The organism is Acinetobacter sp. SW-226, from assembly GCF_055632855.1.
In genome coordinates, this window is sequence record NZ_CM145752.1 from 2,067,928 (window position 1) to 2,125,293 (window position 57,366).

60 protein-coding genes and 1 tRNA gene (2 of these 61 cut by a window edge) are annotated in these 57,366 nt (G+C 40.1%); 36 read left to right on the forward strand and 25 right to left on the reverse strand.

Features of this window, described 5'->3' with window-relative positions; translation table 11 throughout:
- A protein-coding gene (locus tag ACZ8ZH_RS09880; protein ID WP_110974899.1) for a 3-deoxy-7-phosphoheptulonate synthase crosses the window boundary here: on the forward strand, nt 1-261 show its 3' portion. It extends 831 nt beyond the left edge of the window; only the last 261 of its 1,092 coding nucleotides appear in the window; its start codon lies off the left edge, out of view; it ends in the stop codon at nt 259-261.
- A 56-nt stretch (nt 262-317) separates the two neighbouring features.
- Complete coding sequence (locus ACZ8ZH_RS09885) at nt 318-842, forward strand: protein tyrosine phosphatase family protein (protein WP_086209253.1); 525 nt, start codon at nt 318-320, stop codon at nt 840-842.
- Here the strand turns inward: ACZ8ZH_RS09885 and ispF are convergent.
- On the reverse strand, nt 830-1,318 hold the full coding sequence (ispF, locus tag ACZ8ZH_RS09890; protein WP_119063900.1) for a 2-C-methyl-D-erythritol 2,4-cyclodiphosphate synthase: 489 nt from the start codon (nt 1,316-1,318) through the stop codon (nt 830-832). The two genes, ACZ8ZH_RS09885 and ispF, sit on opposite strands and share 13 nt — an antisense overlap.
- A 101-nt stretch (nt 1,319-1,419) precedes the next feature.
- Between ispF and ACZ8ZH_RS09895 the strand changes: the two genes are divergently transcribed.
- From ACZ8ZH_RS09895 to ACZ8ZH_RS09920, 6 genes are all read left to right on the forward strand, one after another.
- Nucleotides 1,420-2,070, forward strand: coding sequence for an A1S_1983 family putative colistin resistance protein (locus ACZ8ZH_RS09895; protein ID WP_162900276.1), 651 nt, complete (start codon nt 1,420-1,422; stop codon nt 2,068-2,070).
- 44 nt (nt 2,071-2,114) lie between these two features.
- Entirely contained in the window at nt 2,115-2,597 is a 483-nt protein-coding gene (locus ACZ8ZH_RS09900) for a CinA family protein (RefSeq protein ID WP_119063899.1), read from the forward strand.
- 82 nt (nt 2,598-2,679) lie between these two features.
- Nucleotides 2,680-3,300, forward strand: coding sequence for an aminotransferase (locus ACZ8ZH_RS09905; protein WP_119063898.1), 621 nt, complete (start codon nt 2,680-2,682; stop codon nt 3,298-3,300).
- A 384-nt stretch (nt 3,301-3,684) separates the two neighbouring features.
- A tRNA-Ile gene (locus ACZ8ZH_RS09910) sits at nt 3,685-3,761 on the forward strand.
- 1,008 nt (nt 3,762-4,769) lie between these two features.
- On the forward strand, nt 4,770-5,342 hold the full coding sequence (locus ACZ8ZH_RS09915; RefSeq protein ID WP_086209592.1) for a 1-acyl-sn-glycerol-3-phosphate acyltransferase: 573 nt from the start codon (nt 4,770-4,772) through the stop codon (nt 5,340-5,342).
- A 261-nt stretch (nt 5,343-5,603) separates the two neighbouring features.
- Complete coding sequence (locus tag ACZ8ZH_RS09920) at nt 5,604-6,353, forward strand: YebC/PmpR family DNA-binding transcriptional regulator (RefSeq protein WP_086209318.1); 750 nt, start codon at nt 5,604-5,606, stop codon at nt 6,351-6,353.
- A 51-nt stretch (nt 6,354-6,404) separates the two neighbouring features.
- Here ACZ8ZH_RS09920 and ACZ8ZH_RS09925 read toward each other — a convergent pair whose 3' ends face one another.
- The 3 genes from ACZ8ZH_RS09925 to ACZ8ZH_RS09935 all read right to left on the reverse strand — a co-directional run bounded on the left by ACZ8ZH_RS09925 (nt 6,405) and on the right by ACZ8ZH_RS09935 (nt 8,392).
- The gene (locus tag ACZ8ZH_RS09925) at nt 6,405-6,878 is read right to left on the reverse strand and encodes a GrpB family protein (RefSeq protein ID WP_119063926.1); all 474 of its coding nucleotides are present in this window, start codon (nt 6,876-6,878) and stop codon (nt 6,405-6,407) included.
- A 6-nt stretch (nt 6,879-6,884) separates the two neighbouring features.
- Nucleotides 6,885-7,355, reverse strand: a complete 471-nt coding sequence (locus tag ACZ8ZH_RS09930) for an Lrp/AsnC family transcriptional regulator (protein WP_086209319.1) — start codon at nt 7,353-7,355, stop codon at nt 6,885-6,887.
- 272 nt (nt 7,356-7,627) lie between these two features.
- Nucleotides 7,628-8,392: a glutathione S-transferase family protein gene (locus ACZ8ZH_RS09935; RefSeq protein WP_086209320.1), complete on the reverse strand. Its 765-nt coding sequence runs from the start codon at nt 8,390-8,392 to the stop codon at nt 7,628-7,630.
- Between the two features lie 380 nt (nt 8,393-8,772).
- Here ACZ8ZH_RS09935 and ACZ8ZH_RS09940 point away from each other — a divergent pair, with 380 nt between their 5' ends.
- From ACZ8ZH_RS09940 to ACZ8ZH_RS09985, 10 genes are all read left to right on the forward strand, one after another.
- Entirely contained in the window at nt 8,773-9,975 is a 1,203-nt protein-coding gene (locus ACZ8ZH_RS09940) for an SfnB family sulfur acquisition oxidoreductase (RefSeq protein ID WP_119063847.1), read from the forward strand.
- 10 nt (nt 9,976-9,985) lie between these two features.
- Nucleotides 9,986-11,209 (forward strand): SfnB family sulfur acquisition oxidoreductase, encoded by a 1,224-nt coding sequence (locus tag ACZ8ZH_RS09945; protein ID WP_470247666.1) that lies wholly within the window; start codon nt 9,986-9,988, stop codon nt 11,207-11,209.
- Complete coding sequence (locus tag ACZ8ZH_RS09950) at nt 11,209-12,627, forward strand: LLM class flavin-dependent oxidoreductase (protein WP_119063845.1); 1,419 nt, start codon at nt 11,209-11,211, stop codon at nt 12,625-12,627. Before ACZ8ZH_RS09945 ends, ACZ8ZH_RS09950 begins: the two co-directional genes overlap by 1 nt.
- A gap of 22 nt (nt 12,628-12,649) precedes the next feature.
- Entirely contained in the window at nt 12,650-13,492 is an 843-nt protein-coding gene (locus ACZ8ZH_RS09955) for a MetQ/NlpA family ABC transporter substrate-binding protein (protein WP_119063844.1), read from the forward strand.
- A gap of 9 nt (nt 13,493-13,501) precedes the next feature.
- Complete coding sequence (locus ACZ8ZH_RS09960; protein WP_119063843.1) at nt 13,502-14,338, forward strand: MetQ/NlpA family ABC transporter substrate-binding protein; 837 nt, start codon at nt 13,502-13,504, stop codon at nt 14,336-14,338.
- Nucleotides 14,339-14,349: 11 nt separating this feature from the next.
- On the forward strand, nt 14,350-15,420 hold the full coding sequence (locus tag ACZ8ZH_RS09965) for a methionine ABC transporter ATP-binding protein (protein WP_119063842.1): 1,071 nt from the start codon (nt 14,350-14,352) through the stop codon (nt 15,418-15,420).
- Complete coding sequence (locus ACZ8ZH_RS09970; RefSeq protein ID WP_004693438.1) at nt 15,401-16,060, forward strand: methionine ABC transporter permease; 660 nt, start codon at nt 15,401-15,403, stop codon at nt 16,058-16,060. The genes ACZ8ZH_RS09965 and ACZ8ZH_RS09970 overlap by 20 nt, the downstream gene beginning before the upstream one ends.
- Before the next feature lie 259 nt (nt 16,061-16,319).
- Complete coding sequence (locus tag ACZ8ZH_RS09975; protein ID WP_119063841.1) at nt 16,320-17,030, forward strand: haloacid dehalogenase type II; 711 nt, start codon at nt 16,320-16,322, stop codon at nt 17,028-17,030.
- 145 nt (nt 17,031-17,175) lie between these two features.
- Nucleotides 17,176-18,267 carry a redox-regulated ATPase YchF gene (gene ychF / locus ACZ8ZH_RS09980; protein ID WP_004693442.1) on the forward strand — a complete coding sequence of 364 codons (1,092 nt, stop codon included), beginning with the start codon at nt 17,176-17,178 and terminating at the stop codon, nt 18,265-18,267.
- Between the two features lie 190 nt (nt 18,268-18,457).
- Nucleotides 18,458-18,814 carry a hypothetical protein gene (locus ACZ8ZH_RS09985; protein ID WP_470247667.1) on the forward strand — a complete coding sequence of 119 codons (357 nt, stop codon included), beginning with the start codon at nt 18,458-18,460 and terminating at the stop codon, nt 18,812-18,814.
- Nucleotides 18,815-18,864: 50 nt separating this feature from the next.
- Here ACZ8ZH_RS09985 and ACZ8ZH_RS09990 read toward each other — a convergent pair whose 3' ends face one another.
- The gene (locus ACZ8ZH_RS09990) at nt 18,865-19,404 is read right to left on the reverse strand and encodes an Mpo1 family 2-hydroxy fatty acid dioxygenase (RefSeq protein ID WP_086209329.1); all 540 of its coding nucleotides are present in this window, start codon (nt 19,402-19,404) and stop codon (nt 18,865-18,867) included.
- Between the two features lie 117 nt (nt 19,405-19,521).
- Between ACZ8ZH_RS09990 and ACZ8ZH_RS09995 the strand changes: the two genes are divergently transcribed.
- A complete protein-coding gene (locus tag ACZ8ZH_RS09995; RefSeq protein ID WP_110974885.1) occupies nt 19,522-20,217 on the forward strand; it encodes a Crp/Fnr family transcriptional regulator in 696 nt (231 codons plus the stop codon).
- 178 nt (nt 20,218-20,395) lie between these two features.
- A complete protein-coding gene (locus ACZ8ZH_RS10000) occupies nt 20,396-20,818 on the forward strand; it encodes a hypothetical protein (protein WP_470247668.1) in 423 nt (140 codons plus the stop codon).
- A gap of 53 nt (nt 20,819-20,871) precedes the next feature.
- Here the strand turns inward: ACZ8ZH_RS10000 and ACZ8ZH_RS10005 are convergent, their stop codons facing one another.
- Nucleotides 20,872-21,354: a hypothetical protein gene (locus tag ACZ8ZH_RS10005; protein WP_086209331.1), complete on the reverse strand. Its 483-nt coding sequence runs from the start codon at nt 21,352-21,354 to the stop codon at nt 20,872-20,874.
- Between the two features lie 101 nt (nt 21,355-21,455).
- Here ACZ8ZH_RS10005 and ACZ8ZH_RS10010 point away from each other — a divergent pair, with 101 nt between their 5' ends.
- The 5 genes from ACZ8ZH_RS10010 to dapC all read left to right on the forward strand — a co-directional run bounded on the left by ACZ8ZH_RS10010 (nt 21,456) and on the right by dapC (nt 27,921).
- Nucleotides 21,456-22,208, forward strand: coding sequence for an AzlC family ABC transporter permease (locus tag ACZ8ZH_RS10010; protein WP_119063837.1), 753 nt, complete (start codon nt 21,456-21,458; stop codon nt 22,206-22,208).
- Nucleotides 22,205-22,552 (forward strand): L-valine transporter subunit YgaH, encoded by a 348-nt coding sequence (ygaH, locus tag ACZ8ZH_RS10015; protein WP_119063836.1) that lies wholly within the window; start codon nt 22,205-22,207, stop codon nt 22,550-22,552. Before ACZ8ZH_RS10010 ends, ygaH begins: the two co-directional genes overlap by 4 nt.
- Nucleotides 22,553-22,817: 265 nt before the next feature.
- Nucleotides 22,818-24,032, forward strand: coding sequence for a formate-dependent phosphoribosylglycinamide formyltransferase (purT, locus tag ACZ8ZH_RS10020; protein ID WP_171405800.1), 1,215 nt, complete (start codon nt 22,818-22,820; stop codon nt 24,030-24,032).
- Between the two features lie 28 nt (nt 24,033-24,060).
- Nucleotides 24,061-26,727, forward strand: a complete 2,667-nt coding sequence (gene glnD, locus ACZ8ZH_RS10025; RefSeq protein WP_086209335.1) for a [protein-PII] uridylyltransferase — start codon at nt 24,061-24,063, stop codon at nt 26,725-26,727.
- A gap of 24 nt (nt 26,728-26,751) precedes the next feature.
- Nucleotides 26,752-27,921: a succinyldiaminopimelate transaminase gene (dapC, locus tag ACZ8ZH_RS10030; protein WP_119063834.1), complete on the forward strand. Its 1,170-nt coding sequence runs from the start codon at nt 26,752-26,754 to the stop codon at nt 27,919-27,921.
- 57 nt (nt 27,922-27,978) lie between these two features.
- On the opposite strand, the gene ACZ8ZH_RS10035 is transcribed toward dapC, so the two are convergent.
- The 5 genes from ACZ8ZH_RS10035 to msrB form a co-directional block, all read right to left on the reverse strand.
- Nucleotides 27,979-30,201, reverse strand: coding sequence for a TonB-dependent receptor (locus ACZ8ZH_RS10035; RefSeq protein WP_119063833.1), 2,223 nt, complete (start codon nt 30,199-30,201; stop codon nt 27,979-27,981).
- 165 nt (nt 30,202-30,366) lie between these two features.
- Nucleotides 30,367-30,987 carry a LysE family translocator gene (locus ACZ8ZH_RS10040; protein WP_086209338.1) on the reverse strand — a complete coding sequence of 207 codons (621 nt, stop codon included), beginning with the start codon at nt 30,985-30,987 and terminating at the stop codon, nt 30,367-30,369.
- A gap of 41 nt (nt 30,988-31,028) precedes the next feature.
- Nucleotides 31,029-31,835 (reverse strand): AraC family transcriptional regulator, encoded by an 807-nt coding sequence (locus ACZ8ZH_RS10045; RefSeq protein ID WP_119063832.1) that lies wholly within the window; start codon nt 31,833-31,835, stop codon nt 31,029-31,031.
- Between the two features lie 68 nt (nt 31,836-31,903).
- On the reverse strand, nt 31,904-32,386 hold the full coding sequence (locus tag ACZ8ZH_RS10050) for a glutathione peroxidase (RefSeq protein ID WP_119063831.1): 483 nt from the start codon (nt 32,384-32,386) through the stop codon (nt 31,904-31,906).
- Nucleotides 32,383-32,802 carry a peptide-methionine (R)-S-oxide reductase MsrB gene (gene msrB / locus ACZ8ZH_RS10055; RefSeq protein ID WP_119063830.1) on the reverse strand — a complete coding sequence of 140 codons (420 nt, stop codon included), beginning with the start codon at nt 32,800-32,802 and terminating at the stop codon, nt 32,383-32,385. The genes ACZ8ZH_RS10050 and msrB overlap by 4 nt, the downstream gene beginning before the upstream one ends.
- Before the next feature lie 228 nt (nt 32,803-33,030).
- On the opposite strand from msrB, the gene ACZ8ZH_RS10060 reads away from it, so the two are divergent.
- Both ACZ8ZH_RS10060 and ACZ8ZH_RS10065 read left to right on the forward strand, forming a co-directional pair.
- A complete protein-coding gene (locus ACZ8ZH_RS10060) occupies nt 33,031-34,461 on the forward strand; it encodes a pyridoxal phosphate-dependent aminotransferase (RefSeq protein ID WP_119063829.1) in 1,431 nt (476 codons plus the stop codon).
- Between the two features lie 139 nt (nt 34,462-34,600).
- Nucleotides 34,601-34,804, forward strand: coding sequence for a KTSC domain-containing protein (locus ACZ8ZH_RS10065; protein WP_086209342.1), 204 nt, complete (start codon nt 34,601-34,603; stop codon nt 34,802-34,804).
- Between the two features lie 25 nt (nt 34,805-34,829).
- Here ACZ8ZH_RS10065 and ACZ8ZH_RS10070 read toward each other — a convergent pair whose 3' ends face one another.
- Both ACZ8ZH_RS10070 and ACZ8ZH_RS10075 read right to left on the reverse strand, forming a co-directional pair.
- A complete protein-coding gene (locus ACZ8ZH_RS10070) occupies nt 34,830-35,435 on the reverse strand; it encodes an O-methyltransferase (RefSeq protein WP_119063828.1) in 606 nt (201 codons plus the stop codon).
- Between the two features lie 29 nt (nt 35,436-35,464).
- Nucleotides 35,465-35,683 (reverse strand): DUF1653 domain-containing protein, encoded by a 219-nt coding sequence (locus ACZ8ZH_RS10075; RefSeq protein WP_086209344.1) that lies wholly within the window; start codon nt 35,681-35,683, stop codon nt 35,465-35,467.
- Nucleotides 35,684-35,921: 238 nt separating this feature from the next.
- Between ACZ8ZH_RS10075 and ahpF the strand changes: the two genes are divergently transcribed.
- The 3 genes from ahpF (at nt 35,922) to ACZ8ZH_RS10090 (ending at nt 38,823) form a co-directional block, all read left to right on the forward strand.
- Entirely contained in the window at nt 35,922-37,487 is a 1,566-nt protein-coding gene (ahpF, locus tag ACZ8ZH_RS10080) for an alkyl hydroperoxide reductase subunit F (RefSeq protein WP_119063827.1), read from the forward strand.
- A 173-nt stretch (nt 37,488-37,660) separates the two neighbouring features.
- Nucleotides 37,661-38,005, forward strand: a complete 345-nt coding sequence (locus ACZ8ZH_RS10085) for a hypothetical protein (protein ID WP_086209346.1) — start codon at nt 37,661-37,663, stop codon at nt 38,003-38,005.
- 119 nt (nt 38,006-38,124) lie between these two features.
- A complete protein-coding gene (locus tag ACZ8ZH_RS10090) occupies nt 38,125-38,823 on the forward strand; it encodes a VIT1/CCC1 transporter family protein (RefSeq protein WP_110975879.1) in 699 nt (232 codons plus the stop codon).
- 92 nt (nt 38,824-38,915) lie between these two features.
- On the opposite strand, the gene ACZ8ZH_RS10095 is transcribed toward ACZ8ZH_RS10090, so the two are convergent.
- The 3 genes from ACZ8ZH_RS10095 to ACZ8ZH_RS10105 form a co-directional block, all read right to left on the reverse strand.
- Nucleotides 38,916-39,437: a hypothetical protein gene (locus ACZ8ZH_RS10095; protein ID WP_110975878.1), complete on the reverse strand. Its 522-nt coding sequence runs from the start codon at nt 39,435-39,437 to the stop codon at nt 38,916-38,918.
- Between the two features lie 63 nt (nt 39,438-39,500).
- Nucleotides 39,501-40,277, reverse strand: coding sequence for a TIGR03915 family putative DNA repair protein (locus ACZ8ZH_RS10100; protein WP_119063826.1), 777 nt, complete (start codon nt 40,275-40,277; stop codon nt 39,501-39,503).
- Nucleotide 40,278: 1 nt separating this feature from the next.
- The gene (locus ACZ8ZH_RS10105; protein ID WP_086209350.1) at nt 40,279-41,538 is read right to left on the reverse strand and encodes a putative DNA modification/repair radical SAM protein; all 1,260 of its coding nucleotides are present in this window, start codon (nt 41,536-41,538) and stop codon (nt 40,279-40,281) included.
- A gap of 206 nt (nt 41,539-41,744) precedes the next feature.
- Between ACZ8ZH_RS10105 and ACZ8ZH_RS10110 the strand changes: the two genes are divergently transcribed.
- Nucleotides 41,745-42,797, forward strand: a complete 1,053-nt coding sequence (locus tag ACZ8ZH_RS10110; RefSeq protein WP_119063825.1) for an NAD(P)H-dependent flavin oxidoreductase — start codon at nt 41,745-41,747, stop codon at nt 42,795-42,797.
- A gap of 42 nt (nt 42,798-42,839) precedes the next feature.
- Here ACZ8ZH_RS10110 and dusB read toward each other — a convergent pair whose 3' ends face one another.
- Nucleotides 42,840-43,865 carry a tRNA dihydrouridine synthase DusB gene (gene dusB / locus ACZ8ZH_RS10115; RefSeq protein WP_110975874.1) on the reverse strand — a complete coding sequence of 342 codons (1,026 nt, stop codon included), beginning with the start codon at nt 43,863-43,865 and terminating at the stop codon, nt 42,840-42,842.
- Nucleotides 43,866-44,276: 411 nt separating this feature from the next.
- Nucleotides 44,277-45,137, reverse strand: a complete 861-nt coding sequence (locus ACZ8ZH_RS10120) for a DMT family transporter (protein ID WP_119063824.1) — start codon at nt 45,135-45,137, stop codon at nt 44,277-44,279.
- A gap of 126 nt (nt 45,138-45,263) precedes the next feature.
- Between ACZ8ZH_RS10120 and ACZ8ZH_RS10125 the strand changes: the two genes are divergently transcribed.
- From ACZ8ZH_RS10125 to ACZ8ZH_RS10140, 4 genes are all read left to right on the forward strand, one after another.
- Nucleotides 45,264-46,658 (forward strand): aminotransferase-like domain-containing protein, encoded by a 1,395-nt coding sequence (locus ACZ8ZH_RS10125; protein WP_119063823.1) that lies wholly within the window; start codon nt 45,264-45,266, stop codon nt 46,656-46,658.
- Between the two features lie 217 nt (nt 46,659-46,875).
- Nucleotides 46,876-48,081, forward strand: coding sequence for a DUF1615 family protein (locus ACZ8ZH_RS10130; RefSeq protein WP_086209355.1), 1,206 nt, complete (start codon nt 46,876-46,878; stop codon nt 48,079-48,081).
- The gene (locus ACZ8ZH_RS10135; RefSeq protein ID WP_119063822.1) at nt 48,048-48,704 is read left to right on the forward strand and encodes an HAD-IB family hydrolase; all 657 of its coding nucleotides are present in this window, start codon (nt 48,048-48,050) and stop codon (nt 48,702-48,704) included. The genes ACZ8ZH_RS10130 and ACZ8ZH_RS10135 overlap by 34 nt, the downstream gene beginning before the upstream one ends.
- Nucleotides 48,705-48,864: 160 nt before the next feature.
- A complete protein-coding gene (locus tag ACZ8ZH_RS10140; protein ID WP_086209357.1) occupies nt 48,865-49,065 on the forward strand; it encodes a hypothetical protein in 201 nt (66 codons plus the stop codon).
- Nucleotides 49,066-49,102: 37 nt separating this feature from the next.
- Here the strand turns inward: ACZ8ZH_RS10140 and ACZ8ZH_RS10145 are convergent, their stop codons facing one another.
- Both ACZ8ZH_RS10145 and ACZ8ZH_RS10150 read right to left on the reverse strand, forming a co-directional pair.
- Nucleotides 49,103-50,197, reverse strand: a complete 1,095-nt coding sequence (locus ACZ8ZH_RS10145) for a fatty acid desaturase family protein (protein ID WP_119063821.1) — start codon at nt 50,195-50,197, stop codon at nt 49,103-49,105.
- Nucleotides 50,198-50,211: 14 nt separating this feature from the next.
- Nucleotides 50,212-51,279 (reverse strand): ferredoxin reductase, encoded by a 1,068-nt coding sequence (locus ACZ8ZH_RS10150; RefSeq protein WP_119063820.1) that lies wholly within the window; start codon nt 51,277-51,279, stop codon nt 50,212-50,214.
- Nucleotides 51,280-51,419: 140 nt separating this feature from the next.
- On the opposite strand from ACZ8ZH_RS10150, the gene fabR reads away from it, so the two are divergent.
- Nucleotides 51,420-52,115, forward strand: a complete 696-nt coding sequence (gene fabR / locus ACZ8ZH_RS10155) for an HTH-type transcriptional repressor FabR (protein ID WP_110975963.1) — start codon at nt 51,420-51,422, stop codon at nt 52,113-52,115.
- Nucleotides 52,116-52,147: 32 nt separating this feature from the next.
- Here fabR and ACZ8ZH_RS10160 read toward each other — a convergent pair whose 3' ends face one another.
- From ACZ8ZH_RS10160 to ACZ8ZH_RS10180, 5 genes are all read right to left on the reverse strand, one after another.
- Nucleotides 52,148-52,963 (reverse strand): alpha/beta fold hydrolase, encoded by an 816-nt coding sequence (locus tag ACZ8ZH_RS10160; RefSeq protein WP_119063819.1) that lies wholly within the window; start codon nt 52,961-52,963, stop codon nt 52,148-52,150.
- A 144-nt stretch (nt 52,964-53,107) separates the two neighbouring features.
- Entirely contained in the window at nt 53,108-53,374 is a 267-nt protein-coding gene (locus ACZ8ZH_RS10165; RefSeq protein ID WP_086209362.1) for a PAAR domain-containing protein, read from the reverse strand.
- Nucleotides 53,375-53,532: 158 nt separating this feature from the next.
- A complete protein-coding gene (gene rapA, locus ACZ8ZH_RS10170; protein WP_470247669.1) occupies nt 53,533-56,370 on the reverse strand; it encodes an RNA polymerase-associated protein RapA in 2,838 nt (945 codons plus the stop codon).
- 136 nt (nt 56,371-56,506) lie between these two features.
- Nucleotides 56,507-57,151, reverse strand: a complete 645-nt coding sequence (locus ACZ8ZH_RS10175; protein WP_470247670.1) for an RluA family pseudouridine synthase — start codon at nt 57,149-57,151, stop codon at nt 56,507-56,509.
- Nucleotides 57,152-57,325: 174 nt separating this feature from the next.
- Nucleotides 57,326-57,366 carry the end of an ABC transporter permease gene (locus ACZ8ZH_RS10180; protein WP_470247671.1) on the reverse strand. 1,075 nt of this gene lie beyond the right edge of the window, so 41 of the gene's 1,116 nt are visible here — the last part of the coding sequence; its start codon lies off the right edge, out of view; its stop codon occupies nt 57,326-57,328.

Here is a 57,366-nt window from a genome sequence, read left to right on the forward strand (position 1 = left end):
CATGCAAACTCAAACAAAGACCCATTCCTCCAACCGCTTGTTCTGAAAAATATTACAGAACAAATCATTGATGGTAATAAGTCTATTATTGGCATTATGGTTGAAAGTCACCTTAAAGGTGGACGTCAAGAAATTCCTGAAAACTTATGCGACCTCGAATATGGTAAGTCTGTAACCGATGGTTGTATTGACTGGGATACCACAGAAAAGGTATTACTAGAGATGCACGAAGCACTTAAAGACGTTTTACCAAACCGATAAGTTTAAAAAACGCCATCTTCGGATGGCGTTTTTCATTCTATGATTAAGAAAAAATTATGAACGCTATTGAAACTCACTTAAGCCAAACCCTGAATTTTCAATTCATCCACGAGCATTTACTGACTTCTGGACAACCAACTGCAGAACAGTTAAAGCAAATTAAAGAGTATGGTGTAAATACTGTGATCAATCTTGCGCTCAGTAATGCCAGTAATCATTTGCCCAGTGAAGATCAAATTTGCTTAGATTTAGGGCTGAACTATATACATGTACCTATTTCGTCGGACATGCCTTCTGATGATCAATGTTTATTGATCTTAGATATGATTGATCATTTAGTTCAAGAACAAACCATTTGGGTACACTGTTCGAAGAACTACAGCGTCAGCAGTTTAATGTATTTATATCGTCAGTATTATATGAATATGGATATGCCGACAGCCCATGAGGCCATGCATCAAATTTGGGAACCCAATGACACATGGACAGGTTTAGCACATGCTGTTGCTTTACAACTTCAAGGCCGTAAAGCAACACAAGAGTTAAAACTTGCGATGATCAATCCTGATCATTTTGCATGAGAAATCAACACTGTTGCAGTAGATAAAATACCTTCTTGACGACCCGTGAAACCGAGTTTCTCTGTGGTCGTTGCTTTGATACTAATCTGCGTAACTTCGACATCAAGAACGTCTGCAATACTTTGCCGCATTGCCAGATTATGCGCTGCTAACTTCGGACGTTCACATGCTACGGTAATATCAGCATTATTTAATTGATAGCCACGGTCTAAAATAAGCTGATAGACATGTTTAAGCAATACACGACTGTCTGCTCCCTTAAAACGAGGGTCAGTATCTGGAAAGTGTTGACCAATATCCCCTAAAGCCAACGCACCCAATAATGCATCTGTTAAAGCATGCAAAACAACATCACCATCTGAATGTGCTTTCAAACCGTGTGTATGTGGAATCTGAATCCCAGCCAGCGTGACAAACTCACCCTCTTCAAAAGCATGTACATCAAGCCCCTGTCCTATTCGAATATGTGCAACCATGCTCAGTTTCCTTTAAGAAATAAATGATTGAAATCTTGTATTCACGCTTTCTCTTTCGCTATAGTTACAAGCAGCGCAACATAGTGAAAGTATAAGCGATCATGCTGTTGAAAACCGACATAAAACTTATGAAAAAATTTAGTATTTTAGTGTGTCTAAGTTGTCTTTGTACCAGCTTTAGTTATGCTCAAGTCATTGACTGTGACGCTCCTTCATCGTCTGGTCTTAAAAAGATCTGTGGTGATCAATTCAAAGACATTCGGCACAAATTAGACACGCAATCAATGACTGCTTTTTTAATCAGTGATGCCCCACAGCGTTTATTAGTCGATACCCAGCAGCTATGGTTGAACCGTCTACAACAATGTAAATCCTTAGATTGCTATCAACAGCAGATGGACTTTCGAATTGATGATCTGAATTTCTATACTTCACTTAATCAAAGTTTGACCCAACACTATTTAAAGTTTGAACATGGGACGATTGCTAAGCAACCTGTACATTTGCAAGTTCATCAACTGTCTAAAGATAAAATTAAGATTGAAGGTATCGCCTACCGTAATCCTAATAATCGTATAGAGACTCAAACCATTTCATTTTTGGCCTACACTACACCAGATCAGAAACAAAACATCACGGACAATGAAAACAACTGCCATTATCAGTTCAACTTTCAAAAAGCCATTCTTTCTGTAAAAAGTGAAAACAAAGCATGTAATCGTTTTGTTGGTGTGTATCGTGTTTATGACTAAGCTGCCAAATAGATCAACCTAATGAACATCAGGAGGTTAAAAACATGCAAATATTAGTACAATGCTGCAACCTCCTAGAACAGAAAAATTTGACCATTGCCTTTATCGAAAGTGCCAGTTCTGGTTATTTGTCCAGTCAGTTTTCTATTTATAAGCATAGTGGCGCAGACATTTTACTCGGTGGACTGGTCAGTTACGATCCCAGTATCAAATGTGAAATTTTAAAAATAGATCCAGCACTGATTCAGCAATATACAGCAGAGTCGATTGAAGTCACTGAAGCTATGGCTATTCACGGTCATCGACTGTTTCATCATGCCGATATCATTGTCTCATGTACAGGGTTATTGAAACCTGGAGGAAGTGCGACGCCTGACAAGCCAGAAGGCACTTTTTACACGGCTATTTATTATCAAAATACATTAAGTAGCTACCAGTATTTGCTGCTAGGAACTGCGCTCGAGCGACTTGATCAACTTACGAAAAACGTAGCCCAAATGGTCATTGAACGTATCCAAAATGCTTAAATCGTTATACTCAAGATAACTTTTCTACATTTTGTAACCGCTAAAGTGAAACATCATCAGTAAAAAAAATATGAGGTGCCTCATGATGATAAGAATAATCCATCCACTACTTTTCAGTACCTTATTTTTTTCAAGCCACAGTTTTGCAACTGTAGGTGGACCACAAAATATTGAAGTTTTAGGACTCGACCAAACTGATCAGAAAATTTATGTGATGCGACATTATTTAGATGGTCGGGGTCGTTTGCCACAATTGTATTATTATCAACTCAACAGCAAAACCCCCTCCAAACTGATTGAAGTAAAATCTTTATATATCAATCCAAAAACTCAAAAAATTGACTATGATCAAGACAGTCAGAAGTTTGACCGTGACATTGCAAAAATTAAAAAACGACTCAAAGCTTTAACGCCGATTCCGCCCAAGCAGGTTAAAATTCAAGTCATCAATAAAAAGACTTCAAAAGAACCCTCTTGGTATGACCCTACACTCTCCATCCCGAAGTTTAGCTATCAATATCAAGTGAAATACATCAATTTGAAAAGTCCCATACACAAGGCGGTGGACTATAAAAATGGGCTGCGCATTTCACAAACTTTTAAAGTTCCTCATCAACAAAAAGCACTGGTGACAGTTCAATATCTCGGGATTCCTTTTGAAACAGGTTATAACATTGAGGACCCTGTACTTCTCACCCGCTAAAAAAATAAGGTCTAAAATTATGAAAGTAGAGCCTTTTGGCTGAGTGCATTAGATTTTGGCCAAAGCCCCCTATATCCTTTCTATTGCTAGTTATTGCGGGTCAGAGCCTATATAATCTGCATTTGCACAGAATTAGGAGTCTATACTTAGTTCCACTTGATGTATTGACCGAAACAATTTAGTAGCACCACTTGCTAGATGCATAAATTAATTCAACAACATTGAAAAATTCATCATTTTCTAAATTTCTTACGTATTAATATTCAAATCTTCTAATTGTTGGGATACTGTACAACCAAGTATGAAAAAGCTTGTTTTTTAAAAAATCTTCGCTAGTATTCATTTCGCTTGAACTTGTTGATATATAACAAATTCAAGATATTAGGGCCTATAGCTCAGTTGGTTAGAGCAGCGGACTCATAATCCGTTGGTCCACAGTTCAAGTCTGTGTGGGCCCACCATATAAAACAACCACTTAGGTGCATTAATCCTAGGTGGTTTTTTTATTGGCTATTTTTATATAAACATTTTGAATTCAAGTATTAGTCGTTTCTGCTTATTTAAAAAAAGATTCGAAATTTTCATTTAAGCAATCCTTTCTAATCTTCACCATTCTCAGAATCACGACCTAATTTATCTTTGCTTTAGATTTTCCTGTCAAATCTTATTTTCAGGCATTTTTTATGATAACTGTAACAAATTCTTTGCCTAAACTTGCAGCTATAGATTCAAATGATATGAGACAAGCCATCATGACTGATCGTGCCCGATTGTTTCTATACCCTCCTACAGAAACCTATACTATAATCACTTAGCCTCACTACTCACAAAAATATGGCTAAATTAAGCATTGAATAACTGTGAACATAACATCCAACACACTATATATGACTAGCAAGTATAAATTTTAAGCATCCAAACATGATGCTCTAACAAAGTATCTCATTTAGAATAAGAGCTATTAACGATTATAGATGTTTGAAAATTAAATTTTTAAGTCAATCAAGCTATTTATAGCTAGCATCAAAAATCAGTGCATTTATACATTATTACCACTAAATACTGATTTCCTTTTTCTTACGAGACTCAATGAAAAATTCAACAACCGACCACAGAACAACCAAACCGAAAAGGACAAATGCCCATAAAAAAGTCGAAAGATAAGTCATTTTAACAATCCTGAACTTTGTTACACCAAAGTTAAAGTATGAAAGTTCACACTCTTTTCTTAGACCAAAGTCTAATCTTTCATTTCGATTATGAATAGTAGTATTTTTAAAAAAATTATACTTATTTTCTATTAATAAATATCTATCAAGACTTATTACATACTTTTTTATCATAATTATTTAGCCTACTAATGGAAAAATCTGACCTCTAATGTCTGATTAGAATTAAGTTAGGGCTTGACTCAAACGCCAAACAAGCAGACATTAGCCACTTTAAAAAACACTTGTATATTTATGCTCATGTTAAAGAAACTGATTGGCGAGTCTGCATTTAAGCTCGCAGGCTGGAAATACCATGTGGAACCAAATGTTTTAGAAGATAAGCAAGTCATCATTGGATTTGAGCATACCTCTATGCTCGATGCTGTTTTATCACTGGCCATTTTTCAAATCTACGATATGAAAATCCATACCCTGATTAAAAAAGAATTATTCAAGGGGCCAATCAAGCCACTACTCGAGGCGATTGGTGGTATTGCAGTTGACCGTAAGTCAAATAAAGACATCGTGTCGCAAATGGTTGAACACTTTTCTCAACATGAAAAATTCAACTTGGTGATTGCACCAGAAGCAACCCGTGCAAAAACAGGCGAAGCACGTAAACCGATTCGTACAGGCTTCTGGCATATTGCAAAAGCCGCAAATGTCCCTATTGTACTCATGTATGCGAATTCGCAAACCAAACAAGGGGGTATTTTTGGAAAAATCTATCCCACAGAGTTAGATCATGATTTGGCCCTCATTAAAGCACTTTATAAAGAACATGTTGGTTTAGATATTGAAATTCCCGAACCTAGAAATGATCCCAAATAAGCTCATCTAAATGACCTAAAAGAATGTGAATAGCCCCTCTCTTTTAGGTCTAAATTAATTCTTTCTAAGGGCTCATTTTTGAAATGAATTGCTTCACAATCTAAATTTGAAATAACTGGCTTTATTTCAAACAATTTTATTTATTTTTTGTTTAATCTGACTCATTTCAGAAAAACACCTACTTTCGCATAAAAAAGTGCTTATGGTAGAATTTGCACAATTTGATAGGCACAAAGCCAATCTACAAGGAGCATATTTCGCATGGCGGGTCATTCCAAGTGGGCCAATATTAAGCATCGTAAAGCAAAACAAGATGCTAGCCGTGGTAAACTTTTTACCAAATTTATTCGTGAATTAACAACTGCTGCAAAGCTTGGCGGTGGTGATGCTGCAAGCAACCCACGTCTCCGTGCGGTTGTAGAAAAAGCACTTTCTGTGAATATGACACGTGACGTCATTAACCGTGCAATCCAACGTGGTGTTGGTGGTGAAGATAACGACGATTTAAAAGAAATTACTTACGAAGGTTATGGCGTTGGTGGTGTTGCAGTTATTGTAGAAACCATGACTGACAACTTAAACCGTACTGTACCAGATGTGCGTCACTGTTTCTCAAAAACAGATGGTAACTTAGGCACAAATGGTTCAGTTGCTTTCTTATTCACAAAGCGTGGTGAGATCACTTTTGAAGATGTGTCTTTAGAAGATCAAATCATGGACGTAGCCCTTGAAGCAGGTGCCGAAGATATCGAAGTGGATGAAGATGAAATCTTAGTCATTACTACACCCGAATCTTTTGGTGATGTGCAAGATGCTTTAACTGCTGCTGGCTTAAAATCTGATAATGCTGAAGTGGTCATGAGCCCTTCAACAAAAGCTGAAATTTCTGATATCGACCAAGCGAAAAAGATCATGAAAATGATTGATATGCTGGAAGATTTAGATGATGTACAAAACGTTTATACCAACGTTGAGTTCTCTGATGCCGTGTTGGCAGAATTAGACGCCTAATCTTTGCTTAATCAAAATGCGCGCTCAAACATAACTTTGGGAGCGCATTATTTATGTCTGATTTAATACACTTTCAATAAATTTTGCTTTTTTGCAACGATATTTATCCATGCTTAAATGCTGGCTATCGTGTTTTAATTGATTATAAGCCATGACTAAATTCTGATTTTTCAACAAACGATCACGAAAGATCAAAAAACTTTGCCACTGAGAGTTTTTCACAACCAATTGAATAGCAACATCATCCTGCTGTAGCGACTCTAGCATACACAGTTCATGCGTTCTTAAAGTATCAAGCTTTTCAACAAAACCTAAACTGGAAATACTAGCGATGGCTGAGTCAAAATCTACAGCATCAACAGCCACATAAATATCCAAATCACCTTTAGAAACTGCATGAGGAATGGCAGATGAACCAATATGTTCAATCTGTGCTTTGGGTATGAGAGCTAAAAGTTGTCGCTGATAGTATACAAATTTTTGATGGCAAGATGCTTGATACTCAGTAGCTGCATAGAACTTCAGCATACGCTAAACCTTACTCAACAAACCGCTACAGTTAAATACATTATATTCTTTAATCACAAAGCTTGAATGAAGTGCCACCACATGCTCAATTTTACCAATGCGTTTGAGTAAAATATCACTGTAATTTTCCATATCTCTTGCCACAACTTCAACAATAAAATCTGCTGACTGCCCTGTCACTAAAAAGGCATTGGTCACTTCAGGAATGCTTTCCAACTCTTCCAAGAACTTGGAAAAAGTGTCGGTATCATGTTTACTCAAAGATACTTGGAGTAAAACATGTAGACTAAACCCGAGTTTTTGATAGTTAATATCTCGCTTAACTTTAGTCATAATCGCATTATCAATCAGATGCTTAATACGACGATGCACCGAACTGACCGATAAATTAATACGCTCTGATAATTCGTTTAGATTGATATCTTCATTACTTAAAATTTCTAAAATTTGCTTATCAAAACGGTCTAATTCCATTTTTTAACTCTCATAATGCATCATGTTTATAGCTGTTTATTTCATATTAAGCTTTTCAGATGAAAGATAAAACTTATTTGCATATTTTTTCATTTATTTTCAAATTCATAAAAATATATCAATCATTTAGGCAAACAATTGCTATAATTTTTTATAAAAACTACAAATAGACTGAGAAACTTTCAATTCAACATCCTACATCATTTTCTTTAAATAGCAGACAAAGGCTTGAGGTATAACGTCCGCCTTTGCCTATTTGACTACAGCTGATCCTAAATGCCGCGCCAGTCGACTCGAGCATTGCGCTCGGTTTGATAGACTCTTAAAACATACTGCCCCAAAGGTAAATTGCTTAAATAGGTTTTATAGGCACTGAATTCTTCAGATAGGCTATCCTCATGGTCTTTTTCCCAAGGAGTTCCTTTAATTTCAAGCACAGGGGCTAACATTGAACACACAGCAATATCCGCCAAACCTAAACGATCTCCCACAAAGTAACGCCCATGATTAGCAATTAACTTTTCATTCAAGACCTCAATTAAACGCTGCATTTCAACTTTCGAATGCTCAACTTTGTCGGCATTGAGTTCATAACCTTTCGACATCAAAGTTTTAATCAGAGGTTTGGTGTATTTTTCAAATTTACGTAAATAGCCCTTTTCGCCCAACATAATTTGTAGAGATTGGTCATTATCGGATAAAGCATGTGCCAACCCCCAACGGCGAACGTGTAGCCCTAAATCATTGGCTAGAGCATTAACATCTAAAGCCTCTTTACGAAGCTGTGCTTCGCTACGTAACAGTCGATGTTCTGGATAACGCTCATCCAGATATAACGCAATCTCGGTGGTATCTGCGACCCATTTGTCTTGATCACGTAAAATAGGCAATTTATTCTGCCCTGTCTTTAACTGCGCAAACGCCCGATGAACCCCAGGCACTACATTTTGCGCGACAAAATCTAGCTCTTTATGATCGAGCAACCAGCGAGCTTTCTCACAAAAATGAGATAAAGGAAACTGGTATAAAGTTCTCATAAATGCTCCACACTTATTTTTCTATTTTGGCTTTTTAGCAAAGCCATCTATTTCAGTTGGATACTTTAGTCACTGTATTTAAGATTTACAATGTACTTTTTACCCAAAACTGCCCAGCAAATGTTCAACAGCCTTTATCAAATTTATACATTTTTTTCTCTACAATATCTCAAATATGAATAAGTAAAAATTTAACGACCTTGCTTAGACCACAGCTAAAATACATATTTTATATTTTTCAGATACTTATAATATTCATCAAATGATTAAACTTAGCATATTTTATTTTTAACTTTTTAGCTGCTAAGTAATTCAAAATCCTTCATTTAATCATTCAAGCATTCCCAAGTAGCGTATAGGCATTAAGTAAAGGTGCTTTTATGTCTCATACACTCTCTAAAAATATTCACGTGATACAAAATGATCAGGATGCGATTAATGCAGCCTATCATGTCGCTGACTTTGCCTTAGAAGGTCGGGATCAACGTGATCAGAACCGTCAACTTCCTTTTGCTGAAGTCGAGTTATTTAGCCAAAAAGGCTTAGGCGGTATTCGTATTCCTCAAGCTTTTGGAGGCGCATTTGTTTCCAATAAAACTTTAGCTCAGGTTTTTCGCATTATTAATAAAGCCGACTCAAGTGTCGGTCAAATTCCACAAAACCAAATTGCGCTACTCAATATGATTGATATTTTAGGTAGCGAACAACAAAAACAGTTTATTTTTAATGAAATATTAAACGGCAAACGCCTTGCCAATGGTGGCCCCGAACGAAATACCAAAGACACTAAAACATTAAATACGACATTAAGCATTGAAAATGGTCGTTACTATGTCGATGGTGAAAAGTTCTATTCTACAGGCAGTAGCTTTGCCCATTGGTTAGCCATTAAAGCCATTCACCCTGAAGGTTATGTGGTACTGACGCTTGTTGATGTCACAGCACAAGGTGTCGAAGTCATTGATAACTGGAACGGTTTTGGTCAGCGTACAACCTCAAGTGGCACAGTAAAATTACAACGGGTTGAAGTCGATCCACTCCTTATCTTTGATGAGCGGAAACTAGCTGAGGACGTTACTTATCGCGGTGCCTTCTCTCAGCTAATGCAAGTCGCGATTGATGTGGGTATTGCAGAAGCTGCGTTTGAAGACACATTGTCAGCGGTTAAAAAAGCCCGACCGATTGTCGATGCGCAGGTTGAGAAAGCCAGTTTTGAACATTACACCTTACAAGAAGTCGGCAAATCTGCAGTGCTGCTGGATGCCGCTATCCTACTGCTCGACGAAGCTGCCGAATATTTAGATGAACTTGACCAACTGAGCGTTGTCAGTGCGGAACAAGCAGCTCAAGCCTCCATTTTAGTCGCCGAAGCCAAGGTCTATGCCAATGATGCTGCACTACAAATTTCTGAAAAACTCCTAGAGCTTGGTGGGAGTCGTTCGAGCCTAAGCCAACATAACTTAGATCAACATTGGCGCAATGCACGCGTACATACCTTACACGACCCGATCCGCTGGAAGCTGCATGCACTGGGTAACTACTATTTAAATAACACTTTCCCTGCCCGCCACGCTTGGATTTAAGGAGAGCTTCATGACTTCATTTCAACCCATTCTTCCTCTTCAATCCCAAGACACGGCGTACGCACATATTATTCAAAGCGATGCTGAAGCCTTAGAAATTGCCAAAAATTTGGCTGAGCAGTTTAAACAGCAGGCTATCCAACGTGATGCTGAAAGAATTTTGCCTTTTGAGGAAATTGAAGCCTATAGCCAATCTGGGCTCTGGGCCATTACTGTACCGACGGAATTCGGGGGGGCCGATGTTTCCAGTTATACTGTCGCGCAAATTATTGCGCTAATGAGTGGTGTGGATGGTTCGATTGGACAAATTCCACAGAACCATTTCTATGCCTTAGAGGTTTTACGTAACAACGGTACTGAACAACAAAAGCGTAAACTCTATGCAGAAGTGCTCAAAGGCGCTCGCTTTGGTAATGCCTTGGCTGAGTTTAAAACTAAAAATGCAACACAAAAACAAACTGCACTGAGCCAAACGGAACAAGGCTATGAGGTCAATGGTGAAAAGTTTTATTGCACGGGCAGCCTGTTTGCAGACCGCATACCGACCTTAGTCAAAGATGCCGATGACAAAGAGTTTCTAGTTTTCATCCCACGGAATAGCTCAGGACTAGAACTGATTGATGATTGGTCAGGTTTTGGTCAACGTACCACAGGTAGCGGTACAGTCAAATTTAATCATGTCGCTGTAGGTGCAGAAGATATTGTTCCTTTCGATACAGCATTTTCCAGACCGACTCTGGTGGGGCCTTTTGCTCAAATTATGCATGCAGCGATTGAAACGGGCATTGCACGTGCTGCTTTTGAGGAAACACTGGTTCGTGTACGTCAGGCTCGTCCATGGATTGACTCTGCTGTTGAACAGGCAACCGATGATCCTTTAACACAGTTTGAACTGGGACGAGTGGTTGCCGATGTACGTGCCAGTGAAGTTTTACTCAAACAAGCGGCACGCTCCATTGACGCAGCACGTCCTAATCCAACCGCTGATAACATTGCTAAAGCATCACTGGATGTAGCGAAAGTTCGTGCACACAGCACAGAAACCGCATTAAAAGCAGCTTCGAAATTGATTGAACTGGCAGGCAGTCGTGGTAGTCAACGTGAAGATGGCCTAGGCCGCTTTTGGCGTAATGCACGTGTTCACACGCTACATGATGCGTCACGTTGGAAATATTACTTCATTGCCAATTATCTCCTTAATGGTGTGCTTCCGCCACGCAGAGGGACATTGTAATGACACCATCATCTCAAAAGAACAAGTCGAAGCAAATCATCCTGAATGCCTTTGATATGAATAGCGTAGGTCATATCAATCACGGTTTGTGGACACACCCACGCGATGAGTCGCATCGTTTTAATCAGCTCAGCTATTGGATCGATTTGGCGCAAACTTTAGAGCTAGGTTTATTTGATGGTTTATTTATCGCCGACATTACGGGTGTCTACGACGTTTATCAAAATGGTCTGGATTTAACCCTAAAAGAGTCGATTCAGCTTCCAAGCCATGACCCTAGTACACTCGTTTCTGCTATGGCCGCCGTTACACAGCACTTAGGTTTTGGTGTCACTGTGAATCTGAGCTATGAGTCGCCTTACCAATTTGCACGGCGCTTTGCAAGCCTCGACCATTTAACCCACGGTCGTATTGGTTGGAACATAGTCACCGGCTACTTAGACAGCGCAGAACGGTTAATTGGTCAAAAAGGTTTAAAAGATCACGACTTGCGCTATGAACAAGCCGAAGAGTTTCTCGAACTTTGCTATAAATTTTGGGAAGGTTCTTGGGAAGACGATGCCATACAAAAAGATAAGTTAAACCGTGTCTTTACTGACCCTTCAAAAGTTCATGCCATCCAGCATCAAGGCAAATTTTTCCAAAGTCAGGGCGTTTTTCAGGTTTCCCCATCTATTCAACGTACACCTGTGCTTTATCAAGCGGGTGCCTCAAGCAAAGGCTTAGCCTTTGCAACCCAACATGCTGAAGCCATGTTTATTGGTGCTGACACGCCTGAAAAACTGAAACAGCAAGTCGATAAAATTCGTGCGCTTGCATTAAGCCATGGGCGCAATGAGCAAGCTATTAAACTCTTTGTCGGTATTAGTGTCGTGACGGCAGAAACGGATGAGTTGGCTCAAGAAAAACTCGCCGAATATATTCGCTATGCCAGTCCAGAAGCAGGTTTGGCGCATTTTTCAAGTTCAGTCGGAATAGATTTGGCTCAGTTCACAGATGATGAAGCGATTCCCTATAAACAAACCAATAGCATTGCCTCGGTCAATAACAAATTTAAAGAGCAAAAAGTTACCCGAGCAGATTTAAAAGCCCAGCATGTACTGGGAGGACGCTACCCGCTAATAGTCGGGAGCGGAAAAACTGTAGCAGAAAAACTCATCCAGCTCTTAGATGAAACTGGTGTAGATGGCTTTAACCTTACACGAACCGTTGCTCCTGAGTCACATCAAGACTTTATTCGTTGGGTCATCCCAGAGTTACAAGAGCGTGGCCGTTATAAAACTGCCTATCAAACAGGTAGTTTACGCCACAAATTATTCGCTCAAGGTGACCGACTGTCCGCAGACCACCCAGTACAGCAGTATCGCTGTCAAAGCTCGCCCCCTCACACTCAAACACAGCAAAAACAAACCGCATAAATTTTAAAATACGAGAAATATCATGGCTCAAACTGCAAAAACAAAATTTACCATTATTGGGGTAATTGTCGCCGCTATCGTCATCGCACTAGTGGCTTGGTCTTATCATAAAAAATCGAGTAACACTGAACTGGTGATTGGGATCAGCCCACCCTTTGCAAATCCGTTAAAAGTGGCTGTAGAAGAAGCGAAACAGCAAGGCATCAACGTCAAACTGGTGGAATTCTCAGATTGGAACACTCCAAATATCACGCTCAACCATGGTGATATTGATGCCAACTATTTCCAGCATCAACCCTTCTTAGATAACGCTATCAAAGAAACTCAATTTAAACTAAAAGCATTGGGTAAAGGCGTCACCACACACGTCGGTTTATATTCAAAAAAATATGACTCGATTGATGCGATTCCTGAAAATGCACGTACAGTTATTCCAAATGATCCAGTCAACCAAGGCCGTGCGCTTTTACTGTTACAACAGGCTAAATTGATTAGCTTAAAAGACCCAAACAATCATCTATCGAATCTGCAAGATATTGTGAGCAATCCTAAAAGTCTTCAGTTTATTGAAGTTGAAGGTCCACAAACTGCGCGTGCCGTTGATGATGCTGACTTGGTCTTTAGCTATCCACATTATTTACGTCTTGCAAAAACCATTGACCCAAATGATGCGCTGATCTTAGATGACAACACCAATACCCTGTATTCGATTTTATTTGTGGTGCGTGACGACTACCAACAGAAACATCCAGAGAAAGCCGCGCAACTTGAAAAGTTCATCAAGATTTATCAAACATCAGACAAAGTTAAACAGACTTTGAATAATGAAATTGGCGAAAAACTTTGGTTCCCAGGTTGGAAGTGAGTATAGGCCATGACGCAATCTTTCACTCAAAATCGAAAAAAATGGCTGATTGGCTTGAGTGTCATCGTGGCAATTTTTGCTCTAGCGGGTTACCGCTATAGCAAAAGCCATGCGCAGGATGATGTCTTAACGATTGGCATTAGCCCACCTTATGCCGAACTGCTGCAAAGCGTGGCAGATGATGTAAAAAAGCAAGGTATTCAGGTCAAACTGGTTGAATTCTCGGACTGGCATGCACCAAATGTTGCTGTGCAAAATGGTGACATTGATGCCAACTTTTTTCAGCAAAGCGTCTTTCTACGCAATGCTATTCGCGAAACAAATTATGACCTGCATGCATTCGCCACAGGAACAGGAAGTCATGTCGGACTATATTCTAAAAAATATCAGTCCTTAGATGCACTACCCACTCAAGCCCGTGTGGTTATTCCCAATGACCCTGTGAATTCGGCGCGTGCACTGATTTTACTGCATCGTGCAGGTTTGATTCAGCTCAAAGATATCAACAATGAATTGTCTACCGTAAAAGATATTGTGAGCAATCCTAAACAACTTCAGTTTATTGAAGTAGAAGGCCCACGAACTGCCCATGCATTTAATGATGCCGATTTAATTTTTGGCTTCCCGCATTATTTAAAAATGGCCAAAGTCACAGATCCGCATCATGCCCTTTTTCTTGATCCGATAGACAAGAAATACGCCATTTTATTTGTGACACGTAAAGACTATCCAGACCAAAACCAAAAACTTGCGACTTTTGTGCAAGCATTCCAAAACTCAAAACATGTTCAAGAAATTTTAGACCGTGATTTTGGCCAAGGTCTGTGGTTTGAAGGCTGGAAATAAGGAGAAAAAGAATGGTCAGCTTTGGTTCTCATGTGGATTTTTCCATTCCACATATCAAAATTCGTAATTTAAACAAACACTATGCAGTACAAGGGCATAGTGTACATGCACTCAAAAATATTGACCTCGACATCCCGACAGGGAAAGTGTTTGGCATTATTGGCAAAAGTGGCGCAGGTAAATCTTCCCTACTCCGCACCTTAAATGGTTTAGAACGTATTAATGAAGGTCATATTCATATCCATCAGCAAGACTTGGCAACATTGAGTCATGCTGAATTAATTCAGCTCCGCCAACGCATTGGCATGATTTTCCAACATTTTAATTTAATGTCTGCCAAAACAGTCTATGAAAATGTCGCACTGCCCCTCATCGTTGCCAATTATCCCAAACAAGACATCGAACAACGAGTCAATGAAGTTTTACAGTTGGTTGGGCTGAACGATAAGGTTCAGCATTACCCATCACAACTGTCTGGCGGTCAAAAACAGCGTGTCGGCATTGCCCGTGCATTGGTTCACCATCCTGAAATTTTACTCTGTGATGAAGCAACATCTGCACTCGATCCAGAAAGCACCTCTGTGGTGTTGTCCTTGCTCAAAGAGATCAATCAGAAGTTGGGTATCACCATTGTATTGATTACCCATGAAATGCAGGTGATTCGGGAAATCTGCGATCAGGTCGTGGTCATTGATGGCGGTGAAATTGTGGAATCAGGTGAAGTTTGGTCGGTGTTCTCTCAACCCCAACAAGGCATTACCCAAGAACTACTGAATCTAGAACAACTCGATTTGCCTTTTCGCTTAAATGCGGAACCCACGCAGCTCGATACACATGCCATTTTCAAAATTCGCTCGACTTCAGATGCGCATCATCCACCTGACTTAAAACAGATTTTGGAGTACTTTCCACAAACTGTGCATTTGTATCAAAGTCAGGTCGACACCATCCAAAACCATTTAATTGGAACATTGGTTATTGCTGTTCCCACACAGGGCTTAGAAATTCAATCACTACTACAAAAACTAAAAGCGCATGTGACACATGTAGAGGTACTTGGCTATGCACGACCAACTCATTGATTTATTACTGACAGGTACTATCGACACCTTAATCATGGTTGGCGCATCTGCATTTTTTGCCTTACTCATTGGTTTGCCAATGGCAGTGGTTCTCGTCAGTACCTCTGAGCATGGCATTTATCCCTCTAAAAGTATCAACCATAGCTTAGGCTGGTTGGTAAACATCACTCGTTCTGTTCCCTTCCTTATATTGATGGTGGCACTCATTCCTCTCACACGTTGGATTGTAGGCACCAGTTATGGCGTTTGGGCAGCAGTTGTCCCTTTAACTTTGGCGGCAACCCCCTTTTTTGCACGAATTGCAGAAGTCAGTTTACGCGAAGTAGATCAAGGGTTGATTGAGGCTGCACAAGCGATCGGCTGTAACCGTACTCAAATCATTTGGCATGTGTTGTTACCTGAAGCGCTACCCGGAATTGTCGCGGGTTTTACCGTGACCATTGTGACCATGATTAACTCCTCTGCCATTGCAGGCGCCATTGGTGCAGGTGGTTTAGGTGATATCGCCTATCGCTATGGTTATCAGCGTTTTGATATGCAGATCATGTTGGCCGTGATTGTTGTGCTCGTGATTTTGGTGATGTGTGTACAAGCAATTGGAGACAATCTGGCAAATCAACTCGATAAGAGAAAAGTTTAATCACATCTCCCATATTAAGTAGAGCACTCTACCCCCACTTAAGTTTTTAACCCCTCCTTTTTCTAAGAAGGGGTTCAATATCAAGTTCACTACCTACTTATAATTGCTATCGCTTTTGATTTATCACAGCATTCTGACCAACTGAATCAACACGGTTTTTCTTTCAAATTCATATAGAAAAATATGGCTCTCAATATACAGATAGACATGTATAAGCTATAACGTATCCTCAAGCCTAAATAAGAATAATCCCCCTAAGATGAGTCATTCCTCTAAAATTAAAGTACTCGCTTTCGACATCTTTGGAACTGTCGTGGACTGGCATTCTTCAATCGTCCAAGAAGTGGAACGCCTAGCCTTGAACATCAATGCCAACCAATTTGCATTAGACTGGCGTGCAGGCTATCGACCTGCAATGGATCAGGTTTTGTTGGGTCAGCAGCCGTGGACTTCCATTGATGATATTCACCGCCTCATTTTGGATGAGCTTTTAGTGAAATATCAAATCTCCACACTGAGCGAAGCTCAAAAAAGCGATTTAAACTTTATTTGGCATCGTCTCAACCCTTGGCCAGATACAGTCGTAGCGCTTAATCAATTAAAACAAGATTATATTATTTGTACCCTTTCAAATGGCAACATCCGTTTATTGGTCGATTTAGCAAAGTATGCAAAATTGCCTTGGGACACTATTTTCTCTGCTGAAAACTTTAAAGCCTACAAACCTTCTCCTAAAACCTATTTAGGTGTCGCAGACTTACTTAATGTTGCACCCAATCAAGTGATGATGGTGGCTACCCATCAAGATGACCTTGCTGTAGCACGTGGCTGTGGACTTCTGACGGCTTATATTGAACGCCCCTTTGAGTATGGTGCAGCTCAATTGAAAGACTCTAGTCCTTGCATAGACAATGATCTACATGCAACAGATCTGTTAAATCTAGTTTCTTTATTAAAAGAAAAGGCTTAAAAGGCTCGTATATAGGGCTTAAATGAGGACGTTCTGCCCGCAACATGATTTACAACTTTGATTCTTCTGCCCTGAGACCTGACTTTGTCATGGCTTTCATGTAAAATCACTGGCAATTTTTATATAACACGTTGTGAGTTATTTCATGGGTTTTAATTGCGGTATTGTCGGCTTGCCGAACGTTGGTAAATCTACACTTTTCAATGCATTGACTAAAGCTGCTATTGCTGCTGAAAACTTCCCATTCTGTACAATTGAACCGAACACAGGCATCGTTCCTGTGCCAGATCCACGTTTAGACAAACTTACCGCAATTGTAAAACCTCAACGCGTAATTCCAACGACGATGGAATTTGTAGATATTGCAGGTTTAGTTGCGGGCGCATCTAAAGGCGAAGGCTTGGGGAACCAATTCCTTGCAAACATTCGTGAAACGGATGCAATTGCTCACGTTGTGCGTTGTTTTGAAGATGAAAACGTCATTCACGTTAACGGTAAAATTGACCCGCTTGATGACATTGCAACCATCAACACGGAACTTGCACTTGCTGACTTAGAAACTGTGACAAAAGCTGTGACTCGTTTAGCAAAATCTGCAAAAGGTGGCGATAAAGAAGCGCTTGCAACCAAAGCGGTTTTAGACAAAATTTTACCTTTACTTGATGAAGGTAAACCTGCTCGTGCTGCTGACCTAGACGACGACGAACGTAAATTGGTTCGTGGCTTTGGTTTAATGACTTTAAAACCAACCATGTATATTGCGAACGTTGCAGAAGATGGTTTTGAAAATAATCCGCATTTAGATGCTGTGAAAAAACTTGCAGCTGAAGAAAATGCAATCGTCGTTCCGCTTTGCAACCAAATCGAAGCTGAAATTTCACTACTTGAAGATGAAGATCGTGCTGAGTTCCTCGAAGCTTTAGGCATGGAAGAACCAGGTTTGAACGTGGTGATTCGTGCAGGTTACGGTCTTTTGGGTTTACAGACTTACTTCACGGCGGGTGTACAAGAAGTTCGTGCTTGGACCGTTAAAGTGGGTGCAACTGCACCACAAGCGGCAGGTGTGATCCACACTGACTTCGAAAAAGGTTTTATCCGTGCTGAATGTGTTGCTTATAATGACTTTGTTCAATACAACGGTGAAGCAGGCGCGAAAGAAGCAGGCAAATGGCGTTTAGAAGGTAAAACCTACATCGTTCAAGACGGTGATGTTCTACACTTCCGCTTTAACGTATAAGCCATTTCGAATATAAAAAAACCCGATACCAATCGGGTTTTTTTATAAGCTTAAACCAAGCTTAAAAACAGCATTAAATAACATATAAACACCTGATCCATTTGGATCTCACACAATATTATAACTTCTATTCTTTTGTATTATCGCTAATTTAATCACAGGCACTAATGCCCTCATTGAACAAACGAAAATGAAAAAGATCAGCACATTTATTGCAGCAGGTTTATTCACCACCCTTAGTGCAACAGCATTTGCATGCCCTCAAGGCACAACGCTATCAGGTGGCACAGGTGCAAATCATAAAGGTGGTAAGTGTGTCCCGACCATGAACATGGCAAAGCATGATCATGGCATGAAACAAGAGAAAGTAGCAAAGCAAGATAAAATGGCTAAACATGATCCAGCCATAAAGCAAGATAAAATGGTGAAACATGATTCAATGAAAGCCAATGATATGACCCATAAATCCCATAAAGATTCTCATGCTCCAAGCCCGAATGCATCCAAAGTTCAGCCAGATACACATAAAGTCTCGAAGACATCTTAAAACAGCATAAAAAAGCCAGTGAAATTCACTGGCTTTTTAAACTGATTTTATTAAGGTGATATCACAGAGACATGCTTATTGTCCATTGTCGCACGTTGTTTACGCGCTGCATCTAGCATCCGTTGCTCGATATCTTTTCTAAAACCAAGCATAAACACCATTTCAGCCAAAACAAATAATGGACCAATGGCAAGGCCAATTACATCGTCCATAAACGCTGGTTTTTTCTTTTCATAAAAATGTCCAACGAACTGAAACACCCAACCCACCACAAAAATACCAATACTTAAACTTAACCAAAGACCCAAATCAAATTGCGCAATTTTATACGCCAATGGATAAGCCATGGCATAGATCACCAGCATGATCAGACCAAAAATTCGGTCTAAGCTCAGGTAGTAAACAATACTCGCTAAAATCAAAACCATCGCCAAAGTGATTTCAAAACCACCCACAGCCCAGCCTGCTCTTGCGGTTAAGCACATAATTGAAAACACAATCAGGGGAATACCCACAAAGTGGGTCATAATATTCTTATGATCGAGATGGTAAGCCGCATATTGGCTAAGTAACTGCTCAAGCTTTGACATTTTAATCGTCCTTGTAAAATACTTTTATTCAATATATAAAAAAAACTCGACCTAAGTTGTCGGCTAAGTGACAATTACAAATATGGAAATTTTTAAGATTCATCATAAGGATTGAATGTGCTTAAGGAAGCTGAACTCCACATTTTAAAAAATAACATTTGGTATTCCCAACTACCTATTTTATTTCAAGATTTCATTTCACAGTACGCTACACAAGTGCATATAGAACGTGATCAGGCCGTGTTTCATCATGGCGATGCTTTCGACGGAATCTATGCCGTCCTTCATGGGAAAATCCGCTTAGGCTATATTGATATTGAAGGAAATGAGTCAATTGCGGCAATTGCTGAGCCTATCATGTGGTTTGGAGAAATTTCATTAATTGATCAACAACCTCGCTCCCATCATGCAATTGCTGTTGAAAAAAGTACCATTCTAAAAATTTCCAACACTGCCATTGAAGACTTACTCCACACACATCCGCAATTTTGGTTTCATATTGCGCAGCTTAGTTCGCAAAAGTTACGTCTCGCATTTTTGGAATTGATCGCTATCCAAAGTCAAAATATTAGCCAAAGGTTGGCTCAACGCTTGCTTTTTATTTTGAATGGCTATGGCAACCATGTGCATATTGAAAACCATATGATACATCTTTCTCAAGAACAGCTAGCTCAAATGTTAATGTGTTCAAGGCAAACCATTAACCAAGAATTACATCAACTAGAACAACAAGGGATTTTGAAAATATCGTTTAAAAAAATTGAAATTCTTAATCTTCCAAGACTTCATACGCTAGCACACGCAACAATGTAATTTTGAAAATAAACTTAAGATCTCCTCTCTCCACTCGCATTGTTTGAAAACAATATTTTTTATGATTCATATTCACTTAAGGAGCCAAAATTCATAATTAAACATACAATTTACATATTTCCGTTTACATTAAATATCTTTATATTTCAGTTAGGCGCGAATGCCTATGACATAAAAGATGAATACGATGAAAAAAATCACAACACTTCTCACAGCAGGACTTTTCTCAGTACTAAGCGCATCAGCATTTGCCTGCCCTAAAGGTACAACTTTAACTGGTGGAACAGGCCCAAATCACAAAGGGGGTTCTTGTGTAGCAGTGAATGGCGTAGCTCAAAAAGCAAAAACATCCGAAGTAAAAGCCGAAACTACAAAAATGAAAGATAAAACGACGACTACCAATAAAACAGCCACTGCTAAATCTAAAGGTACTGTGGAAAATGTAAAAACTGCGACAGCAACCAAAGTGAATGCTGAAACCAATACAAAATCAAAAAGCTCTAATCAGGCAAAAGTAAAAAGCGAAACAAAGAATCAAGTGAGCAAAGACGTAAAAAATAAAGATGCAAAAGCTGTTTCAAATAGCACCTTAAAATCGTAATTCATCGTAATCATTTAAAAAAGGCGAAATTATTTTCGCCTTTTTTATTCAAACTAAAAAATATTGTTATTGGCTTTCGTGTTACCTAAATTTGGATGATCAATGGCATCCTTACACTGAACTTTGTCACGCTCATATTCGTGTTGCGCTTTTATGATCTGCCTATCTTTCTCTAAAGTTGCTCGCGCCCAGACATCCAAACTCGTCAACGCCTTTCGGCATAACGCATACTTTCCTTCAGTCACGGAGTCGGTCATTTTGACATTAATACGCCACTCTGTACTGAGCTTACGTGCAGGTTGTCGTACTTTAGTCTCGATTTGATCCAGTTGTTTGTGATAGACCAAACTATCGACTTCATTAATAAATGCCCAAGCACGCTGTGCATATTCTGTTGCGTCATTGGTAATTTTTGGCGCAGCCTTAATTTCTACTTTTTGTTCAGGAGCTTGCTCTGACTGTCCACAAGCTTGCAAAAGTAAACTGCTCACAATAATAGCAGCCAGCCCTAAAGTACGTAATTCGAGCTTCAACATGGTTAAACGCCTCAACAAACAATTCGGCACTATGCTAGTGAATTCAGTTACAATACACAATCAATTTTGACCTAGTGATAAAGTCTTCTTCAAGGTGTGTTGTGTCCGAACTTAATCCCACTCCTGCACAAGCTGCTGGCTTTTGGCAAGGGGCTAAGGATAGCCAAGCGATTATCTTTACCTATCTACCTGTTTCTTTTGCCTTTGGTGTATCTGCAACCCAGTTTGGCTTTAGTGCATGGGAGGCTTTATTTTTATCCTGCTCAATGTATGCAGGTGCTAGTCAGTTTTTAGTCGTTGCACTGCTCGGTAGTGGTACATCTATTTGGATGACTGCCCTCACTGTCATTGCCCTAGATATTCGTCACTTACTCTACGGCCCTGCGCTACAGAACCTAATTCAAGATAAACTGAACCTAAAGAAAACTGCTATTTGGTCATGGGGATTAACCGACGAAGTCTTTGCTTCAGGCATGATCAAGTTGTCACAGCGTCGCCAAGAATGGTCTGAGTCTTGGATGCTGGGTTTAAGCCTATTCAGTTGGCTCGCATGGGCGACAGGTTCTTTTCTAGGTGGAATGTTTGCAGACCAAGTCAGCCATTTACCCCAGTTCTTACAAGCCGCTTTAGACTTTTTATTGCCTGCACTGTTCTTAAGTTTCTTATTGGCGGCATTTGAAAAGAGGCACACTTTCGTGGTCGCTGTGACTATTCTGGTATCTGCGATTGCCTGTTACTTTATTGACTTATCTGCTGCCATTTTTATTGGCATCAGTTCAGGTATTTTTGCTGGCTTGTTTAAGCACTATATACTGAAAAAACCAGACCCCGAACATAGTGGAGATCAAACATGAATATCGAAATTATCTTGGTCGGCATTTTAGTGGGTATTGCAAACTTTGCTTCACGCTTTGGGCCATTCTTCGTCATTCAAAAGCTTCAACAAGGTTCACAAAAGCGCGGTGCTTTATGGTTGAAGATTGCATTGGGTTCAATTGGTATTTCAGCAATTAGTTCGATGCTTGTGGTTGCAACTTTGCCACCACTGTTGGATGCACCCAATAAAAGTTTTGCCATGTTAGTCGGCTTCATCGTCTTGGCTGGGCTTTATTTCAAATTTAAGCAAATTGTCCCTGCTACACTGACCGCAGCACTCAGCTACGGCGTGGTATATACCTATATTCCTGTAGTTTTTTAACTATCTGTTCCCCCCTAAAACTTAACTTGACCTAAACTCAATTTACAAAACGGCTAAAAGTATCAATTTTAGAATGCATTTTTCGTGGCATTTTGAATTTGGTTGAGCAATTCTCAGAAGTACGATTTTGCTACTTCAAATGCACGTATGTAAACACAATCGCTTTATAAAAAAAATTGTTGGACAATATCATTAATTTATGTGAATGAACCCTGAACACCTTTAAGAGTTCTGCTATTCTAAAAGCCCATAAAATCAAGCATGGATGATTTACATGAGCGTTACTATTGGTACCCCACTTCAGTCTTCAGCATTTAAAGTCCTGCTACTGGGTTCTGGAGAGCTAGGGAAAGAAGTTGTAATTTCTCTACAACGCTTAGGTGTAGAAGTTCATGCTGCTGACCGTTACGATCATGCTCCTGCAATGCAAGTGGCACACTATGCCCACACCTTAAATATGGCAGATGCGACAGCGCTGAAACAACTTATTGAAGACATTAAGCCGAACCTGATTGTTCCTGAAATTGAAGCCATTGCAACCCAAGTATTGGTTGAAATCGAACAAGAAAATATTGCCACAGTCATTCCATCTGCAAAAGCAGTAAACCTCACCATGAACCGTGAAGGCATCCGTCGTTTAGCTGCTGAAGAACTGGGTTTGCCCACTTCTGCTTATCGCTTTGCCAACACCTTAGAGTCGTTCCGTGCAGCATGTGATGACATTGGTTATCCAAACTTTGTTAAACCTGTCATGTCATCTTCTGGTAAAGGTCAATCCCGCGTAAAAGAGTTCGCAGAAGTAGATGCTGCATGGGAATATGCGCAAACAGGTGGTCGTGTAAACCAAGGGACTGTGATTGTAGAATCGCAAATTGATTTTGATTTTGAAATCACTCTATTAACAGTTCGCTCTAAAAACCCTGAAACAGGTGAAATTGAAACGTCGTACTGTGACCCAATTGGTCACCGCCAAGATGCGGGTGATTATGTAGAAAGCTGGCAACCTCAAGCTATGTCACCAGTGGCCCTCGATGAAGCAAAGCGTATTGCCAATAAAGTTACCATCGCATTGGGTGGCTGTGGTATTTTCGGTGTAGAACTCTTTGTCAAAGGCGATAAAGTGTGGTTTAGTGAAGTATCACCACGCCCACATGACACAGGTCTTGTAACGCTTGCTTCTCAGTTCCAAAGTGAATTTGAACTTCATGCGCGTGCGATCTTAGGTTTACCTGTAAATACGGCACGTCATAGTGTTGCAGCCAGTGCCGTAATTTATGCGGGTGTAGATGCAAACAACTTATCTTTTTCTGGCTTAAATCTTGCTTTGGCAAACCCAAATACTGATTTACGCATTTTTGGTAAGCCAGAAGGCTTTACACGTCGCCGTATGGGCGTTGCAACAGCACGTGCTGAAACAACTGACCAAGCACGTGAACTCGCTGCTCAAACAGCAGAACTGGTTAGCGTTCATCAAAACTAAGCGTTGTTAAAATTTACGGATACGGAACATGATCAATACTTCTCCACTGCTTAGCTATGTCAGCAGTAATCACGACATTAAAGCGATCAATCAATGGCGTAGTGATGTCGAAAATCAATTACAAGAGAGTTTTGATCATGGTCAATCCATCCGTGATGTCATTTTAACCCGTTCAAATTTGATTGATGAGGCACTTATTTTCCTTTGGAAACATGCTGAACTCAATCAAACCGATTTGAGCTTATTTGCTGTTGGTGGCTATGGTCGCCGAGAGATGTTGCCTTATTCAGACGTAGACATCATGATCCTGTCTGAAGATGAATTTAGCGAAGAACAAGAAAAGCTCATTTCTGTCTTTATTTCCTCCCTGTGGGATGTCGGCAATTTCAAACCTGGCATTAGTGTACGTACCATTGCCAACTGTGTTGAACAAGCCACAAATGACTTAACTGTTGCCACAGCCCTCATCGAGTCCCGTTTAATTATAGGCAATGAACACTTAGCCAAATGGCCACGACGTATTGTTTCGCAAACATGGACAGATAAAACCTTCTATGATGCAAAAATGGAAGAACAGGCCAAACGCTATGCGCAACACAATTTCACAGAAAGCAATCTAGAACCCGACATAAAAAATGCGCCGGGTGGCATTCGGGACATTAACCAAATTGGTTGGATTGCAAAGCGGCATTTCCGCGTCAATCGCATTTATGACTTGGTGCATTTGGGCTTTATTTCAGAGTTCGAGTTAGGGGTATTAGAAGAAGCCGAAAGCTTCCTCTGGGAAATTCGTCACCACTTACATCGCCTCACCAAACGCGATGAAAACCGCTTATTATTCGACTATCAACGCGATATTGCTGCGAAGTTTGGCTATGTGCGCGAAGAAGGCAAATCCCCGAATTACCCAATTGAGCAATTCATGAAGCGTTATTATCGAAGCGCTCAACAAGTGACCACACTGAATGAAATGCTGTTGGCTTATTTCAACGAGTCGGTCATTACCCCACGCCTACCAAACTACGAACGTAACATTGAAGAAATCAATGAAAATTTTAAACTAGTTGATGGCAAACTTGCTGTTCAACACCATAAGATTTTTTCTGAAAACCCAAGTGCCATCTTAGAAATTTTTTATTTATTGGCAAACCGTCCTGAGATTACGGGTATTCGTGCACGGACTTTACGCCTTCTCACTTTAGCTGCAAAGCACATTGATCAAGAGTTTCGGGATAACCCAACCCATCAAGCCTTGTTTATGGCGATCATTCGCTCACCACATCGCTTATATGAGACGATGGTGGCAATGAAACGTTATGGAGTATTGGGCAACTATATTCCTGCATTTGGGCAGATTATGGGGTTAATGCAATATGACTTGTTCCATATCTACACAGTCGATGCACACACCTTACTACTACTGCGTAACTTAAACCGCTTCAAAGAGCCTGAGTTTGCCAAAGACTTCCCTGTCGTGAGTTCGGTGTTCCAACGTCTAGCACGTCGGGATATTGTCTATTTGGCTGCCATTTTCCATGATATCGCTAAAGGCCGTGGTGGAGACCATAGTGAGCTGGGTGCAACTGATGCGATTGAATTCTGTCGTAATCATGGTTTTACCGAACGCGAATGCAACCTTGTCGCGTGGCTCATCCAAAACCATTTACTCATGTCCGTCACTTCTCAAAAGAAAGATATTTCTGACCCCGATGTGGTTAAAGCTTTTGCTGAGAAAATGGGCGACATGGAACATCTCGACTATCTGTATACGTTAACTGTTTCAGATATCAATGCAACCAATCCTTCGCTTTGGAATACGTGGCGCGCTTCTCTCATGCGTCAGCTCTATACGCATGCACGTGATGTGATTCGCTCAGGTTTAGGCCGTCCTGTGGATTATCAAATGCTCATTGAGGACACCAAGTTTTCTGCCAGTGAACAACTGGTCGAAGAGTTTGCACTGGATGACGTCGAAAAAGTCTGGCAAGAACTGGGAGACGAATATTTCCTCAAAGAATCTGCAGATGAAATTGCTTGGCACACACGTGCTATTTTACAGCATGGTGATAACCCAGAACCGCTGGTTTTGATGCGTGCACAGCGTAAATTTGCTCAGGATGCAGTACAAATCTTTATTTATACTCAAGATCAGCCCAACTTGTTTGCAACAACGGTTGCCATACTTGACCGTATGAATTTGGATGTACAAGATGCGCGTATTATTACCGCAACCAAAGCATTTAGTTTAGACACTTATGTTGTGCTTGACCGCTTTGGCACCCTACTGACTGACCCAGAACGTGAAGCCAAAGTACTGTCTGCTTTAAAAGATGCCTTAGTCAATTCAGATAAATATCCTGGTCTCATGCAACGCCGCATCCCACGTCAGCTGCGCCATTTTGACATTGAAAACACCGTTGATATTACGCTGAATGAAGCACTGCAACAAAACATGGTCGAAATTGCAACACTTGACCATCCCGGCCTACTTGCCAAAGTGGGCGGGTTGTTTATGATGCAAGGTCTAGATATTCACTCTGCTAAAATTGCCACTCTAGGTGAACGTGCCGAAGATATTTTCTTTGTCACTAAAAAAGATGGTCAACCCATGACTGAAGCTGAAGCTGAGACTTTTGCTGCTCAACTAAAATCTGCCTTAGATGAAGCGTCTAGTCAGGTCTGTGGTCAACATTAACAATACACACTGGTATTTTGTTTCATGAACTCGAGTTTATCCCTTTTACATCCTTATCCTTTTGAAAAGTTAAATAAACTATTTCAGGATATTACTCCTGCAGACTTACCCCTCATTCCACTCTCGATTGGTGAGCCTAAGCATCCTGCGCCAGAGTTTGTGAAACAAGCCATTATTGATAATTTTCAACATTTATCGACCTATCCAAACAGTAAAGGTCTGCCAGAATTACGTACCAGTATTGCAAACTGGTTGACCCGTCGTTTTCAACTCAATCAAATTAGTACAGATAACAACATCCTGCCTGTTTCTGGTACCCGTGAAGCAATCTTCTCTTTTGTTCAAGCCTTGGTGAACCGCAAAGATGTACCTTATGTGGTGATGCCTAACCCGTTCTACCAAATTTATGAAGGTGCTACCTTACTTGCTGGAGCAAAACCATATTTTGTAAATTGTACTGAAGAAAATGGTTATCTCGGTGACTTTGATGCTGTGCCTGCTGAGGTCTGGGAAAAAACTGCCTTATTATTTGTTTGTACGCCAGGTAACCCAACAGGTGCGGTACTCTCAAAAGAGCAGTTTAAAAAATTAATCGCACTTTCAGACCAATATGGTTTTGTCATTGCATCGGATGAGTGCTATTCAGAACTTTGGTTTGATACTGCGCCTGTGGGTCTACTCGAAGTTTGTGCTGAAATAGGCCGAAATGACTACAAAAACTGTGTTGTATTCCACTCATTATCTAAACGCTCAAACTTACCAGGTATGCGCTCTGGCTTTGTCGCGGGTGATGCAACATTACTCAAACCTTATTTACAATACCGTACCTATCATGGTGCAGCGATGCCTGTACAACACCAGTTGGCTTCGATTGCGGCTTGGGATGATGAAACACATGTTGAAGAAAACCGTGTGCAATATCGTGCAAAATTTGACTTATTTCAAAACGAATTAGGCCACTTACTCCCTCTACAAAAACCAGATGCAGGCTTTTACTACTGGTTAAAAGTAGATAATGATGAAGCTTTTGCAAAAATGCTGATGGAGAAAGCACATGTCAAAGTACTTCCAGGGCGTTACTTGTCACGCAATACTGAGCAAGGCAACCCAGGCGAAAACCATGTGCGTCTTGCTCTAGTCGCCGACCTTGCACAGTGTGAGCAAGTCATTTCGCGCTTAAAAGCAATTTTATAAATAAGTTCATCTAAAAAAGAAAACCTCCTGTAACGGAGGTTTTCTTTTTTTCTTCGATTAAAAATCAAATGATGCACTAAGCATGAATGTACGAGGTAAACCAGCAACCAAGTAACCATTATTGGTATTGCTTGTACTGTTGATATTGTCATACAGACCAACGGAACTCCAATAATCTTGATCAAATACATTATTCACAAGGAAGTTAAATGTAGTTGGGGTTTGCCCCAACTGAGTTTTATAGCTTGCACCCAGATCAAGCGTAGTCCAATCATTAACCTTCAAGTTATTGTCCAGACTAGCATAGGTGGAACCCGTGTAAGTCAATTGAGCGTTCAAAGAAATATCTTGCGGAAGGGGCAACTTCCAATTTGCACCAAGATTTGCCTGAAACTCAGGAACACCTACTTCATAATTTCCATCATAGGTCGTCGAACCAGTTTCTTCTTGCTTTGCATGCATCCACGTCACCCCACCTAAAACAGTTAAGGAGTCAGTAAGCTTGCCATAACTACTTAACTCTAGACCACGATGGACATATTCACCAGCATCACTGAATACACCATTTTGCATGACGCCACGCTGTTTATTAATATCAAATAAACTTAGTGTCACCCCAAGATCGTCATTTTCATATTTAGCTCCAATTTCTTTTTGCTCTGCTACAAAAGGTTTGAGTGACGTTGTGACACCACCACTTGTATTCGTTAGCCCTTTCGCTAAAGACTCAATGTAATTAGCATACACCGAAATTTCAGGTGTGATTTTATAGGTTATCCCGAGTGCTGGTGTCCATTTACTCTCGTCATACGTGCCTGTTTTCACTTGAGAATAGTTATATGTATCTTGAAGAATTTGCTGATAACGCGCACCCAGCATAATGACTAAGGTATCATCCAATGCTGTCAAATTATCGCCAATTGCAACACTTCTTAGACGTGTACGTGTAGTTAATTTCGGACTATCCATATTTCCACCTGAGAATGCTGGAGATAGAGCAGCAGGTTGGTCGTATTGAATAGGTTGATAAATATTAGAATTCAACGGATTCCCCGAATCCATTAAATAAGCATTTCTGGTATTCAGTTGAAATACTGAACCAGAAACAACCACATTATGCTTGATCGAACCCGTATCAAACTTCCCACGTAGCCCGACTTCGCCAGTATTAACCATGTCAACACGGGCATTATCAAAACGGTAAAGCGTACTTGCTCCTGTAGAAGCATTTCTCAAAGTGTAATTTGCTAATGAATTTTGCTCTTCACCATGACGGAATCCATAAGCCATGTAAGTAGTAATCGCGTCATTGAAATCGTATTCAGCACGGTAACTTCCAAAAATATCTTCTTCATTTGAATAAGACCATTTTTGAGCATAATTACTCGAACTATCTATAGCTTTTGGTACTGATGTTAATCCAGCAGCTAATGTTACATTTGGTCGCGTTGCATTTAAACGATTATTGCTATACCCCATATCACCAGAAAGACGTAAGCGCTCACCATTGTAATCCAATCCAATTGCAGCGAGTCCAAGCGATTTCTTTTCATCATCAACGGATGTATTTCCATCATGATAGGCGGTATTTACTCGCACCCCAAACTGCTGATTTTCACCAAAACGTCGCGAAATATCATTCGAAAGATAACCGCCATTAAAATCTGTACCGATAGTTACGCGATTTAACGGGTCATTTCCTGCTCGCTTCGGTAAGAGATTTATTGCTCCACCAATCCCGCCATTGCTCGGCATAGCCCCATTTAAGAATGAAGATGCACCTTTTAATACTTCTACACGCTCAAAGAGTTCTGTTGGAATATACTGGCGAGGTAAAATTGAGTATAAACCATTATAAGCGGTGTCATCTGATCCTAAGTTAAAACCACGGATGTAGTAATTTTCCTGAAAGTTGCCATACCCCCGCCCTACACGCACGCTAGGATCTGCTTTAAGTACATCACCTACACTTTTCGCTTGACGTTCTTGGATATATTGATTGGTATAGCTGGTCAAATTAAATGGTGTATCAAGATTCTTTTGATTCCCAAAAATCCCGACTCGACCACCAGTTGCTACTTGTCCACCAGCGAAAGCTTCCATTAAACCATTTGCAGAAGCATCAGCACTCGCAACAATTCGAATTGTTTCTAAAGCTGTGACATTGCTCGCTTGAGATGATGAGTCAGATTCAATGGCCACTTGAGTTTCAGCAGCATGTGAAATGCTGTACCCAGATACACATGCCATCATTAACACCAATGGTTTTAGTTTAACCATTTCCCACCCTCTTTCATCAATCTAAAATTCGAACCTGATAGTAAATGAGAATTAGTCTTAATCAAAACTATTTGATTCTTATTTGGATAGTAAATTCAAATGAGAATTAATTACTTCATTGTTATAAGTTATATAAATCAACAAACTCTAGACATTATTAAGCTTTTAGATTAGCCCATCTATAAACAAAATTATGGCAAAAATCGCAAAACAGAGACCTGATACCTTATAAAGCCAGCCCAGTTGCCTTGTTAAATACTGGTTCCAATGATTTAGGCTAAAAAGTTTCAACAACAGTAAATTCCAAATCAATACTATCCCCACCATCCACAGACTAATGCAAAGTAATTGAACTACATTAAATTTCGAATAAACCAAAAGAATCAGACTACTATAGAACAGCATATTCTTTGGGTTCAAAAGACTAGACTGTAACCCCCTGACAAAACAAGCGCCTCTCGCTTGTGGGGATGGCTGTATATTTTCATCTATTTTGATTTTTTCTTTCTGCACATAAACTAAACACTGCCACGCCAAATACGTTAGATAAACAATGCCTAATCCACGCAATAACATCAACACATAGGGATGGATGTAACCAAGCCAGCACAATAAAATAAAAATCAATATTAGAATTAAGGCATTACCCGTCACGATACCCAAAACGGTATATCGTGCCATTTTTCGACCACTCTTCAGAAAAGTTAGCAAAATCAGGAAAAAATCTGGACCCGGAGAAAGCAAAGCAACAAAATGTGTCACAGCAATAATAATGAAAAGTTCCATCACATAACTCAATAAAAAATCGAGTTAATCCTAACGATTACTTAAAATGGACTCTTGGATAAAATTGCGCGATGTTGCTTCTGATAAAATTTCGGTGTTGTCCCTGTCAAAGCTTTGAAAACGCGCTGAAAATGACTTTGATCACTAAAACCTAGCGCATAACTTAATTGCGCAATGTCCATACCTTGCTTCAAGAATGAGCGTGCTTGATTTATTTTATAATTGAGCTGATAAGCATGTGGCGTCATACCTAACGATGCTTTGAAAAGCCGAATAATGGCATAGCGACTCAATTGTATTGCTTTTGACATTTCTTCTAAAGATAAAAACGCTTCTTCTTGCTGGATCATCGTCAAAAGATGACTCAATTCTTCTTGTGCATAGGAACTAACTACAATTTGCTCAAGTGCAATTTGAGGTAATAACAACTCAGCGAGCGTCGTAATTAAAATCTGTTCTTTTTCCCAATAGGACAATCTAGGGCTAAATAGCTGATTGTTCAACCGACTGAAATCTTGATACATGTTGGCATCTTTATAGATTTTCGGCTTAAATTTAGGTATTCCTAAATAGTCTTGCTCTGTTTCATATAGAAGTTGTCTCAGCCAAGATGCATCTAAATGCATCATTTGATAACTCCATGCTTGTCCTTCCACTGGATTACAAGCATGCTCCACATGTTCTGGAATCAAGACCAACGTACCCACTTCTATAGCTTGTGTTCCCGCAAAGGCACTGCTAAATATACTTCGCCCCTCATCTACAGCCCCAATCGAAAAAGTTGAATGGCTATGCGACTTATAACAGGCACGACTTTCACATGCCCTACGTGTTTCCACATAAGGCATGCATGAATCACTCCAAAACTCTACACCATCAGGCTGAAACTGACTATTCACAACCAGTCCAAAAAAATTTACGTTTGCAGTGCTTTTTCAATATCATCTTGAATTGCTTCAGGTTTAGTGGTTGGTGCATAACGATTGATCACTTTGCCATCTTTTCCAATTAAGAACTTGGTAAAATTCCATTTAATCCCACTACCTAAAATACCTTTACTATTATTAGTTAAATAACGAAAGATGGCGTGAGCCTCAAGGCCTTTCACATCGACTTTGGAAAACATAGGGAAACTAACTCCATAGTTCTTTTGACAGTATGCGCCTATTTGCTCATTACTTCCCGGATCTTGCCCCCCAAATTGGTTACAAGGAAAGCCCAAAACTTCAAAACCTTGTGCATGATATTGCTCATAAATTTTTTCTAAACCTGCAAATTGTGGAGTAAAGCCACATTTACTGGCCGTATTAACTATGAGCAGGACTTTGCCTTCATAGTCAGCAAAAGATTTATTTTTCCCATCTAACAATTCCGCTTCAAACTGATAAATGTTTGTCATGGATAAGTATCCTCATCACTTTTTTCTTGTGTTTCTAGTTCTAATGAAGCCGAGTTTACACAGTAACGTAAACCTGTAGGCTCAGGTCCATCTGTAAAAACATGGCCTAAATGAGCATCACAGTGATGACATACAATCTCAGTACGCACCATGCCATGTGTTGTATCCTGATGCTCTTCTATAACAGCTGTATTTACGGGCTTATAAAAACTTGGCCATCCGCAACCGCTGTCATATTTATTTTCAGAAATAAATAAAGGTGTCCCACAGCAGCGACATACGTAAGTCCCTGCTTGTTTAGTATTCCAATATTTACCTGTAAAAGCTGGCTCCGTCCCCTTTTGTCGCGTAATGCGAAATTCCTCTGGTGATAACTCTCTTTGCCATTCTCGGTCTGTTTTACTGAGCTTTCCCATGCTTAGGTCCCTTTCTATCTTGCTATTTAAAATAGGATAATCCCATATTTACGTGATTCATCTTAAAATTTCTAGTGTTTAATTCACAATTTACAAAAGACCTATAATCCCAATAAAAGCAAAAAGTAAGCAAAATTCAAAACATAGTAAGCAGTTTTATTTATTAAATGCTTTTTTGGAAGCAATTTTAATGTTACTCTTATTGAAATTCTTGCTTAGGATTAAAAAATGTCGCAAAAAAAGAGCGTTATTTTTAAACATCTACTGCCTGTGATTAAACAATATCAACAGGTAGGATTTACGCATGAAAAAATTGTTGCTTTACTTAGAGATGAACATGATCTAGACCTAGTAACAACAGAAACATTTAAAAGTTATTTATATCGTTATGCAAAAGTGACCTCCACTCTTTCCGAGAACATCAAAATGCCGAACACTATCCAAACCCCACGCGAAATAAAAAAATCGTCTAAGCTTGAGCATGTATGCTACGACATTCGTGGGCCAGTGTTACGAGCGGCCAATGAAATGGAAGAAGCTGGTCATAAGATTATCAAACTCAACATTGGTAACCCTGCACCCTTCGGCTTTGAAGCACCTCAAGAAATTATTAACGATGTGGCTTTAAACCTGCCAAATGCAGTAGGTTATACCGACTCAAAAGGGATTTTCCCTGCGCGTAAAGCCATCTGTCAGTACTATCAACAAAAAGGCATTTTAGATATGCACGTTAATGACGTGTATATCGGCAATGGTGTCTCTGAATTGATCGTGATGGCGATGCAAGGCTTGTTAGATGATGGTGACGAGATGCTCGTCCCGATGCCAGATTATCCGCTTTGGACGGCTGCTGTGAATTTATCAGGCGGTACAGCGATTCATTATAAATGTGATGAAGAAAACTTCTGGTATCCCGATATTACGGATATGGAGAGTAAAATCACACCACGCACCCGTGGTATCGTGATTATTAATCCAAACAATCCAACAGGTGCAGTTTATCCACGTCATGTGCTTGAGCAAATCGTTGCATTAGCTAAAAAGCATGATTTAATTTTGTTTGCAGATGAAATTTACGACAAAATCGTTTACGACGGTATTGAGCATGTTTCTGTAGCAGCGTTAGCGGGTGACCAACTCTGTATTTCATTCAATGGTTTATCTAAAGCATACCGTATTGCGGGTTACCGCTCAGGCTGGATGGCAATCACAGGTGATAAGTCTCGTGCGGTCGATTATATTGAAGGTTTAGACATGCTTGCTTCTATGCGTTTGTGTGCCAACCACCAAGCACAGTATGCGATCCAAACAGCTTTAGGCGGTTACCAATCAATCAATGATTTAATTCGCCCAGGCGGTCGTTTGTACGAACAGCGTAATATTGCTTGGCAAATGTTGAATGACATTCCTGGCGTATCTTGTGTTAAACCTGAAGGCGCGATGTATTGCTTCCCGAAATTGGACCCAGAAATCTATCCAGTTCAAGATGATGAAAAACTGATGCTTGATCTACTTCGTGCGGAAAAAGTACTTCTGGTTCAAGGCACAGGCTTTAACTGGCCTACACCAGATCATTTCCGTGTGGTATTCCTCCCTGCTGAAAATGAACTACGTGAAGCCATTACCCGTGTAGGTCGTTTCCTTGCGAAAATGCGTTAATTGATCACTTAAAAAAACCGTACTTTATGTACGGTTTTTTTATTTACAAAACTGTAATACATCACTTTTCAAGTTTGGCATAAGTTTAAAAGAAGCAGCCATTTTGCTGTGATTCCATTGAGATGATGGGGAGTCGCTTATGGGGACAATTGCGGTAACATCCTGGAAATACAATGCTTCTTCACGCTATTTAAAAATTTTCTATGCCGATGGTTCAGGCGAGTTGTATCATCCCGTGCCTGAATTTGTTTATAACAATTTAGTTCGATGTAATAATAAAACAGCTTTTGTTCATAAATATTTAGAATATGATTTGCACTTTACACGCTTAAGTATTCATTAATTTTTCAAGCACAAACAATCAGGATTTATCCTGATTGTTTTTCATGATCTCTCGTCACTAACAACAAACCTGCGCCAATCGCCAGTGTAGACAAACTAAACTGCTTTTCTTGCTGAATAAGTGCTATAAAATCTGCAACTTGATCCGCATGCGATAGAACATTATCAACCACCAAAACTCCGCGTGAAACACACATTAGTCGTTTCAAATCTGGCCAATAGTCGATATAAGCATCACGCTCAGCATCTAGCAATATAAAATCAAAGATGGCTTGCGACTGCTTCAGATATTCAGCTGCATCACCGACCCAAAACTCAACGCCATTGGATAAATTGAAATCCGCAAGATGACTAGCGGCTTGCTGACTTCTCTCAGCATCAATTTCCAAAGTGGTTAATCGAGCATTCACTTGCTGTGCTGCATAAGCTAGCCATAATGTTGAGTAACCTGTTGATGTACCTATTTCTAATATCTGCTCAGGCTGCTGAATATGAAGCAGTTGCGCCAAAAATTGTGCAGACTCGGGTTCAATATTGCGAAAGCGTGCAATACGATCTGTTTGCTCACTATCATGTTCTTGAAAGCGATGATATAAGGCCGATACTTTACTCAAAAATTCTGCATGCATCATCAAATCCCCTCTACTTTACTTAGCTTCGTTTATACTTCTTGAATCAGTTTAAAGCGCTCAACCTCGCGGTCATCCTCTAGCATTACCGTTTCAGTAAACATGGCAAATGGACGCACCCAAATCGAGTAATCACCATATAAACACTGATAAACCACCAGTTTTTCTTCAGTTTCACTATGTGTTGCCACATGTAAGACTTGATACAGTTGCCCTTTATAATGTTGATAAATACCACGTTGTAATTGCATCAGTTACTTCCCTATTTTTTAACTGTCTCGATCATACCGAATTTCAGCTCACTAAACTGCGAATCAGTTGAAAAATCATTTAAATTCCCCATATAGCTTTATGAAATGATTCAAGAAAACACCTTAAAATCTATAAAACCGATTATTAAAATAAAAACAAACTGTTTTATCTATTTTTAGATTTACTCTATGATTCTTTTATCAAATAATTTTACAGACTGCTTTGGAGAGCTTAACCATGTTAGATCAAAATACTTCAGCTCAATTAAAAACGCTTCTTGAACGCCTTGAAGGTCCGATTGAATTGGTTGCAACTTTGAACGGTTCTGAGAAATCAGACAAAATCAAAGAATTGGTTGAAGAAGTTGCAGCACTGTCTCCACTGGTGACTGCACGTTTTGATGGTCAAAATTCACGTGCACCGAGCTTTGGTGTGGCAAAAGCGGGCGAACAACCACGTGTCTTCTTTGCGGGTTTACCGATGGGACATGAGTTTACCTCTTTGATCTTGGCATTGTTACAAACCTCAGGTTACGCACCCAAAGTATCGGATGAAGTTTTGGCTTCAATCAAAAGTTTGGGCATCCAGTCTGACTTTGACGTATTTGTCTCTTTAAGCTGTCATAACTGTCCAGATGTGGTGCAAGCGTTGAACCTGATTGCCATTTACAACCCAGGTACGACAGCCACCATGATTGATGGTGCATTCTTCCAAGACGAGGTTGAAGAACGCAAAATCATGGCTGTACCAATGGTGTTCCAAGACAACACCCATATCGGTCAAGGCCGTATGACTTTGGAAGAGATTATTGCCAAACTGGATACCAATTCAGCAGCCAAAGAAGCTGAAAAACTCAATGCCAAAGATGCTTTTGATGTTTTAGTGATTGGTGGTGGTCCTGCAGGAAATACCTCTGCCATTTATGCCGCGCGTAAAGGCATTAAAACGGGAATCGTGGCTGAACGTATGGGTGGTCAAGTCATGGATACCATGGACATTGAAAACTATACCTCCATTCAAAAGACCCAAGGGCCAAAGTTTGCTGCTGAAATGGAAGCACATGTACGTGAGTACGGTGTGGACATCATGAACTTACAACGTGTTTCTAACATCAAAGGTGCAGATGAGACAGCGAATGGTTTGGTTGAAGTCACTTTAGAAAATGGTGCGAAGCTTGAATCTAAAACAGTCATCCTTTCTACAGGCGCACGTTGGAGAGAGATGAATGTGCCGGGTGAAGCAGAATACCGTACCCGTGGTGTTGCTTACTGTCCACACTGTGATGGCCCACTGTTTAAAGGCAAACGTGTTGCCGTAATTGGCGGGGGGAACTCAGGTGTCGAAGCTGCGATTGATCTTGCTGGGATTGTAGAACATGTGACTTTGGTTGAGTTTGATACCAAACTACGTGCTGACCAAGTGTTGCAAGATAAATTGCATAGCTTACCCAACACTACAGTGATCCTGAACGCACTATCGACTGAAGTTGTGGGTGATGGTAAGCAAGTGACAGCATTGAAATATAAAGACCGTGCAACCGACGTAGAACATACGGTTGAACTTGCAGGGATCTTTGTACAAATTGGTTTATTGCCAAACACCGATTTCCTCAAAGAAACAGCGGTTGAGCTTTCAAATCGTAATGAAATTGTGATTAACGATCGCAATGAAACCAATGTCAAAGGTGTATTTGCCGCAGGTGACTGTACGACTGTGCCTTACAAGCAAATCATTATTGCCACAGGTGAAGGCGCGAAAGCATCTCTGTCTGCTTTTGACTATATTATTCGTTCTGGGCTGTAACCCTCTACCTATCTAAAGGCTTATAGGCAACTCAGCTTATAAGCCTTTTTATCACGCTGTTTTTTATAAAAAATTACATATTTTTAACAATAATGTAGTCTGCTTTTCACACAAATTAGATTATATTTTGCCCACCCCCTACTTTTGGGTATAAAACGAAAAGGATAGGAAAAATGAATAAATTACTTATTGCTTTAGGTCTTGCTGCGACTGTTGCTCTTGTTGGTTGTTCAAAAGAAAAAGCGCCTGAAACGGGTGCAACAACTGGCGAACACATTGAAAATGCTGCTGAACAAGCAGGTCATGATCTAAATAATGCTGCAAGTACAGCAGTATCTGATACTCAAAAAGCTGCTGATGAAGCATCTGCAAAAATTGGCGCTGCTGCTGATGAAGCTGCTGCAAAAACCGAAGCTGCTGCTCAAGATGTGAAAAATGCTTCTAAAGAAGCCACCGCTCATGTTGCTGGTGCAGTTGAACAAGGTGCTGCTGATGTGAAAGAGAAAGCGCAACAATAATATCTAATGCCATAAAAAGGCCTCCTACTGGGAGGCTTTTTTATGGTCTGTGCTATAGTAGATGCAGAGCGTATTATCAAATAAATCATAATTTTAAAATTTGAGGATGATCTATCACCATGTCTTACTCCCACCATGTTGAACCACATCTCATTCATCGTACAGGTTGGTTACGTGCTGCCGTTTTGGGTGCTAACGATGGCATCATTTCAGTGACCAGTTTAATTATGGGTATGGCTGCGAGTGGTGCATCTAGTCAAACCTTGCTCATTACTTGCATTGCTGGACTCATTTCAGGTGCAAGCTCGATGGCTGCTGGGGAGTATATTTCAGTTAAGTCTCAATCCGATATTGAAGAAGCGGATTTAAAACTTGAAGCTCGAGAACTCGATAAAAACCCACACTTAGAACTAAAAGAACTGACTCAAATTTACATACAACGCGGACTCAATCCCGAACTTGCTCATGAAGTTGCTGTGCAACTCAGTGCACATGATGCACTTTCAGCACATGCACGTGATGAAATAGGCATCCATGAAAATACCAGCGCAAAACCACTACAAGCCGCAGGCTCTTCTGCCCTCGCTTTTTCACTCGGTGCATTGCTTCCAATGCTGGCTATTCTTTTAAGCCCAGAGGGGCATTTAGCACAGTCTGTTGCCATTACAGGAGTACTGTCTTTATTAAGTTTGGGTGCTTTATCTAGCTACTTTTCTGGCACTGCAATCTGGACAGGCGCAATTCGTGTCACCCTTTGGGGCATTTTTGCAATGCTCTTTGCAAGTTGGATTGGTTCACTTTTTAATGTGCATGTCTAAACCATACTACATTTACCAATCCGTTAAACATTCATAAAAAAATTCTTAAAAAGCCCACAACATTTTGGGCTTTTTACATTCATTCATCAGTATCAATTCAATGCTGCTTTTAAGTTACAACCATAATTCATCGTCTGCTGTACCTGACGATATGTACTATAACGATTGATAATAAAATCATAAAACTGTTCAGGTGAGCTAAAATTTTGTTTTAAGTTTTCTTGTTCAGTATGTGGAAGCTCCACATCACTGATAAGCTCTAAATTATAATGCCCTAAACGATACATTTCAGCAAAATAACCGTTCATCACATCACAATAAGCAATTTTGCTGGGTTTAAGCGCGCTACGGCTAACCAAATGTTGATTCAATGTTTGAAGATTATTTACATCCAAAGGCAGTTGCTGAGCAAAAGCAACACTTTCTTTTTTCTTTAATTGTTGAAAATCTCGCACTAATTTTTCATTAAGCTGACTAAAGCGCTGTTGCAAATTTGCAGCATCTTTAACGTGATAATGACTCGGATTAACTTTCACGCTAGCTTGATCTGCCTCTGAACATGCAACAAGACTTAGACTTGAAACAATCGCAGCGGTGGAAATGTACTTTATCATGCGATAAACACCTAAAAATAATCATGCTGCGGCATTATGCCCTAAAGCCTTGTTTATGGGCAGTTATATTATTTTCTCATTCAAGTATCGCCAATAGCGCTTAGGTACAAATTGAACATGCAGCTTGAGGTTTTTTCTCGCTTCGATATTGATACTTTTAAAATAATCTTTCCATAATTGATCATACAGTCGTTCATCGTCATCCAATTGAATACTAAACGACTGACTATGTCCTACTTTGTAAGCAAGGTCGAGTTGCTCAACCTCCATCTTCACTTGATGCACCATTGTTAAATCATAATAAATACCGAAATGTCGTTTTTCATCATAAATCAGCCATCTTTGATCTTGATAACGATTTTTAAAATGCCGTTCAATTAAGGGAAGAACATTAAAATCAGGTTGGATGAGACTCAAAAATAGTCCATCACGGCATTTTTTAAACCGCACAAAAGCCTCCATACGATGCTTCTCTCGACCCACCTGTTTGGCCCACTGCGAAACAGCCAACACATCCGCATGTGCATAGTTTTGGTCAACTACTTGTGCATTTTTAAATATATAAATACAAAAGTTAAAAAGATGCTGATGTGCCTGCTGTTGCTCTGACAGAAAACAATAATAAAAATACCGTAAACTGATGGGGCTGACTCTTTGTCTCAAGCCCTGCCACACTCGCTGTGCATGCTCCTCATTTGAAGCGACATCAATATATTCATCAAACAGACCCGCTTGTGTATTATCAGCAATAAGTCTCACATCAAAGTCTTTGAACTGAAAACTTCGATACACACAACTCAGTAGCCCAGTCATGGTTTGATCAAAGCAGTACATTGTCATGTTAAAAACCAAAACCTAGTTGAGGAGAAAGCTGTTTTTGGTATTTGGATAGACCTGACTGTAAAATCTGTTGACGAATCTGACTGGTCGAGAGCTCTTTTTTAAATTTTACGGTATCAACACAGCGAATAAAATGCTGTGCCCGATTGTAAGCAATACCCATACGCTTTAGTTGATCGATATGAATCTGCCCAAAACGCCGAGCTTGCACAATTTTTTTAGCCGATTGAACACCTATACCCGGAACACGTAAAATCATACGATAGTCTGCATGTTGAATATCAACAGGGAAATGCTCAGGGTTACGCAGTGCCCAGCTTAGCTTCGGGTCAATGTCCAAATCTAAATTCGGATGCTGATCATTCACGATTTCCTGCGCATCAAAACCATAGAAACGCATGAGCCAATCCGACTGGTACAGCCGATTTTCTCTTAATAATGGTGGCGTAGAACCCACGACAGGAAGCATTTTCTCCTGTTCATTGATTGGGATATAACCTGAAAAATATACTCGTTTTAACTGATAAACCTTATAGTGATGATCCGCCATTAAAATAATATCTTTGTCTGTTTCTTGATGTGCACCTACCACCATCTGTGTAGTTTGACCTGCAGGTACAAACTTCGGTACGTGCCGAATCAAACGTCGTTCATCACTCAACTGAATCAAGCGATCTCGTACAATAGCTAAATCCTTTTGTACCTCAGCATGTGACTTCTCGGGTGCAAACTGCTTTAAGCCAACTTCCGTTGGCATTTCCAAGTTAATACTCATGCGGTCTACATATAAACCAGCCTCGGTAATAATCTCTTGGGAAGCGCCTGGTATCGTTTTTAAATGAATATAACCATTAAAGTTTTCTTCAATGCGTAACTTTTTCACCACTTGTAGCATTCGCTCCATGGTGAAATCAGCTGATTTGAAAATACCTGAACTGAGAAATAACCCTTCAATATAATTGCGGCGGTAAAAGTTGATGGTTAAATCCACTACTTCTTGTACGGTAAAAGCGGCCCGTTTGACATCGTTAGAGCGTCTAGAAACACAATACGAACAATCAAAAATACATACATTTGAAAATAGAATTTTAAGTAATGAAACACAACGTCCGTCTTCCGTATAACTATGACAGATGCCATTTCCTGTATTACCTAACCCTTTCGCTTTGTTTTTACGATTGCTACCACTAGAGGAGCAGGACACATCATATTTAGCTGCATCAGCTAAAATTTGTAACTTTTCACGAATACGATCGCTCATGACTCACTTCGGTAAAATCAAAAACAAAAGTATAAAAAATTTCGGTCCTAAAACATGTAGAAAGACTGCTTTCAACGACACTGTTTGTCGCTATACAATAAAATATGATACTCAAGGTTTTCTGTATTTTTCGATAAAATAATGAATATTATTTGCCAATTCTGCTGTGCTTGGGCAAAGTGTTGATATGAAAAAGGAGCAAGCACATGTCTTTATTATTAGAACGCCTTGGAATTAAGCATCCTATCTTTCTCGCACCTATGGCAGGTGTCTCTACTCCAGAACTTGCAGCAGAGGTTTCAAATCAAGGTGGACTCGGCTCACTAGGCTTAGGTGCCAACACCGTAGAAACAGCTCATGCACAAATTTTAAAAACTCAAGAACTGACTGAGCAACCATTTCAGGTCAACTTTTTCTGCCATCAAAGTGTTGAACTTGAACCCATAGCATCACAGGCATGGATTGATTTTCTAAGACCTCATTTTGAACAATACCATGCAGAACCCCCTACACAGTTGCACTGTATTTATCCAAGCTTTTTAGACAACGATGACTACTTAAATGTCGTACTCGAAACTCGCCCTAAAGCAGTAAGTTTTCATTTTGGAATCCCACACCCTCATCAAATACAAGCCCTAAAGGATGCGGGTATTTTAACCATGGTCTCTGCAACAAACTTAGCGGAAGCACGGGCAATTGAAGCTGCAGGTATAGATATTATCATTGCGCAAGGCACTGAAGCTGGTGGTCACCGCGGAATATTTAATGAACTTTTTGATAGCGCAATTCAGACTGTCGATCTGGTTCAGCTTTTGGTAGAGCACTGTCAGTGTCCAATTATTGCCGCTGGCGGCATCATGAATGGTGCGCAATCTCAACAAATGTTAAACCTAGGGGCGAGTGCAGTCCAATTGGGTACAGCATTTGTACAGTGTAAAAGTTCAAATGCAAATGATGCCTATCGTCATGCGTTATTTCATGAGCAAATTACGCAAATTAGCGCCAGCATCTCAGGTCGTCCCGCACGAGGACTTCTAGGTCACTGGCATACACAAGTCGACTTACCAAACCGCCCTGCAGTCGCTGCTTATCCATATGCTTATGATCTTGGAAAACAATTACATGCTGCTGCAAGTCAACAAGGTGATCACGGCTTTGGTGCTTTTTGGGCTGGAAGCAATGTGTCTCAGATTCGTGAACTTGAAGCTCGTGATTTAATCAATCAACTCTTAGTCGAAATGCAACAAGCCAATTATTAAGTCATTCTATCTTTTAGCTAAGCTCCAATAATGGAGCTTTTTTTATTTGGTTTCCAATAGGTTAACTTGTTCCACCTGCACATCACTCATTGTTTCACCATGCACAAGCAACTGATCAAAGTAGTCTGCAACCACTTTAAATTGCTCAGTTGTGCTTTCAACTTTATACATGTTTTGGCGGAACTCATTACTTGAGCGTAAGCCTTTGGTGTACCAAGCAATATGTTTACGTGCAATTCGACAGCCAGAGTATTCACCATAAAAACTATACAATTCAGAAAGATGACCCTGCAACACCTCTTTAACTTCCTGAATATTAGGTGCAGCCAAATGCTCCCCTGTGTCCAAATAATGTGCTATTTCACGGAAGATCCATGGACGCCCTTGCGCTGCACGACCAATCATAATCGCATCTGCGCCAGTATAATCAAGCACATATTTAGCCTTTTCAGGACTATCAATATCTCCGTTGGCAATGACTGGGATTGACAATATTTGTTTGACTTCTTTAATCAGACTGTAACGTGCGGTATTCAAATACATATCTTCCCGAGTACGACCATGCAGTGCTAATGCTGCAATACCCGCCTCTTCTGCGCGCTTCGCCACCCGTAAAATATTTTCATGGCCGTTTAAAAAACCTAAACGCGTTTTGAGTGTCACAGGAACATCAACCGCAGCAACAACTTCATCTAAAATACGAGCCACCAAGTCTTCATCTTTTAAAAGTGCAGAGCCTGCCAATTTATTACAGACCTTTTTTGCAGGGCAACCCATATTAATATCTACTATTTGCGCACCATTTGAAACTTGATAGCGCGCGGCTTCAGCAAGCTCTTTGGGATCTGATCCTGCAATTTGTGCAGAAATCGGTGCTAGTTCACCATCAAAATTGGCACGGTATAAACTCTTCTTACTCATGCGAAGTGTCTGATCTGAGGTCATCATTTCGCTGACCGCATGCCCTGCACCAAAATATTTGCATAATGTGCGGAATGGACGATCAGTAACACCTGCCATCGGTGCAACAATCAAATTATTTGAAAGTTGGTATGGACCAATATACATATAGATTCATCATATTTTCGACCGAAACAGTATACTGCATCTATTCTTTCGGCTCATCTTTTATGATGTGGTCTTCTTTTATGGAAGAAACGGTTTCTTTTGCTATTGAAGTACTAAGGGTTCGTAATCTAAATAATAGTAGAATCAGTTATATCTATTAAAAAATAGACTCTGTCGCACAAGGTCAGCTCTCCCCAAAGAGTCGAATACCACTATTTATAAAAAAGATTTACGAACCATTCGTAAAAATAATTAAGCAACTAACGCCTGAAATGCTTGTAACCCTACCCCTCTAAATCCTGAAGCTCAATACATGTCCAAAGCTTTAAAGGAGTTTTATGATCCACGCTTAAACCCAAAACAAAACCCTCACCATGTTGAAAGTCGACTGCTGAGGATAAAAATTTTCCTTTAGGCATATTTTTTTGCCCCAACAACACAAAGTACAGCAGCCAAAGTTACAACTAACATCGTCCAACTTACTGTTTCGTGTAACAACCATCCTGCCAATGCAAGCCCAATAAAAGGCTGAAATAATTGCAGTTGCCCCACAGCTGCAATTCCACCCTGTGCCAATCCACGATACCAAAAGACAAAACCCAACAACATGCTAAAAAATGAAACATATCCCAATGCAATCCATGCAGATGTACTAGTAGCATAAAAAGATGCCGGCATCGTAAATAGTGTTAAAAATAACATCGGCGGCAAAGATAAAACCAAAGACCAACTTATTACTTGCCAACCGCCTAAATTTCGAGATAATTTCGCACCTTCTGCATAACCCAATCCACACAGAATAATTGCTATAAGCATGAGAATATCCCCCTTCCAAGAAACTCCCATATCCCCAGTAGCCGCATAACCTGCGACAAAAGATGCTCCAGCAAGTGCAAATAACCAAAAATATGGTTTGGGACGCTCCCCACCACGTATAACAGCAAATATTGCGGTACAAATAGGTAACAGACCTAAAAAAACAATTGAATGTGCAGATGTAACAGACTGTAGTGCAAAAGCTGTTAACAATGGAAAACCTATCACTACACCTATTGCAGTGACCACAAGTGAAGGAATCTCCTTTTTCTGTGGATGTGGCTGACGGAATAATAGGAGTAAGGCTAACCCAAATACTCCTGCAATTGTGGCACGGGCACTGGTCAAAAAAATCGGTGTAAAGTCTGCAATCGCTACGCGTGTTGCAGGTAGAGATCCAGCAAAAATTACAACACCAATCAATCCATTGATCCAACCATTTTTCAGTACTTTCATTTAACAGGTCTCAAATATTCAACCACTCAAATTGAACATGAATCCCTCTTTTTAAACCAGAAACAATTCAGTACAATTATTAGAAACTGTTATGCATATATATCCAATACAGCTTAGAGTGAAGTCATGCGAAGCCATACCCGTATTAATGCAGTCATGCAAGAAATTAAGCAAAAAATTACTTCTCGTACTTATTTACCAGGTCATCGACTCCCTTCTGTCCGGCTCCAAGCTCGAACAATGCATGTGTCAATTTCTACCGTTGTTGAGGCTTATGAACGTTTAATTGCTGAAGGTATGATTATTTCCAAAGCTGGTTCTGGCTTTTATGTCTCAGGACCAATCGCTCCCCTTTCGTTGACTCAAATTGAACCTCAGCTTGATCGGGAGGTCGATCCTTTATGGGTCTCTAGACAAGCTCTTGAAACAGGCGTTAATGTTTTAAAACCAGGATGTGGGTGGCTCCCGCCAGACTGGTTATATGAAACAGGGGTGAGACGTGCACTTCGGACTATGGCAAAAGCAGATTCACTAGAGTTAGTCGAATACGCAACACCACTGGGGCACCCAGAATTAAGACAATTTATTTCTCGTCGCTTAAGTTCAGTTAAAATTGATGCATGTTCCAATCAAATCATGCTCACGGAATCAGGGACTCAAGCAATTGATTTAATATGCCGGCTGTTATTAGAAGCAGGCGATACCGTTATTGTCGATGACCCATGTTATTTTAACTTTCATGCTCTGCTAAAAGCCCATCGTATTAAAATTATCAGTGTGCCTTACACTCCCATGGGCCCTGATCTAAAAGTGTTTGAATCCATTCTAGAAGAACACTCCCCGCGACTGTATATTACAAATTCAGGTATTCATAACCCTACAGGTGCAGTGCTTTCCCCAGTAATCGCTCATCGTTTGTTAAAGCTAATTGATCAGACTAATTTAGTCATTGTTGAAGATGACATCTTCGCAGACTTCGAACAAAGTCCCGCTCCTCGTTTAGCCTCTTTTGATGGGCTAAATCGCGTCATACACATCAGTAGTTTTTCCAAAACAATTTCTGCATCTATACGTTGTGGCTACATCGCAGCCAAAGAATCTTGGATTGAAAATTTGATAGATTTAAAAATTGCCACTTCTTTTGGGGGAGGAAGGCTGGCTGCTGACATGGCGCTAATTGCATTAAAAGACAGCGGTTATCGAAAACATATGGAAAACATTCGCGCACGATTAGCGTATGAAATGCTGCAAGTAGCTACCAAACTTGAAGCATTGAAAATTCAGCCATGGATCATGCCACAATCAGGTATGTTTTTATGGTGTAAACTTCCCGATGGTTTGGATGCAGCCGTTATTGCTAGAGAATGTTTAAAAGATGGGGTGGTATTAGCCCCTGGAAATGCATTTAGCCAATCATTGAGTGCTCAAAACTTTTTAAGATTTAATGTTGCCCAATCTAGGGATGAACACATTTTTTCGACTTTAAAGAAAGTTCTTGCACAGTATTCTGTTGAGTTATAAATAAAACGAGAAAACCTAATCTCTTTATTTCCAACATATAACAAAGAACAGTCTTAATCCTTATTTTGGCTATAGACCTCACATGACAACCATACTCAATCAAATGATTTGACAGTTATCATCAACCAATATACATATAAAATTCATCACTTTTTCGACCAACATAGTATACTGCATCTGCTGTTCTAGCTTGTCTTTTATCATGTGTTCTCTATTTATGAATAAAAAGCTGTTTCTTTCTTCTGGTTTAAAAACATTAAGTGTCTTGGCCATATCTATAGGCTTAACCGCCTGTGGTGATCGCTCATGGTGGACAGATGATGAGCCAAAGCTCAATGCCGAGCAAATTGCCCGTATCATTCCAGGACGTGTCAATGATCGAAGCTCATGGGCAAAAGATATCTACGAAATTTCAGAACAGTTAGGTATTCCTCAAAACAAAGAGAATATGTGTTCAATTATTGCTGTAGTCGATCAAGAGTCGAATTTTGTGGCTGACCCAGAGGTCTATGGTCTAGGTGAGAAAGCAGTAAAAGAAGTTCAAGAACGCTTGGATGAAAAATTTAAAGATAAACTGGGTGATGCCATTGGTGGCACCATTGCAGGCTATTTTCAGCAGGTACTAAAAGAACAGCCAAGCCCTGAAGATAACTATTTAAGCCAAATGCGTCGTGTCAAAACAGAACGTCAGTTGGATGAGCTTTACCGTGAAATTTTTGACTATATGTCTAATCATTATCACGTCAGTGCATTGACTGGAGCTGCTAAACTTGTAGGGCAAGACGTTGGTGAAAAAATGAACCCCGTTACAACCCTTGGATCAATGCAAGTACACATTGGCTATGCTAAAGAACATAAACGCGAAGGTGGCAGTATGGCTGACTTGCGTACAGACCTTTATAGCCAGTATGGGGGGCTTTACTATGGTATCCATCGACTCATGATGTATCCTGCTGACTATGACAAACCCCTTTATCGCTTTGCTGACTATAACTCAGGCATGTACTCTAGCCGAAATGCTGCGTTCCAAAGCATGCTAAATGACTTAACTGAAGCAGAACTTGATTTAGATGGTGATTTATTGCTTTATGGCAAAGATGGCTCTCCTAAGTCGGCAAAAAGTCAGTCTGAACGTGAATTGATTACGGTGTTTGCTCAACATAACATTTTGGTTACACCGCGTCAGATTCGCTCAGATTTAAAGAAAGAAAAAGAGAAAAAGTTTGAAGATACTGCAACTTATCGTGCAGTAACCAAACTTTATCAAGAGGTCACAAAAAAGGAACCTTTCTATGCCATGATGCCTGAAGTCGTGATTTCTGGTCCAAAGTTGAGTCGTGATTACAATACAAATTGGTTTGCAACCCGTGTCAATGGACGTTACCAATCATGCATGCAACGCTCAAAGCGCATAAAAATTTAGCTTTATTTGACTTTGATGGCACCCTGTATGGAAAAGACAGTTTTACAGGGTTCATTTTCTATGTGCATTCAAAGCGACATATTGCTTTACAAGGGCTAAAAGTCCTCCCCTATATTCAAAGCTATTATTTAGGTTTCTATCCTGCACATCAAATGCGCCCGAAACTTTTTCAGGCCATGTTTAAACAGGCCGAAATTAAGGAAATTGATATGCATGCAAAGCTCTATGCAGAGCGCCTCATGCAAGGTCTTAATCCTGCGTTGTATAGCCAACTTAAACAACACCAAAACTTAGGCGATGATGTTGTCTTAGTCTCCGCTTCAATTGATATTTATTTAAAATATGTGTGTGAAATACTCTCGATTGATTTGATCTGCACGCAGGTAGAACAAAATCAACAGCGTTATACGGGACGCTATCTAACTCCTGATTGTAGCTGTGAGCAAAAGGCTGTCCGTATCCAAGAAAAATATGAGCTTGATCGCTACCATGCTGTTTATGCTTATGGCAACAGTGTTGAAGATATGCAAATGTTGTCCTTAGCCGATTTCACTTATTTTGCAGGAACAGATGCACAGCTTCCTGACCTCTCTAATCACCCCAATCATCGGCAAATTAGTTAATTATTAAGGCGTGCTTAATATTTAAGCATATTAAAATTTTAAATATATTTATTATTAAAATTCAGCCATCTTTATTTACCAAAAAATATATTTATGATAAATTTTTACGAATAAAAATATTTTTGAAAACCATCCCACTTTATTATAAAAAGGCATCAATATGGATCAGTTTTCTCCACCAAAGTATGTCAAGGGTCTTTCTATCAAATTTGGTGAGAGCCCTTTTGTGCTATTGGCGCAGTTTGCTTTTAATGCATCTAAACAAAAATGGTTAAAACATGAAATTGAGCATGTACTCCACATCGCAAAACAAGGTGATTACGATCATTTAGTAAAAACCTTACGTCAATTTAGTAAATAGCATAAAAAAGCCACTTCATATGAAGTGGCTTTTAAACTTACTTTTTAAAAGGAAATGCGTATTTAACAATACGTTTTATCACACTGCCATATTGTTTTACCAAGCTGGCATTATTGTAATTTAAACCATATTTTTCACATACTGCTTGTACTTTTGGTGCCATTTTACGGTAGCGACGTGCAGGAACATCAGGATACAAATGGTGTTCAATTTGGTGACTTAAATGTCCAGTCAAAATATGGAACGCTTCTGATCCAGTTAAATTTGATGATCCACGAATTTGACGCATGTACCAGTGGCCACGGCTTTCATTTTCCAGTACTTTTTTCGGGAAAACTTCGACGTCTTTAGTGAAATGTCCACAAAAAATCACACTAAATGTCCAAATATTACGAATACCATTTGCAACCAAATTTCCCGTAAAAACAGGCAATGCTGCAGGACCTGCAATCAGTGGGAAAAATATATAGTCTTTAAACAGTTGCTTACCAATCTTACGTTGCATCGGTTTCCATTCAGCTAAAGTTTGCGCTTTACTCTTACGACCTTTGAAATATTTACCCAACTCCAAATTTTGAATCGCAACTCCCCATTGGAACAATAAGCAAAATGGAATGCTGTAAAGGGGTTGTAATAAAAAGCCAGGTTTCCAACGCTGTTCGGGGAATAAGCGAAGCAGTCCATAACCAATATCATCATCCATTCCTTTAATATTGGTATAGGTATGATGCTTATAATTATGGGTTTGACGCCAATTATCTGATGTGCCTACGATATCCCATTCATAGTTTGGACCATTAAATTTAGGGTCATTCATCCAGTCATATTGACCATGCATTACGTTATGGCCCAACTCCATGTTTTCCATAATTTTGGAAAAACCAAGTAGCCCCGTACCTAGAACCCATGCTGGCGGAAACCACCCAGCAAATAAACAGGCGCGGCCTGCAATTGATGAGTAACGCACTGCTGCATACACACGACGAATATATTGCGCATCTTTTTCACCAATATCATCGAGCACTTCTTGTTTAATGGCATCAAGCTCACGTGCAAGCTCGTCCAACTCAAATGAAGTCAACTCACGATTCTTTGGATTTTTAAAGTATTCAACTTTTACTGGCATATTCATTGTATTTATTCCCCTTATAAATCAACAATAAGATCAGTTTGTGCTGTATTCACACAGATTTTAAGAAAATTTCCAGGCTCAGAGTTTTGCGTACCATTAACCAAACTTTGAGTTGAACCTTCTACTTTATTACATGCACATTTATTACAAATTCCCATACGGCAACCATGTTGCGGTTTGACATTTTGCTGTTCTAAACTAGCAAGAATAGATTGCCCTTTTGGAATACTTAAAATCTTATTCGACTTGGTTAATGTGATATTGACAAAACCGACTTCATCATTTGTAAACTGGCTCATGCTAAATGCTTCGGTTTTTAGGATTTTCGCTTCACCGAAAAGTGCATCAACCGTAGCAACAAAACCAGAAGGACCACATGCATAAACCGTGGCCTGATCAATCTGAGTCAATCCAGTTAAGTGATCCGCATTTAAGCGCTGATCTGCATCTGGTTCTTGGGTGTAGAAAATACTGAACTGAAAACTTGGATATTGTGTAGCCAATTGTTCAAAATAAGTCTTGAATGCTGCATCTTCATGCTGTTTCACCCAATACATCAAATGTACAGGCTGTGTTTTAAGTTGAGTAGTATGATCCAAACGTTTAAGTAAGCTCAACATGGGTGTAATACCACTACCAGCAGCCAACAGGATCAATTCTGGATCATTTACAGTCAACTTCATGTCACCATAAGGCTGGCCAAACTCTAAAATATCGCCAATTTGAGTCTGTTCACACAGCCAATGACTCACTTTACCTTGATCCACTTTTTTCACGCTAAGCAACACATGCTGCGCATCTAGTTGAGTCAAACTGTAAGTTCGTTCGTAACGAATGCCCTGTACATCAACATAAACGGGATGATGCTGTCCCGCTTGGCCCATTTGAAAATGACGGTTAATTTGGATCGTCAAACTCACCATGTCATGTGCTGCTTCTTCTTTTTTCACCACTTTGCCTAATGCTTGGTGGATTGACCATAGTGGGTTAATTTTCTGGAGCCAAAAGTTTGCTGTATGTCTATCTACAACACTCTCAGCGAATTCAGTTAAAGGAGATTTTGTTCTTTCAAGGATATGCATAGTAAACGACCACGCCATAGATTTTGAATTATTATACACATGTATATATATTTGTATATATATTCCAATTGTTTCGTTTCGTTTCACAATGCCGACCAGTGGGGCTATAATAAAAGTCTTGATTTAATTGCTTGATAAATATGACACCGACCACCATTCAAACTCATACAACCAACACCGAGCATGAAGCTTCAAAACCCCATGCACCAGTGCTTGCACGTAGTGTCGGTCGAAAAGCAACAATCACAAAAGACGAACTGTTCCAAGCTGCTTTAAATTTAATTGGTCCTGAAAAAAGTATTGCATCTCTAAGTTTGCGTGAAGTTGCACGTGAAGCAGGCATTGCACCGAACAGTTTCTATCGTCACTTTAAGGACACAGACGAACTTGCAATTGAGTTAATTGAGCGTGCAGGTGTGGTACTACGTCAGATTTTGCATGAAGCACGCATTAAAGCGATTCGCCAAGAAAGTATTATTCGTAGTTCTGTTGAAGTATTTATTGAACAGTTAGATGCTGACGATGGCAATTTGAGTCTGTTATTACGTGAAGGTTATACAGGTTCCACTTCGTACAAAAGTGCAGTAGAGCGACAGTTAAACTATTTCCAGCAAGAACTTAAAGACGACTTAATTCGTTTAGAACGTTTAAACAACAGTAAACTCTTCCACCCTGAATTAGTCGCAATGGCAATCACCCAATTGGTATTCAATATGGGCGCCAAAGTGATTGATATGCCAAGTGTAGAGCGCAAGAAAATGGCTGAACAAACCATGATCATGATCCGCATGATTTTAGAAGGTTCACGTCATCTTGACGAAGCCATGATTCGTTGACGGCTTAACGTGAACATTCTTTACTCAAGGGTTTAGTTAACTTGGCCTTGTTTTTCAATCAATTGCTGTACAAAATCTGCAGTCTGTTCAGGTTTCTCAAGTGGAAACATGTGGCTACCTTCTAGCACACTATAGTTGATGCCATAGGTTTTTTTCATCCCTTGTGGCAAACCCTGCTTATAAAAATGACTATTTTTTGCAGTAATAAGATGTATTGGCATGTTAGGTGCTTTGCGTGGGGTACGCCACCACCATGCTGGGACTGTTCTAAAAATTTTGGCTTCAGTCTGTTTAGGAACAGCAAGTGTCACGCCACTTCGTATTGGATCAACTTTCAAACCGCACGCTATAAAGTCAGCAAAACACTGTTCATCAAAGTCCTTAAAAATACGATTCGGTCTCAGTGCTTGACTGGCTTGTTCAAGGCTTTCCCAATGATCTCGACGCTTAACGGTGACTGCCGCTGGGGTCAATTTATCAACCGACTTTGAACCCAGTTTTTGCAAAACTTCAAATAAAAATGCTTTAGGCCCAATCACAAATGGTGGGTCCATGATAATCACTTGCGAAAACAGCTGTGGTTTTTTATAGGCCGCCATCAAAGTGAGTAAGGAACCAAAAGAATGCCCTAAACCAATCACTTGTTGCTGGGGGAACTGCTGTTCTATATCTAAAATGACTTGATCCACCAACGCTTCCCAACGATATTCCACAGGATAGTGCGGATCTAGACCAATCATGGGAATGGCTTTAACATTAAAATCGTTGCTTAAAAAACGGAATAACTTTTGATAACTAGCAGATGGAATACCATTTGCATGGGTAAAGTGTAAGGCAGGTTTGCTCATATCTCTTTAAATCTATTTTTTCATACCGTGTTTACCATAGTCATTTTTGAAAATGAACGGAATGGCAAGACATGAAACATACGTCCCAACATTTGAGCATTTATGCCAGTTTCATGACTAGCAATAGAAGCATTCTAAATGACATCACTTGGCTGAAACTGTTAAGTTCTGATTACCTAGAAAAGTAGCGCCACAGTTAGTTTTGTCTCCTGCAATCACCACAGCACGCCCCAAGACTGTTGTGCTCTGGTCTGTTGCAATCGCAGAAACCACCATTCGGCACTTCGGACAAAAGTGTTTCATTCCATTTAAGTGCACAGCGATACCATTAATTACGAAACTGTTTTCGCACTCAATGACTACACCACCATGTGTTGTTTTTGAACCCATTGTGATTAAAGCTTTAGGCATAATTTATTATTCGATAAGTTAGAGTTTTAATGTTGAAAATTCTAGCATAAGCAAGCGCTTAAAATTTCAATAGATTACTTTTCAAATACAACGTAGACATCCCTTTTTGAAGTTCATTAAAAAAGCACCCGAAGGTGCTTTTCATACAGCAATTGCGATTATGGTTTAACCACAACCATCACTTGAATGGCTTCTGGTGTGACCGATAGACCATCGAGTAAACCAAGACCTTCTTTTTGCAATTTTTGTAGACGCAAAATTTCATCTTCACGAATACTCGGATTAAACTGCTTTAAATAAGTCAGACGGTCAATTTCGTATTGCCACTTACTACCGTAGACTTCTTTCGCTTGTTGCACAAAATTCGGTAAAGCCGAACGTGCAAGCTCTAATGCTTGCACATAACGCTGTTCAATCACCTCACGGCGTGCTTTCACGACTTGACGACAGCTATTGCCATCCAAATGATGCAAATACGGTTTTAAAATTTCAGGCGCAATTTTCTGCGACAGGTCTTGACCTTTTTCACTCAGCAAGACACGAACCAATTGTTGCGGTAAGCTTGAAGGTAAATTCAATGCTTTCGGTGCCACCACATCGACCTTAAACCAAACTTCTAACAGCACCGAACCTTGTGGTAAAGCAGCTGACTTCAACACTGCAACGTTAGTACTACCAAAACCTTGAGTGTTGATCATTTCCATCACACTTTCAGTAAATGGATGCTCAAGGGTTAAATACTGAGCATCTTCACGTACCTGAGCCTGATCACGATAGAAAGTCGCTGTCATACCTTCTTCGTCCAAGGTTAAACCTTGAACTTGCATTTGATCGGTTGGTTTAATGATCACAGTACCATTGCTTTGCTCGTCAAAATCAATATTTGTCGACGCCATAAAGCGCTTCATAAACATTGGCAAAGTGGTATTGTCATCATATTCTTCAAGCGCTTGCACGATTTCTTGCGCCACAATTGGACGGCATGAGTTGTATTCAAGCAAACGGTCACGACCTGATTGTAACTCAGCCTCTAATGCTTCGCGTTGTACGCTGACCGCTTCGAGTAAGTCATCAAACTGCTGACCTTTATCTGCCAGCAAGCAATCTTTCAATTCAACAATAAAGTTTTCTTGTAAAGTTTGCGCAGTTGGAGAGATATTACTGAAAATATTTAATGCTTCGTTATACCAACGGAACATGCGTTCTTGCGCTGTACCAATCAAATACGGCACATGAATTTGAATCCGGTTTTCTTGACCAATACGGTCTAAACGGCCAATACGTTGTTCAAGTACATCGGGGTTTGCAGGCAAGTCAAATAAAATCAAATCTGATGCAAATTGGAAGTTACGACCTTCAGAACCAATTTCAGAGCACAGTAAAATTTGTGCGCCATAAGATTCTTCAGCAAAGTAAGCCGACGCTTGGTCACGCTCAAGCAAACTCATGCCTTCATGGAACATTGCAGTACGAATACCCGCATGTAAACGGAGTACATTTTCAAGCGCTTCAACCACGGGACCAGTACGTGCAATGAGCAATACTTTTTTGTGTTTTAAGTCTGTACGTAGTTTTTCCATGAGCCACATGACACGCGGGTCAGCTTCCATCCACGCACCGTCAAGCTGTGCTTCTTCTGGCCACATTTGTTCACGCAATTTACCATCTTTAGACCAGTTTTCTGGTGCAGGCAAAGGTGCAGGCTGACAGTCACGACCTGGGAAGCCTTGAATGGCCTCACGGGTGTTACGGAACAAAATACGCCCTGTACCATGACGGTCTAAAAGCTCATGAATGGCACGGAAACGTTGTTCTGGTGCATCTTCAATGCGATGCCCTAACAAACCTTCCAATGCAGCTAAATGCCCTTCTTCAAGTGGCATATCTGACATCAGTACTTCAGCAATTTTTGCAGTTTGTTGATACTGGGTTTCTTCATCCAAGAAACGATCCAGCGAACTAAAACGCTGTGGGTCAAGTAAACGTAAACGCGCAAAGTGACTTTCCACACCCAGCTGTTCTGGGGTTGCCGTTAACAATAAAACACCCGGTGTTTTTTCTGCTAACTCTTCGATCAAGTCATAACGGTCATTGCCACCGTCTTCTTCATTCCACATCAAGTGATGTGCTTCATCGACCACCAACAGATCAAAACCAGCTTCTAGGGCTTGTTCACGCAAGTCATCATGGTCAATCATCAAATCGATTGACGCAATAATGCATTGTTCAGTCAGGAATGGATTCAGTTCAGGATCATGTTCTTTGATTGAAGCCGCACGGGTTAAATCAAATAATGAGAAGTTCAAATTGAAACGACGACGCATTTCAATCATCCACTGATATTGCAGTGAATCGGGTACCAAAATTAGGATGCGTTCTGAACGGCCCGTTTTAAGCTGTTGATGGATGATCAATCCAGCTTCAATGGTTTTCCCTAAACCAACTTCATCGGCTAAAAGGACACGGGGTGCAAAACGCTGACCCACTTCGTGTGCAATATACAGCTGATGAGGAATCAGACCGACACGTGAACCAACCATGCCACGTAAAGGGCTCGACTTCATATTGGCTTGCATCAGCATTGCTTCAATACGCAGGTCATACCATTCTTTATAGTCAATTTGACTTGCCAATAAGCGATCAAGCGGTTTAGACAGCTGAATTTGAGCGCCAATGCGAGTCTCATTCAGTGATTTACGTTCTTCCGTGCCATCTTCTAAGCGACGAACAACGTTATAACGCACCACACCATGACGGTCTTCGTGTGATTCAACCGTCCACTTGGTGCCTTCTTGATCTTGTAATTCATCGTTCACGTTAAAAATGATACGTGATAAAGGTGCATTATTCCGTGCATATACACGTGTTTCATCACTTTTAGGGAATAAGATGCTGACAGATCGCTCATCTACATCAATAAGAACTCCTAGACCTAGTTCTGTTTCTGTATCTGATAACCAACGTTGACCAATAGCAAACTGCTGCAATTTTTCCACCTTTATCTACAAGTTAGGACTGCAAATTTAATGCTCAAACATTGTTTGATATTTGAGCAAAATTATACACCTTTAAGCAATATATTTTGACATAAAGCTCACTAAAAAAGTGAGCAAATTTGATGATTCCACGTACTTAAAATGGTACTGGACAAATAAATTCGATACGTTCATCTGTTTGGGGATGATGAAAACTCAAACGCTCTGCGTGTAAACACAAACGCGGCATCAAATCTTGCTGGTCAGGCGCAGCATAGAGCGTATCTCCCACGATAGGATGACCTAAAAACTGCATATGTACACGAAGTTGATGTGAGCGTCCTGTAATAGGGGTGAGCACCACACGAGTCACGGGCTGACCCTGTATTTCAAAGTGTTCAATGGCTTTCCACTCTGTCACAGCAGGCTTATTATGACTGGGCTCTGCAATATGTAACGGTGGACGGGATGGATCATAAATCACAGGCACATCAACAGTGCCCTGACCATCTAAATGACCAGCCACAATCGCTTGATAGGTTTTATCGGTTTGGCGTTCTTGAAACTGACGAGAAATGGATTTTTGTCCCCAACGGCTGAGACCAAAAACCAAGATACCCGAGGTATCGCGATCAAGACGGTGGATCAGTAGTGTTTTAGGTTCTAGTTTGACTAAACGATTGATCATACAATCTTGTAAGTCTTCTATCTTCCCCGGAACGGTGAGTATACCTGCAGGCTTATGGATGACCATAAAGTCTTCATCTCGATGAATCAGGTGTTCGGTTAGAAAATTACTCAAGGTTCCATTCCAAGCTGATCGCGAAAACAAGCGGGCAATAATAAAAAGCTTAAGCCAGAAATACAATGCAAAAATCGTTTTTTTTAATCATGAACCGATATTGATTGCATTATTTAACGTCAAACGCCGAATCACAGTCTGTATCGATAAGTGAGACATAGAGATATCACACTATTATGACAAACGATTTCGAAATAACCACGCAGCCAAAGGCA

Coding starts and splice junctions, on each gene's coding strand:
- ACZ8ZH_RS10035 (WP_119063833.1), bottom strand. CDS start 30,201: ATGGTTAAACTAAAACCATTGGTGTTAATGATGGCATGTGTATCTGGG.
- ACZ8ZH_RS10075 (WP_086209344.1), bottom strand. CDS start 35,683: ATGCAATTACAACGTGGTATTTATCAACATTATAAAGGGCAACTGTAT.
- ACZ8ZH_RS10130 (WP_086209355.1), top strand. CDS start 46,876: ATGAATAAAAAGCTGTTTCTTTCTTCTGGTTTAAAAACATTAAGTGTC.
- ACZ8ZH_RS09965 (WP_119063842.1), top strand. CDS start 14,350: ATGGTCAGCTTTGGTTCTCATGTGGATTTTTCCATTCCACATATCAAA.
- ACZ8ZH_RS10060 (WP_119063829.1), top strand. CDS start 33,031: ATGTCGCAAAAAAAGAGCGTTATTTTTAAACATCTACTGCCTGTGATT.
- ACZ8ZH_RS10135 (WP_119063822.1), top strand. CDS start 48,048: ATGCATGCAACGCTCAAAGCGCATAAAAATTTAGCTTTATTTGACTTT.
- ACZ8ZH_RS09940 (WP_119063847.1), top strand. CDS start 8,773: ATGTCTCATACACTCTCTAAAAATATTCACGTGATACAAAATGATCAG.
- dusB (WP_110975874.1), bottom strand. CDS start 43,865: ATGTATATTGGTCCATACCAACTTTCAAATAATTTGATTGTTGCACCG.
- ACZ8ZH_RS10040 (WP_086209338.1), bottom strand. CDS start 30,987: ATGGAACTTTTCATTATTATTGCTGTGACACATTTTGTTGCTTTGCTT.
- ACZ8ZH_RS09900 (WP_119063899.1), top strand. CDS start 2,115: ATGCAAATATTAGTACAATGCTGCAACCTCCTAGAACAGAAAAATTTG.
- ACZ8ZH_RS09955 (WP_119063844.1), top strand. CDS start 12,650: ATGGCTCAAACTGCAAAAACAAAATTTACCATTATTGGGGTAATTGTC.
- ACZ8ZH_RS10000 (WP_470247668.1), top strand. CDS start 20,396: ATGAATACGATGAAAAAAATCACAACACTTCTCACAGCAGGACTTTTC.
- ACZ8ZH_RS09935 (WP_086209320.1), bottom strand. CDS start 8,392: ATGAGAACTTTATACCAGTTTCCTTTATCTCATTTTTGTGAGAAAGCT.
- ACZ8ZH_RS10095 (WP_110975878.1), bottom strand. CDS start 39,437: ATGATAAAGTACATTTCCACCGCTGCGATTGTTTCAAGTCTAAGTCTT.
- fabR (WP_110975963.1), top strand. CDS start 51,420: ATGACACCGACCACCATTCAAACTCATACAACCAACACCGAGCATGAA.
- ygaH (WP_119063836.1), top strand. CDS start 22,205: ATGAATATCGAAATTATCTTGGTCGGCATTTTAGTGGGTATTGCAAAC.
- ACZ8ZH_RS10145 (WP_119063821.1), bottom strand. CDS start 50,197: ATGAATATGCCAGTAAAAGTTGAATACTTTAAAAATCCAAAGAATCGT.
- ACZ8ZH_RS10100 (WP_119063826.1), bottom strand. CDS start 40,277: ATGACAATGTACTGCTTTGATCAAACCATGACTGGGCTACTGAGTTGT.
- ACZ8ZH_RS09960 (WP_119063843.1), top strand. CDS start 13,502: ATGACGCAATCTTTCACTCAAAATCGAAAAAAATGGCTGATTGGCTTG.
- ACZ8ZH_RS10070 (WP_119063828.1), bottom strand. CDS start 35,435: ATGATGCATGCAGAATTTTTGAGTAAAGTATCGGCCTTATATCATCGC.
- msrB (WP_119063830.1), bottom strand. CDS start 32,802: ATGGGAAAGCTCAGTAAAACAGACCGAGAATGGCAAAGAGAGTTATCA.
- glnD (WP_086209335.1), top strand. CDS start 24,061: ATGATCAATACTTCTCCACTGCTTAGCTATGTCAGCAGTAATCACGAC.
- dapC (WP_119063834.1), top strand. CDS start 26,752: ATGAACTCGAGTTTATCCCTTTTACATCCTTATCCTTTTGAAAAGTTA.
- ACZ8ZH_RS10140 (WP_086209357.1), top strand. CDS start 48,865: ATGGATCAGTTTTCTCCACCAAAGTATGTCAAGGGTCTTTCTATCAAA.
- ACZ8ZH_RS09970 (WP_004693438.1), top strand. CDS start 15,401: ATGCACGACCAACTCATTGATTTATTACTGACAGGTACTATCGACACC.
- ACZ8ZH_RS10085 (WP_086209346.1), top strand. CDS start 37,661: ATGAATAAATTACTTATTGCTTTAGGTCTTGCTGCGACTGTTGCTCTT.
- ACZ8ZH_RS09950 (WP_119063845.1), top strand. CDS start 11,209: ATGACACCATCATCTCAAAAGAACAAGTCGAAGCAAATCATCCTGAAT.
- ACZ8ZH_RS09945 (WP_470247666.1), top strand. CDS start 9,986: ATGACTTCATTTCAACCCATTCTTCCTCTTCAATCCCAAGACACGGCG.
- ACZ8ZH_RS09930 (WP_086209319.1), bottom strand. CDS start 7,355: ATGGAATTAGACCGTTTTGATAAGCAAATTTTAGAAATTTTAAGTAAT.
- ACZ8ZH_RS10045 (WP_119063832.1), bottom strand. CDS start 31,835: ATGCCTTATGTGGAAACACGTAGGGCATGTGAAAGTCGTGCCTGTTAT.
- ACZ8ZH_RS10150 (WP_119063820.1), bottom strand. CDS start 51,279: ATGCATATCCTTGAAAGAACAAAATCTCCTTTAACTGAATTCGCTGAG.
- ACZ8ZH_RS09920 (WP_086209318.1), top strand. CDS start 5,604: ATGGCGGGTCATTCCAAGTGGGCCAATATTAAGCATCGTAAAGCAAAA.
- purT (WP_171405800.1), top strand. CDS start 22,818: ATGATTTACATGAGCGTTACTATTGGTACCCCACTTCAGTCTTCAGCA.
- ACZ8ZH_RS09990 (WP_086209329.1), bottom strand. CDS start 19,404: ATGTCAAAGCTTGAGCAGTTACTTAGCCAATATGCGGCTTACCATCTC.
- ACZ8ZH_RS10050 (WP_119063831.1), bottom strand. CDS start 32,386: ATGACAAACATTTATCAGTTTGAAGCGGAATTGTTAGATGGGAAAAAT.
- ACZ8ZH_RS09975 (WP_119063841.1), top strand. CDS start 16,320: ATGAGTCATTCCTCTAAAATTAAAGTACTCGCTTTCGACATCTTTGGA.
- ACZ8ZH_RS10110 (WP_119063825.1), top strand. CDS start 41,745: ATGTCTTTATTATTAGAACGCCTTGGAATTAAGCATCCTATCTTTCTC.
- ACZ8ZH_RS10105 (WP_086209350.1), bottom strand. CDS start 41,538: ATGAGCGATCGTATTCGTGAAAAGTTACAAATTTTAGCTGATGCAGCT.
- ACZ8ZH_RS10120 (WP_119063824.1), bottom strand. CDS start 45,137: ATGAAAGTACTGAAAAATGGTTGGATCAATGGATTGATTGGTGTTGTA.
- ACZ8ZH_RS09895 (WP_162900276.1), top strand. CDS start 1,420: ATGCTGTTGAAAACCGACATAAAACTTATGAAAAAATTTAGTATTTTA.
- ACZ8ZH_RS09885 (WP_086209253.1), top strand. CDS start 318: ATGAACGCTATTGAAACTCACTTAAGCCAAACCCTGAATTTTCAATTC.
- ACZ8ZH_RS10160 (WP_119063819.1), bottom strand. CDS start 52,963: ATGAGCAAACCTGCCTTACACTTTACCCATGCAAATGGTATTCCATCT.
- ispF (WP_119063900.1), bottom strand. CDS start 1,318: ATGGTTGCACATATTCGAATAGGACAGGGGCTTGATGTACATGCTTTT.
- ACZ8ZH_RS10090 (WP_110975879.1), top strand. CDS start 38,125: ATGTCTTACTCCCACCATGTTGAACCACATCTCATTCATCGTACAGGT.
- ACZ8ZH_RS09905 (WP_119063898.1), top strand. CDS start 2,680: ATGATGATAAGAATAATCCATCCACTACTTTTCAGTACCTTATTTTTT.
- ACZ8ZH_RS09915 (WP_086209592.1), top strand. CDS start 4,770: ATGTTAAAGAAACTGATTGGCGAGTCTGCATTTAAGCTCGCAGGCTGG.
- ACZ8ZH_RS09985 (WP_470247667.1), top strand. CDS start 18,458: ATGAAAAAGATCAGCACATTTATTGCAGCAGGTTTATTCACCACCCTT.
- ychF (WP_004693442.1), top strand. CDS start 17,176: ATGGGTTTTAATTGCGGTATTGTCGGCTTGCCGAACGTTGGTAAATCT.
- ahpF (WP_119063827.1), top strand. CDS start 35,922: ATGTTAGATCAAAATACTTCAGCTCAATTAAAAACGCTTCTTGAACGC.
- ACZ8ZH_RS10005 (WP_086209331.1), bottom strand. CDS start 21,354: ATGTTGAAGCTCGAATTACGTACTTTAGGGCTGGCTGCTATTATTGTG.
- ACZ8ZH_RS10065 (WP_086209342.1), top strand. CDS start 34,601: ATGGGGACAATTGCGGTAACATCCTGGAAATACAATGCTTCTTCACGC.
- ACZ8ZH_RS10125 (WP_119063823.1), top strand. CDS start 45,264: ATGCGAAGCCATACCCGTATTAATGCAGTCATGCAAGAAATTAAGCAA.
- ACZ8ZH_RS10165 (WP_086209362.1), bottom strand. CDS start 53,374: ATGCCTAAAGCTTTAATCACAATGGGTTCAAAAACAACACATGGTGGT.